The sequence below is a fragment of the Devosia sp. Root635 genome (assembly GCF_001427605.1).
Classification (GTDB): Bacteria; Pseudomonadota; Alphaproteobacteria; order Rhizobiales; family Devosiaceae; genus Devosia.
Genome location: NZ_LMGZ01000001.1, coordinates 279,660 through 335,989, shown reverse-complemented (window position 1 = coordinate 335,989; position 56,330 = coordinate 279,660). Strand labels below are relative to the sequence as shown.

Annotated in this window: 53 protein-coding genes and 1 riboswitch (2 of these 54 cut by a window edge); of the genes, 24 read left to right on the top strand and 29 right to left on the bottom strand. The window is 64.5% G+C overall.

The features are described from left to right. From ASD80_RS01640 to ASD80_RS01620, 5 genes are all read left to right on the top strand, one after another. Positions 1–130: the end of an SURF1 family protein gene (locus ASD80_RS01640; protein WP_056227996.1), read on the top strand. The gene continues 629 nt to the left of window position 1, outside the view; the window shows 130 of its 759 coding nt (coding positions 630–759); its start codon lies off the left edge, out of view; it ends in the stop codon at positions 128–130. A gap of 69 nt (positions 131–199) precedes the next feature. Further along, the gene (thrC, locus tag ASD80_RS01635; RefSeq protein ID WP_056227993.1) at positions 200–1,591 is read left to right on the top strand and encodes a threonine synthase; all 1,392 of its coding nucleotides are present in this window, start codon (positions 200–202) and stop codon (positions 1,589–1,591) included. A gap of 54 nt (positions 1,592–1,645) precedes the next feature. Further along, on the top strand, positions 1,646–2,908 hold the full coding sequence (locus ASD80_RS01630; protein WP_156460272.1) for a M16 family metallopeptidase: 1,263 nt from the start codon (positions 1,646–1,648) through the stop codon (positions 2,906–2,908). Positions 2,909–2,920: 12 nt separating this feature from the next. Further along, complete coding sequence (locus ASD80_RS01625) at positions 2,921–3,529, top strand: GNAT family N-acetyltransferase (RefSeq protein ID WP_056227986.1); 609 nt, start codon at positions 2,921–2,923, stop codon at positions 3,527–3,529. A gap of 803 nt (positions 3,530–4,332) precedes the next feature. Continuing rightward, a complete protein-coding gene (locus ASD80_RS01620) occupies positions 4,333–7,188 on the top strand; it encodes an EAL domain-containing protein (RefSeq protein WP_244488902.1) in 2,856 nt (951 codons plus the stop codon). 1 nt (position 7,189) lies between these two features. On the opposite strand, the gene ASD80_RS01615 is transcribed toward ASD80_RS01620, so the two are convergent. Beyond that, positions 7,190–7,765 carry a YqgE/AlgH family protein gene (locus ASD80_RS01615; protein ID WP_056227980.1) on the bottom strand — a complete coding sequence of 192 codons (576 nt, stop codon included), beginning with the start codon at positions 7,763–7,765 and terminating at the stop codon, positions 7,190–7,192. Between the two features lie 214 nt (positions 7,766–7,979). On the opposite strand from ASD80_RS01615, the gene ASD80_RS01610 reads away from it, so the two are divergent. The 3 genes from ASD80_RS01610 to ASD80_RS01600 all read left to right on the top strand — a co-directional run bounded on the left by ASD80_RS01610 (position 7,980) and on the right by ASD80_RS01600 (position 9,930). After that, the gene (locus ASD80_RS01610) at positions 7,980–8,702 is read left to right on the top strand and encodes a protein-disulfide reductase DsbD domain-containing protein (protein ID WP_162247296.1); all 723 of its coding nucleotides are present in this window, start codon (positions 7,980–7,982) and stop codon (positions 8,700–8,702) included. 123 nt (positions 8,703–8,825) lie between these two features. Next, positions 8,826–9,320, top strand: a complete 495-nt coding sequence (locus ASD80_RS01605; RefSeq protein ID WP_056227975.1) for a peroxiredoxin — start codon at positions 8,826–8,828, stop codon at positions 9,318–9,320. 22 nt (positions 9,321–9,342) lie between these two features. Then, entirely contained in the window at positions 9,343–9,930 is a 588-nt protein-coding gene (locus ASD80_RS01600; protein WP_056227972.1) for a hypothetical protein, read from the top strand. A 211-nt stretch (positions 9,931–10,141) separates the two neighbouring features. On the opposite strand, the gene gcvPB is transcribed toward ASD80_RS01600, so the two are convergent. The 12 genes from gcvPB to ASD80_RS01540 all read right to left on the bottom strand — a co-directional run bounded on the left by gcvPB (position 10,142) and on the right by ASD80_RS01540 (position 23,358). Then, positions 10,142–11,689 carry an aminomethyl-transferring glycine dehydrogenase subunit GcvPB gene (gene gcvPB, locus ASD80_RS01595; RefSeq protein ID WP_056227969.1) on the bottom strand — a complete coding sequence of 516 codons (1,548 nt, stop codon included), beginning with the start codon at positions 11,687–11,689 and terminating at the stop codon, positions 10,142–10,144. Then, positions 11,686–13,029, bottom strand: a complete 1,344-nt coding sequence (gcvPA, locus tag ASD80_RS01590; protein ID WP_056227967.1) for an aminomethyl-transferring glycine dehydrogenase subunit GcvPA — start codon at positions 13,027–13,029, stop codon at positions 11,686–11,688. The genes gcvPB and gcvPA overlap by 4 nt, the downstream gene beginning before the upstream one ends. Before the next feature lie 8 nt (positions 13,030–13,037). Beyond that, positions 13,038–13,403: a glycine cleavage system protein GcvH gene (gcvH, locus tag ASD80_RS01585; RefSeq protein WP_056227964.1), complete on the bottom strand. Its 366-nt coding sequence runs from the start codon at positions 13,401–13,403 to the stop codon at positions 13,038–13,040. 10 nt (positions 13,404–13,413) lie between these two features. Continuing rightward, entirely contained in the window at positions 13,414–14,580 is a 1,167-nt protein-coding gene (gene gcvT, locus ASD80_RS01580; RefSeq protein ID WP_082554972.1) for a glycine cleavage system aminomethyltransferase GcvT, read from the bottom strand. 157 nt (positions 14,581–14,737) lie between these two features. Next, positions 14,738–14,826: riboswitch (glycine riboswitch) on the bottom strand. A gap of 139 nt (positions 14,827–14,965) precedes the next feature. Then, positions 14,966–15,469 carry an ATP F0F1 synthase subunit B gene (locus ASD80_RS01575; RefSeq protein WP_056227961.1) on the bottom strand — a complete coding sequence of 168 codons (504 nt, stop codon included), beginning with the start codon at positions 15,467–15,469 and terminating at the stop codon, positions 14,966–14,968. A gap of 4 nt (positions 15,470–15,473) precedes the next feature. Next, the gene (locus ASD80_RS01570; RefSeq protein WP_082554971.1) at positions 15,474–16,073 is read right to left on the bottom strand and encodes a hypothetical protein; all 600 of its coding nucleotides are present in this window, start codon (positions 16,071–16,073) and stop codon (positions 15,474–15,476) included. 101 nt (positions 16,074–16,174) lie between these two features. Continuing rightward, on the bottom strand, positions 16,175–16,402 hold the full coding sequence (locus ASD80_RS01565; protein WP_056227959.1) for a F0F1 ATP synthase subunit C: 228 nt from the start codon (positions 16,400–16,402) through the stop codon (positions 16,175–16,177). A 68-nt stretch (positions 16,403–16,470) separates the two neighbouring features. Beyond that, positions 16,471–17,226, bottom strand: a complete 756-nt coding sequence (locus tag ASD80_RS01560) for a F0F1 ATP synthase subunit A (RefSeq protein ID WP_056227951.1) — start codon at positions 17,224–17,226, stop codon at positions 16,471–16,473. 17 nt (positions 17,227–17,243) lie between these two features. After that, positions 17,244–17,636, bottom strand: coding sequence for an AtpZ/AtpI family protein (locus tag ASD80_RS01555; RefSeq protein WP_056227948.1), 393 nt, complete (start codon positions 17,634–17,636; stop codon positions 17,244–17,246). A gap of 772 nt (positions 17,637–18,408) precedes the next feature. Then, positions 18,409–21,864: a chromosome segregation SMC family protein gene (locus tag ASD80_RS01550; RefSeq protein ID WP_056227944.1), complete on the bottom strand. Its 3,456-nt coding sequence runs from the start codon at positions 21,862–21,864 to the stop codon at positions 18,409–18,411. 174 nt (positions 21,865–22,038) lie between these two features. Then, on the bottom strand, positions 22,039–22,776 hold the full coding sequence (locus ASD80_RS01545) for a thioredoxin domain-containing protein (RefSeq protein WP_056227942.1): 738 nt from the start codon (positions 22,774–22,776) through the stop codon (positions 22,039–22,041). 117 nt (positions 22,777–22,893) lie between these two features. Next, positions 22,894–23,358, bottom strand: a complete 465-nt coding sequence (locus tag ASD80_RS01540; RefSeq protein ID WP_056227939.1) for a DUF721 domain-containing protein — start codon at positions 23,356–23,358, stop codon at positions 22,894–22,896. A gap of 239 nt (positions 23,359–23,597) precedes the next feature. Between ASD80_RS01540 and ASD80_RS01535 the strand changes: the two genes are divergently transcribed. Then, positions 23,598–24,650: an A/G-specific adenine glycosylase gene (locus ASD80_RS01535; RefSeq protein ID WP_056227936.1), complete on the top strand. Its 1,053-nt coding sequence runs from the start codon at positions 23,598–23,600 to the stop codon at positions 24,648–24,650. On the opposite strand, the gene ASD80_RS01530 is transcribed toward ASD80_RS01535, so the two are convergent. After that, positions 24,647–25,813 carry a sensor domain-containing diguanylate cyclase gene (locus tag ASD80_RS01530; protein ID WP_056227933.1) on the bottom strand — a complete coding sequence of 389 codons (1,167 nt, stop codon included), beginning with the start codon at positions 25,811–25,813 and terminating at the stop codon, positions 24,647–24,649. The two genes, ASD80_RS01535 and ASD80_RS01530, sit on opposite strands and share 4 nt — an antisense overlap. A 343-nt stretch (positions 25,814–26,156) precedes the next feature. Here ASD80_RS01530 and ASD80_RS01525 point away from each other — a divergent pair, with 343 nt between their 5' ends. Beyond that, positions 26,157–27,074, top strand: coding sequence for a 4-hydroxy-tetrahydrodipicolinate synthase family protein (locus ASD80_RS01525; protein WP_056227931.1), 918 nt, complete (start codon positions 26,157–26,159; stop codon positions 27,072–27,074). On the opposite strand, the gene ASD80_RS01520 is transcribed toward ASD80_RS01525, so the two are convergent. From ASD80_RS01520 to ASD80_RS01505, 4 genes are all read right to left on the bottom strand, one after another. Further along, a complete protein-coding gene (locus ASD80_RS01520) occupies positions 27,036–27,377 on the bottom strand; it encodes a DUF6968 family protein (RefSeq protein ID WP_056227928.1) in 342 nt (113 codons plus the stop codon). The two genes, ASD80_RS01525 and ASD80_RS01520, sit on opposite strands and share 39 nt — an antisense overlap. Positions 27,378–27,833: 456 nt before the next feature. After that, entirely contained in the window at positions 27,834–28,967 is a 1,134-nt protein-coding gene (locus ASD80_RS01515) for a site-specific DNA-methyltransferase (RefSeq protein WP_056227925.1), read from the bottom strand. Positions 28,968–29,085: 118 nt separating this feature from the next. Then, positions 29,086–29,757, bottom strand: a complete 672-nt coding sequence (locus ASD80_RS01510; RefSeq protein ID WP_244488901.1) for a ribonuclease HII — start codon at positions 29,755–29,757, stop codon at positions 29,086–29,088. A gap of 19 nt (positions 29,758–29,776) precedes the next feature. Continuing rightward, positions 29,777–30,133, bottom strand: coding sequence for a DUF4180 domain-containing protein (locus ASD80_RS01505; protein ID WP_200950192.1), 357 nt, complete (start codon positions 30,131–30,133; stop codon positions 29,777–29,779). A gap of 88 nt (positions 30,134–30,221) precedes the next feature. Between ASD80_RS01505 and ASD80_RS01500 the strand changes: the two genes are divergently transcribed. Next, a complete protein-coding gene (locus tag ASD80_RS01500; protein WP_056227922.1) occupies positions 30,222–30,809 on the top strand; it encodes a hypothetical protein in 588 nt (195 codons plus the stop codon). Between the two features lie 5 nt (positions 30,810–30,814). Here ASD80_RS01500 and ASD80_RS01495 read toward each other — a convergent pair whose 3' ends face one another. Continuing rightward, positions 30,815–31,963, bottom strand: a complete 1,149-nt coding sequence (locus tag ASD80_RS01495) for a PA0069 family radical SAM protein (RefSeq protein ID WP_082554966.1) — start codon at positions 31,961–31,963, stop codon at positions 30,815–30,817. Positions 31,964–32,412: 449 nt separating this feature from the next. On the opposite strand from ASD80_RS01495, the gene ASD80_RS01490 reads away from it, so the two are divergent. Beyond that, positions 32,413–33,903 (top strand): MDR family MFS transporter, encoded by a 1,491-nt coding sequence (locus tag ASD80_RS01490; protein ID WP_056227919.1) that lies wholly within the window; start codon positions 32,413–32,415, stop codon positions 33,901–33,903. Between the two features lie 63 nt (positions 33,904–33,966). Here ASD80_RS01490 and moaB read toward each other — a convergent pair whose 3' ends face one another. The 3 genes from moaB to ASD80_RS01475 all read right to left on the bottom strand — a co-directional run bounded on the left by moaB (position 33,967) and on the right by ASD80_RS01475 (position 36,747). Beyond that, on the bottom strand, positions 33,967–34,503 hold the full coding sequence (gene moaB, locus ASD80_RS01485) for a molybdenum cofactor biosynthesis protein B (protein ID WP_056227917.1): 537 nt from the start codon (positions 34,501–34,503) through the stop codon (positions 33,967–33,969). Beyond that, the gene (locus ASD80_RS01480) at positions 34,481–35,806 is read right to left on the bottom strand and encodes an MFS transporter (RefSeq protein ID WP_082554965.1); all 1,326 of its coding nucleotides are present in this window, start codon (positions 35,804–35,806) and stop codon (positions 34,481–34,483) included. Before ASD80_RS01480 ends, moaB begins: the two co-directional genes overlap by 23 nt. 140 nt (positions 35,807–35,946) lie before the next feature. After that, entirely contained in the window at positions 35,947–36,747 is an 801-nt protein-coding gene (locus tag ASD80_RS01475) for a uracil-DNA glycosylase (protein WP_056227913.1), read from the bottom strand. A 75-nt stretch (positions 36,748–36,822) separates the two neighbouring features. Between ASD80_RS01475 and ASD80_RS01470 the strand changes: the two genes are divergently transcribed. From ASD80_RS01470 to ASD80_RS01460, 3 genes are all read left to right on the top strand, one after another. After that, a complete protein-coding gene (locus tag ASD80_RS01470; protein WP_056227910.1) occupies positions 36,823–38,469 on the top strand; it encodes an electron transfer flavoprotein-ubiquinone oxidoreductase in 1,647 nt (548 codons plus the stop codon). A 108-nt stretch (positions 38,470–38,577) separates the two neighbouring features. Further along, positions 38,578–40,320: a tetratricopeptide repeat protein gene (locus ASD80_RS01465; RefSeq protein ID WP_156460270.1), complete on the top strand. Its 1,743-nt coding sequence runs from the start codon at positions 38,578–38,580 to the stop codon at positions 40,318–40,320. 4 nt (positions 40,321–40,324) lie between these two features. Next, positions 40,325–41,200: a 4-(cytidine 5'-diphospho)-2-C-methyl-D-erythritol kinase gene (locus ASD80_RS01460; protein WP_056227905.1), complete on the top strand. Its 876-nt coding sequence runs from the start codon at positions 40,325–40,327 to the stop codon at positions 41,198–41,200. Between the two features lie 24 nt (positions 41,201–41,224). Here ASD80_RS01460 and ASD80_RS01455 read toward each other — a convergent pair whose 3' ends face one another. Continuing rightward, a complete protein-coding gene (locus ASD80_RS01455; RefSeq protein ID WP_056227902.1) occupies positions 41,225–42,220 on the bottom strand; it encodes a polyprenyl synthetase family protein in 996 nt (331 codons plus the stop codon). A gap of 233 nt (positions 42,221–42,453) precedes the next feature. Here ASD80_RS01455 and ASD80_RS01450 point away from each other — a divergent pair, with 233 nt between their 5' ends. From ASD80_RS01450 to ASD80_RS01440, 3 genes are all read left to right on the top strand, one after another. Next, positions 42,454–43,119: a methyltransferase gene (locus ASD80_RS01450; RefSeq protein WP_162247294.1), complete on the top strand. Its 666-nt coding sequence runs from the start codon at positions 42,454–42,456 to the stop codon at positions 43,117–43,119. Positions 43,120–43,202: 83 nt separating this feature from the next. Next, positions 43,203–43,436, top strand: coding sequence for a hypothetical protein (locus ASD80_RS01445; protein ID WP_056227895.1), 234 nt, complete (start codon positions 43,203–43,205; stop codon positions 43,434–43,436). Between the two features lie 72 nt (positions 43,437–43,508). Continuing rightward, entirely contained in the window at positions 43,509–44,411 is a 903-nt protein-coding gene (locus tag ASD80_RS01440; RefSeq protein ID WP_056228232.1) for a glycine--tRNA ligase subunit alpha, read from the top strand. Positions 44,412–44,425: 14 nt separating this feature from the next. Here the strand turns inward: ASD80_RS01440 and rnk are convergent, their stop codons facing one another. After that, positions 44,426–44,833, bottom strand: a complete 408-nt coding sequence (rnk, locus tag ASD80_RS01435; protein ID WP_056227892.1) for a nucleoside diphosphate kinase regulator — start codon at positions 44,831–44,833, stop codon at positions 44,426–44,428. A gap of 69 nt (positions 44,834–44,902) precedes the next feature. On the opposite strand from rnk, the gene ASD80_RS01430 reads away from it, so the two are divergent. From ASD80_RS01430 to glyS, 4 genes are all read left to right on the top strand, one after another. Further along, positions 44,903–45,115 (top strand): hypothetical protein, encoded by a 213-nt coding sequence (locus ASD80_RS01430; protein ID WP_056227889.1) that lies wholly within the window; start codon positions 44,903–44,905, stop codon positions 45,113–45,115. Positions 45,116–45,136: 21 nt separating this feature from the next. Beyond that, complete coding sequence (locus ASD80_RS01425) at positions 45,137–45,697, top strand: LemA family protein (RefSeq protein ID WP_056227888.1); 561 nt, start codon at positions 45,137–45,139, stop codon at positions 45,695–45,697. A 5-nt stretch (positions 45,698–45,702) separates the two neighbouring features. Then, entirely contained in the window at positions 45,703–47,619 is a 1,917-nt protein-coding gene (locus ASD80_RS01420) for a DUF2207 domain-containing protein (protein WP_056227885.1), read from the top strand. 66 nt (positions 47,620–47,685) lie between these two features. After that, complete coding sequence (gene glyS / locus ASD80_RS01415; RefSeq protein ID WP_056227882.1) at positions 47,686–49,710, top strand: glycine--tRNA ligase subunit beta; 2,025 nt, start codon at positions 47,686–47,688, stop codon at positions 49,708–49,710. Here the strand turns inward: glyS and ASD80_RS01410 are convergent. Further along, positions 49,707–49,949 (bottom strand): hypothetical protein, encoded by a 243-nt coding sequence (locus ASD80_RS01410; RefSeq protein ID WP_056227879.1) that lies wholly within the window; start codon positions 49,947–49,949, stop codon positions 49,707–49,709. The two genes, glyS and ASD80_RS01410, sit on opposite strands and share 4 nt — an antisense overlap. A 164-nt stretch (positions 49,950–50,113) precedes the next feature. Between ASD80_RS01410 and ASD80_RS01405 the strand changes: the two genes are divergently transcribed. Continuing rightward, positions 50,114–51,106, top strand: a complete 993-nt coding sequence (locus ASD80_RS01405; RefSeq protein ID WP_056227876.1) for a DUF808 domain-containing protein — start codon at positions 50,114–50,116, stop codon at positions 51,104–51,106. Here the strand turns inward: ASD80_RS01405 and ASD80_RS01400 are convergent. From ASD80_RS01400 to ispH, 4 genes are all read right to left on the bottom strand, one after another. Next, positions 51,103–52,191 (bottom strand): GSU2403 family nucleotidyltransferase fold protein, encoded by a 1,089-nt coding sequence (locus tag ASD80_RS01400; RefSeq protein ID WP_056227868.1) that lies wholly within the window; start codon positions 52,189–52,191, stop codon positions 51,103–51,105. The genes ASD80_RS01405 and ASD80_RS01400 overlap by 4 nt on opposite strands. 114 nt (positions 52,192–52,305) lie before the next feature. Next, positions 52,306–52,779: a ribonuclease HI gene (gene rnhA, locus ASD80_RS01395; RefSeq protein WP_056227865.1), complete on the bottom strand. Its 474-nt coding sequence runs from the start codon at positions 52,777–52,779 to the stop codon at positions 52,306–52,308. Next, complete coding sequence (locus ASD80_RS01390; protein WP_056227862.1) at positions 52,772–53,302, bottom strand: GNAT family N-acetyltransferase; 531 nt, start codon at positions 53,300–53,302, stop codon at positions 52,772–52,774. The genes rnhA and ASD80_RS01390 overlap by 8 nt, the downstream gene beginning before the upstream one ends. Next, on the bottom strand, positions 53,299–54,270 hold the full coding sequence (gene ispH / locus ASD80_RS01385) for a 4-hydroxy-3-methylbut-2-enyl diphosphate reductase (RefSeq protein ID WP_056227859.1): 972 nt from the start codon (positions 54,268–54,270) through the stop codon (positions 53,299–53,301). The genes ASD80_RS01390 and ispH overlap by 4 nt, the downstream gene beginning before the upstream one ends. A gap of 99 nt (positions 54,271–54,369) precedes the next feature. Between ispH and ASD80_RS01380 the strand changes: the two genes are divergently transcribed. After that, positions 54,370–56,330: the 5' portion of a putative PEP-binding protein gene (locus ASD80_RS01380; RefSeq protein ID WP_156460269.1), read on the top strand. The gene runs 322 nt beyond the window's last position; only the first 1,961 of its 2,283 coding nucleotides appear in the window; the start codon lies at positions 54,370–54,372; its stop codon lies off the right edge, out of view.

Here is a 56,330-nt window from a genome sequence, read left to right as displayed (position 1 = left end):
CGGCGAAACCGTCGTCGAATTCCCCAACAATCACCTGGGCTACGCCTATACCTGGTACGGCTTCGCCATCGTCGCCGTCGTCATGCTCGGCTTCTGGTTCGCCCGCCAGCGCTCCGCCGGCAAGAGCTGAGCCGGCAAACTTGCGGCTCAGCCCCTCTTTGACTAGGTTGCAACAATTCTAAAAGGGCTCTTCCCCCGAATGCAGTTTGTTTCAACGCGCGGCCAGGCGCCCGTGCTCGGCTTCTCTGACGCGGTTCTCGCTGGCCTGGGTTCCGATGGCGGCCTCTATGTGCCGCAGAGCTGGCCCCGGCTCAGCCCCGCCGAGATATCAGCTTTCGCGGGCAAGCCCTATGCCGACGTCGCCTATGCCATCATCAGCCGCTTCACCGGCGACGAGATCGCGCCACAAAAGCTCAAGGTCATCATCGACGAAGCCTATGCCGCCTTCCGCCACCCCTCGGTGACGCCGCTGCTGGAGATCGAGCCCAACCATTTCGTGCTGGAACTGTTCCATGGGCCCACCCTGGCCTTCAAGGACGTGGCCATGCAGTTCCTGAGCCGGGTGATGGACCATATCCTCGCCGACCGCGGGCTCAAGGCGACCATCGTCGGCGCCACTTCGGGCGATACCGGCTCCGCCGCCATCGAAGCCTTTCGCGGCCGCGACACCACCGACATCTTCATCCTGCATCCCCAGGGCCGCACGTCGTCCGTGCAGCGCCTGCAGATGACCACCGTGCTCGACGCCAATGTCCACAATATCGCGCTCGAAGGCACGTTCGACGACTGCCAGAACATCGTCAAGGCGCTGTTCAACAACCACAAATTCCGCGACAGCGTGCGTCTCTCCGGCGTCAACTCCATCAATTGGGGCCGCATCGTCGCGCAGATCGTCTACTACTTCACATCGGCGGTCTCCCTCGGCAGCCCGCACCGCCAGGTGAGCTTCACCGTGCCGACCGGCAATTTCGGCGATATCTTCGCCGGCTATTGTGCCAAGGCCATGGGCCTGCCCATCGACAAGCTCATCATCGCCACCAATGCCAACGACATCCTGCGCCGCACCATCGATACCGGCCGCTACGAAATGGATGGCGTGGCCCCCACCATCAGCCCCTCGATGGATATCCAGATCTCCTCGAATTTCGAACGCCTGCTGTTCGAAAGCGCCGGCCGCGATGCCGATGCTGTTATCCGCATGATGGACGGCCTCAAGCAGTCGGGCGGCTTCGCCTTGCCGGACCGGGCGCTCGCCGCCATCCGCCGTGATTTCGCCGCCGGCACCACCGGCGAGGCCGAGACCAAGGCGACCATTGCCGCGACCCTCAAAGCATCGGGCTATCTGCTCGATCCTCATACCGCTGTCGGCGCCCATGTGGCGCGCGCTCATCTGGGCACGACGCCCATGGTGACGCTGGCCACCGCCCATCCGGCCAAGTTCCCGGCCGCCGTCAAGGAAGCCTCCGGCATCGAGCCGGAACTTCCGGCCTGGCTGGCCGATCTTCATTCGCGGCAGGAGCGTCTCAGCGTCCTTGCCAACGACCAGGCTGCGGTCGAAAACTTCATCTCGGCGCGTACGCGCGCTGCCTGACGAAACGGGGGCCGGGTGGTCGCTCGACCGCCAGGCCTCGTGGAGGAGCCTCGCGTGAGCGTACGATCGACGACCCTTGATAATGGCATGGTGGTCCTTACCGACGACATGCCCCATCTCGAAAGTGCTTCCCTTGGCGTATGGGTCAAGGCCGGCGCGCGCAGCGAGCGCAAGGCCGAGCACGGTATTTCCCACTTGCTCGAACACATGGCCTTCAAGGGCACGCAGTCGCGCACGGCGCTCGAAATCGCCGAGGCTATCGAGAATGTCGGCGGCGACCTCAACGCCGCCACCTCCATCGAACATACGGGCTATTTCGCCCGCGTCCTCAAGGATGACGTGGTGCTGGCCGCCGATATCCTCAGCGATATCCTGCAGAATTCCCTGTTCGAGGACGACGAACTGACCCGCGAGAAGCAGGTTATCGTGCAGGAAATCGGGGCGGCCCGCGACAATCCTGATGACCACGTATTCGACCTGTTCCAGGAAGCGGCCTTCCCCACCCAGCCAATCGGCCGCACCATCCTGGGCACCGTGGATTCGGTGCGCGAATTCAATCCGGACACGATCCGCAAATATATGGGCCGCAACTATGTCGGCGACCACATGGTGATGGCCGCCGCCGGCAATGTCGATCATGACCAGTTGGTCGACGTGGCCCGCGAACGCTTTGCCACTCTCAAGCCCAATGGTGCGCCGGCGCCGCAGCGCGCCGAATATCATGGTGGCGAGGAGCGGCTGATCTCCGAGCACGAGCAGGCCCATATCGTCGTCGGCTTCGAAGGCCGCGCCTACAATGCCGATGGCTTCTATGCCGCGCAGGTGCTGGCTTCCATTCTGGGCGGCGGCATGAGTTCGCGCCTGTTCCAGGAGGTGCGTGAAAAGCGCGGCCTCTGCTACTCGGTCTATTCCTTCCACTGGGCTTTTGCCGATAGCGGCGTGTTCGGCGTGGCCGCGGCGACCGGCGAGGACGAGGTTGCCGAACTGGTTCCCGTCGTGCTCGATGAGCTCAAGCGCGCCACCGAGAATATCACCGAAGACGAAGTCATCCGCGTGCGCAACCAGATCAGGGCAGGGCTGCTGATGTCGCTGGAAAGCCCTTCGGCCCGCGCCGGCCAGTTGGCGCGTCAGCAGATTCTGTGGGGCCGCCCCATTCCCATGCAGGAAACGGTGGACCGCATCACCGCCATCACCGCCCGGCGGGTGCAGGATGTTGCCGAGCAGATCTTCATGCAGGGCACGCCCACGCTGGCGGGCATTGGGCCTATCGGCAATCTCGCCGATATCGGCACGATTGGCGATCACCTCAAGCGCTGAGTCCAACACGCCATGCTGTGGCCCTGGTCATCCCCCGCTCCCCTGATTGCCCTGCGCGGGCCGCGCGTCCTGCTGCGCCTGCCGCAGATGGGCGACTATGACGCCTGGTATGCGCTGCGCCGGTCCAGCCGCGATTTCCTCCGGCCGTTCGAGCCGCGCTGGACCGAGGCCGATCTCGGCCGCCGCGTCTTCGCGACGCGGGTCAAGCGGGCGCGCGAGGAAGCCGGGGAGGGGAGCGACTATTCCTTCTTCATTTTCCTGTCCGCCGCGCGGCAGGAGACATTGGTGGGCGGCATCACCCTGTCCAATATCCGCCGCCGCGCTGCGCAATTCGTCAATCTCGGCTATTGGATGGGCCAGTCCTTCGCCGGCCAGGGCCTGATGAGCGAAGCCGTCGGCGTCAGCCTGCCCTTCGTCTTTGATACGCTGGACCTGCACCGCATCCACGCCGCCTTCCTCCCCGGCAACGCCGCCTCCCGCCGCGTCCTCGAGAAAAACGGCTTCGCCGAGGAAGGCTTCGCCGAGAACTACCTGCAGATCAACGGCCGCTGGGAAGATCATGTCCTGTTCGGCCTGACCCGGGAACGCTACGAACTGGGGCGCTACCTGCGCCGGGTATAGTAGCGCGCGCCCGGGGCGCAACCCGATCCCGCCCCACCCCCATTCCCTCCCCCCAGGGAAGGGAGGCGCATGACCGCGTTTCAGGTTTCACGCGATAGGTCCGTAGCTACGGAGGAGGCTTCCCTCCCCCTTGTGGGCTTCGAACCGGCCGTAGGCAAAATCGCTCCAGTGGAGCGATTTTAGGTGAGAAGGAATGAGGGTGGGGGTCCGCCACGAACGCGATATTCGCTCCACGTCAAGCCCACGCATGACGATCGGTTAAAGTGGCACCCTTGCCACCCACCCTCGATGACACCGAGGGAGAGGATCGCGCGGTGCTCCACTTACCCATCTTATCCCCCACCCCGGGCGTCCGGAGGCCAGCCGGGGGAGTGGAGGTCGCGCTCCGCTCCGGGTCGAGCGGACGAGGCGTTTGGGCGGGGTGCTACGGCTAACCGCCAGGGCCTGCGATCGCGCCGTCCGAGCAAGTCCCGGCATCCCGAGACGGCTTCCGTCTCATTACTAAATTTACCAGAGGCGAAGGCCGTCTCGGGATCCGCACGATGCCAGTTTGGCATGCGTCCATCTATCGATAACCGCATCGCAGGCGGCGCTTGCGCTCGTCCCGATGGCATAACTGTTGCCATTCGGCAACAGCCCGCCATGCTTGTCGCCCGCGCCAATCCCCGCTACCAAAGGGCGCTCCCGCCAAGAGGATGCCGTTTCAGCGCCGGGCTGCCTTGCGCCTCTCGCCGGAACGCTGCCACAATGAAGCCTACCGCAGGATATAATCGCCCCTGATGCGTCACCTCTTTGCACTCGCGATGTGTCTTGCGTTCGCGCTGGCCGCCTACGCTCCCACTGCCGCTTTCGAAGTCATCTCGGTTCCCGAAGACGTCAATGCCGTCAATCTTTCCGATGTGATCGAGGTCCAGCCCGGCACCGATGGCCGCGTGCAATTGTCCACCGCGCCGGGCGAGGATGGCATCATTCGCCGCATCGAGGTGCTGGCGAGCGAGCAGGGGACCGATCCCGATTTCGCGCTGTTCGCCCTGCGCAACGAAAGCGACCAGCAGATCGAACGCTTGCTGGTGGCGCCATTCTTCCGCCTGCCGGGCTCGGGAATTTTCCAGCCCGACCTGGGCGACGATCGCCTCAAGGCCCTGACGCCGAGCGCCGGCATCCGCCCCGTCCGTCTCGCCGACAGCGAGGCCGACGTTTTCGAGGTGACGCTCGACCCCGGCGCGACGGTGACCTTCGTGGCCGAGCTCTCCGGCCAGCAATTGCCCGAACTCTACCTGTGGCAGCCCAATGGCTACCGCGACTATGTGAATTCCTTCACCCTGTTCCGCGGCGTGGTGCTGGGCGTCGCCTCGCTGGCGGCGGTGTTCCTCACCATCATGTTCGTGGTCAAGGGGCGCGGCATCTTCCCGGCCACGGCGGCTTTCGCCTGGGCGGTGCTGATTTACCTGCTGATCGATTTCGGCGTGCTGGGGCGCATTCTCGGCCTGCCGGCAGGAGGTATGCAGCCCCTGCGGGCCGCGGCGGAGGCGGGCATAGCCACGACGCTTGCTGGGTTCCTGTTCATCTATCTCAATCTTCACCGCTGGCATCTGCGCTTCATCCACCTGGCGCTGGGCCTGGCGGCCCTGTTCCTGGCGCTCTTCGCCTTCGCCTTCTTCCAGCCCGCCATAGCCGCGACCATCGCGCGGCTGGTGCTGGCACTGCTCGGCGTCTCCGGCTTCTTCCTCATCCTGCTGCTGGCCCTGCGCGGCTATGACCGCGCCGTGCTGCTGGTGCCCACCTGGATCATCCTGATTTCCTGGCTGTTCTATTCCTGGCTGGTGGTGACCGGCCAGGTTTCCAACGATGTGGCCCAGCCCGCCGTGGGCGGCGGCCTCGTACTTATCGTCATGCTGCTCGGCTTTACCGCGGTGCAGCACGCCTTCTCCGAAGGACAGGTTTCCATCGGCACCCTGTCCGAGGTGGAACGGCGCGCCTTGGCGCTGACCGGCTCGGGCGACTTCGTCTTCGACTGGAATATCGAGCGCGACCGTGTCTCGGTCAGCGACGAACTGGCCACCCGCCTCGGCGAGAAGCGCGGCGCGCTGCGCGGCGCCATCAAGCGCTGGCTCGACCGGGTCCACCCCGATGACCGCGATCGTTTCCGCACCGCCTTCGACACACTGGTCGAATTGCGCCGCGGCAAGGTGTCGGCCGATATGCGCGTGGCCGGCCACGATGGCAGCTATCGCAGTTTTCGCATGCGGGTGAAGCCGGTTCTGGGCGGCGACGGCCAGGTCAACCGCATCGTCGGCACATTGCAGGACGTCACCGAAGACCGCGCCGCCCGCGAGCGCCTGCTGCACGATGCCGTGCATGACAGCCTGACCGGCCTGCCCAATCGCCAGCTCTTCCTCGATCGGCTGGAGCGCGCACTCGTCCGCGCCCGCACGCCGGGCGGCACCAAGCCGGCCGTGTTCCTCATCGATATCGACCGCTTCATGGAGCTGGAGGAGCGCATCGGCCATTCGGCGGCGGATTCGGTGCTGCTGGCCATTTCACGTCGCATCGCCCGCATCATGCGCCCGCTCGATACCGTGGCCCGCGTCACCGGCGACCAGTTCGCGGTGATCCTGGCTTCCGAGCAGGCTGCCGGCAAGATCGCCGAGACCGCCGAGCAGATCCGCAAGGCGCTCAAGGCTCCGTTCAATTTTGGCGACCGCGACCTGACGCTCTCCGCTTCCATCGGCGTCACCATTTATGACAGCAACCCGGCGACGGCAGCCGACGTGCTGCGCGATGCCGAGCTGGCCATGTATTATGCCAAGCGCCTGGGCGGCGACCGCATCGAGGCCTATCGCGCCTCGGCCCGTTCCATTGCCGCCTATAACCGCGCCAGCGAGGAAGACCTCGAACGCGGCATGAAGCAGGGCGAATTGCATGTGCAGTTCCAGCCGGTGACCGATATCCAGACCGGCCAGATTGCCGGCGCCGAGGCGCTGATGCGCTGGATTCACCCCACCCGCGGCGTGGTCAATCCCGACGAATTCGTGCCGCTGGCCGAACGCTCGGGTCAGATCGAGAAGCTCGGACGCCTGGCCTTCGAACAGTCCGCCGCCCAGGCCAGGGACTGGATGACGGCCTTCGGCCTGCCCGAGGAATTCTTCATTTCGGTGAACCTATCGCCCACCCAATTGGCCACCGAGACCTTGCTCAACGACATGCGGAGCCTGGTCAGTCAGGACAAGGAACTGGCCAGTCACCTCAAGCTCGAAATCACCGAGAGCCAGGTGATGACCAATCCCGAGCATTCCGCCTATATGCTGCAGGCCCTGCGCAATCTCGGGCTGGGCCTGGCGCTCGACGATTTCGGCACCGGCCATTCGTCGCTGAGTTACCTGCACCGTTTCCCATTCGACACGATCAAGATTCCTGCGCCCTTCGTGAAAATGGGCGGCACCACGGGCATCGCCCACACGCAGGCGCCGATCATCAAGGCCGTGGTCGCGCTGGCCACCGATCTCGACCTGATGGTGATCGCCGAAGGCGTCGAGACGCTGGACGAGATCGAACGGCTGCGCCAGCTCAACTGCCGCTACGCCCAGGGCTTCGCCTTTGGCGCCGCCATGACAGGCGCCGAATTCGGCAAGAAGCTGGCCACCCAGTTAGGGAAGTAGCTCAGGCATGCCCGGCATCGGGGCTCAGCGTGGCCCGCGTGATCCGCAGGCTCGCCAGCGCCGCCTCGTAGCGATCTTCCACCGGGGTCTCGAACAGCAGCTCCCGGCTGAACGGCGCGGTAAGCCAGCCATTGTCGCCGATTTCGCCCTCGAGCTGACCGGCGCTCCAGCCGCAGCAACCGAGGGCGAACAGCGACGAGCGCGGTGCGGGACCAAAGGCCATGGCCTTGAGGATATCCAGCGTTGCCGTCAGGCAGATTCCATCGGTCACCGGATAGCTGTTGCCGCTGCTATAGTCCGACGAATGCAGCACGAAGCCGCGCCCCTTTTCCACCGGCCCGCCCCGCATGACCGTGCGCTGCCGGACGGCATCGGGCAGCCGGATGACCGCATCGGGATCGCCCAGGTCGAGTTCGTCGAGAATGTCGGCAAAGCGCAGGTTGGCCAGTTCGTGATTGACCACGATGCCCATCGCCCCCTCGCTGCCATGGCCGACGAGCAGGATGACGCTTTCCGCGAAGCGCTCGTCGCTCATGTCGGGCATGGCGACGAGAAATTGTCCTTCGAGCGAGTTCATGGAGCAATTGTAGGCACGCTCGGCGCTGCTGCCAAGTTACGATGCCTTGTAGGACCGGGCATCACGAAGGCATGATGGTCCGTCAGCTATTTCTAAACGCGATCCTGCGCTAATGCCTTTCCCCATGCGCCCGATATGCCTCGCCCTCAGCCTTACTCTGCTTGCCGCTCCCGCCCAGGCCGGTGAGACGGCATGGCAGGAAGTCGCGCCGGGCGTGACACTGCGGCTCATCAGCAGCGGGCAGATCAAGCCCGATGGCACCACGCTGATCGGGCTCGAGATCGCCATGCCCGAGACCAACAAGACCTATTGGCGCGTCCCCGGCGAGACCGGCCTGCCGACCGAGCTCGATTTTTCCGGCTCGACCGGCATTCGCGAGCACCAGATCCTCTGGCCCTATCCGACACGGCATGAGACTGCGGATTATCTCGACTATGTCTATTTTGGCCCCACCGTCCTGCCGGTCCGGCTGAGCGTGGAGCCGGGCGCGCCGCGGATTGAGCTCAGCGCCGTTCTGGGCGTGTGCTCGGATATCTGCGTGCCGGCCCAGGCCCGTTTTTCGCTGCCGCTCGACGATACCGCCCCCGATCGGCCCAACGGGCTGCGCATCCGCCAGGCGCTGGCCACGACGCCGATGGATTGGCCGGGCGATCCCCAGCCTATCGGCAATGTCGAACTCTGGGGCGATGCCGGCATGCTGGCGGTGGAGCTTGGCGACGGCGACGTCGATCCGGCCTCGCTGATCGCCGCGACCGACAGCGGCGAACCGCTGTTCGGCACGCCGCAAAAAAGCCCGGAACCGAACCTAGTGCTCATCCCCATCCTGGGTAAAGCCGATGAAATGGGCTTGGAAAATCAGGCCGTTCGGCTCACATTCCTGACAGGCGAGGGAGCTTTCGAGGTCAAGCGCACTGTTCTGGTGCCGGCAACCGACTGAACCGTGCAGGGAGGAAAGGGGCAATAGGCCTTGTCGGCGGCGCCAAAGCCGCTTATCCCGATTGCATTTGAGACCGAGGACTGGCCGCCGCCTGGTGGCCCTAGGCATGGGGCATATCTTTTCATGATCGATCGCGGCAGTCCGGTCCCGTCCGTGCGGGTAAAACTTGTAGGCGCCGATGGCGCAACGGACACGACCAGCGATGCCGTACTTGGTACCGGCCTGGTCGTGTTCTTCGCGGTGCCTGGCGCCTTCACCCCCACCTGCCATGTCAATCACCTGCCCGGCTTTGTCGCCAACGAGGCCAAGCTGCGGGCCGCGGGGGTCGATCGCATCGTCTGCGCCGCGGTCAACGATCATCACGTGATGAAGGCCTGGGCCGAGGCCTCCGGCGCGCTGGGCAAGATCGATTTCATCGCCGATGGCAATGCCGAGCTGGCCGAAGCGCTCGGCCTCTCCAAGGATTTTTCCGGTTCCGGCATGGGCAAGCGCTTCGCGCGCTCGGCCATGCTGATCCGCAACGGCATCGTCGATGCCGTTTTCGTCGAAGATGCGCCGGGCGTGAACGCCAGTGGTGCCCCCGCCATCCTCATGGCGCTCGAAGTCGCCAATAGCTAGTGTCGCGTCAGGAGATCGCCCCATGAACCAGCCCCTTTCCCTGATGCTGCGCCTCACCGCCGCCGGCGCCACTGCGACGCTGCTGGCAGCCTGCTCGATGGGCGGCATGTTCGGCGGCGGCAATGCCGCGCAGAACCAGCAATTGCAGAATGCCACGGCCACCCCGGCGGCAGTCGCCCAGGCGCAGACCAATGCGCTGCCCGCCATCGCCACCGAGTGCCCGCCGATCCGCGTGCGCCCCGGCAGCGAGGCGATGTTCTACTACGGCAATGGCCGCACCGGCGATGCGCGGGCGCTGCAATATCAGGGCGTGATCGACGAGACCTCGCGCAATTGCGTGGTGTCCAACGGGCTGATCACGGTGAATATGGGTGTCGTCGGCCGCGTGCTGCTCGGCCCGGCTGGCAACCAGACCAGCGTCAATGCGCCGATCCGCTTTGCCGTGGAGCGGGACGGGCAGGCGGTGTTCTCCGAAAAGTACACCTTGCCGGTCGCCATCGCCGCCCCGGCCCGCTCGGCCGAATTCGTCAAGGTCATCGAAAATGTCGCCATCCCCTATCTGGGCGGCGAGGAAATCACCATCTGGGTCGGCTTCGATACCAAGGGCTGACATTGCGCCAGTATCGGTGGATTTGAAGGCCCGTGGATAAGTTCGCGGGCTTTTTTGTTGGTCGCCGCTTTCTCAGTCGATACCTCCCCCTTGCGGGGAGGTATCAAGGGTGGGGGAATGTTTAGCCCCGATATCGTGGCTCCCAGCACCCCCTCCCAATCTCCCCCGTCAAGGGGGAGGAGTCGCGCAGTGGGTGTGGATAGCACTGCGGCTACTCCGCTGCCTTGAGCGTCTCCTCCGGCCGTTCCCACTTCAGTATCGGCGAGCGCGCCGCGCGCGTCTCATCCAGCCGGCGGCGTGGGGCTTTCAACGGAGCCGAAGTGAAGCGCTCGGCATTGCCGGCCTTGGCGTCGGCGGCCAGTTCTTCCATCACCGCGCAGAAATGGTCCAGAGTCTGCTTGCTCTCGCTTTCGGTTGGCTCGATCAGCATGGCGCCATGCACGACCAGCGGGAAATACATGGTCATGGGATGGAAACCCTCGTCGATCAGCGCCTTGGCGAAATCGAGCGTGGTGACGCCCGTACCGGCGAGGAAACTGTCGTCGAACAGCGCCTCGTGCATGGTCGGACAATCGCCGAACGGCACCGAGAAGGCATGCGCGAGGCGGGCCTTGATGTAGTTGGCATTCAGCACCGCGTCCTGCGCCGCCTGGGCCAGCCCGTCGCCGCCATGGCTGAGCATATAGGTCAGCGCCCGGACATACATGCCCATCTGGCCCTGGAAGGCGGTGATGCGGCCCAGCGCTTCGCCCTGTGCATGTTCCACCAGTTCGAGCCCCTTGGCACCCTTACGGACGAAGGGGACGGGTGCGAACGGCGCCAGCGCCTGGGACAGCACCACCGGGCCTGCGCCCGGACCGCCGCCGCCATGTGGCGTCGAGAAGGTCTTGTGCAGGTTGATATGCATGGCGTCGATGCCAAGGTCGCCCGGCCGCACCACGCCCATGATGGCGTTGAAATTGGCACCGTCGCAGTAGAAGAAGGCCCCGGCTTCATGCACCGCCTCGGCAATCTCGATCACGTCAGGTTCGAACAGGCCGCAGGTGTTTGGGTTGGTCAGCATGATCGCCGCCACTTCGGGGCTGAGCGCATCCCTGACCGCCTGCACATCCACCGTGCCGTCTGATCGGGCCGGGATGGCCTTCACCGTATAACCCAGGAAGGCGGCAGTGGCCGGATTGGTGCCATGGGCGCTTTCGGGGACGAGCACGATTCTGCGATGGCCCTGACCGGCCGCCTCCTGCGCCGCCTTGATGGCCATCATGCCCAGCAGTTCGCCATGCGCACCGGCCTTGGGCGTCAGCGCCACAGCGGCGGTGTTGGTGAGGGTCATCAGCCAGTGCGAAAGCTGTTCCATCAGCTCCAGTGCACCCTGCACGGTTGAGGCCGGCTGCAACGGGTGGATATCGGCAAAGCCGGGCAGGCGGGCCATCTTCTCGTTGAGGCGCGGATTGTGCTTCATCGTGCACGAGCCCAGCGGGTACATGCCGCTATCGATCGAGTGGTTGAGGCGGCTGAGGCGCACATAGTGGCGCATTGCTTCCGGCTCGGTCAGTCCCGCCAGGTCGAGCGGCATCCGGCGCTCGAAGCCGCCGAGGCGACTGCCCGAGATGGTGACGTCAGGCAGGTCGACGCCGGAATGCTCGGTATCGCCGATTTCGAACAGCAGCGGTTCGTTGGGCAGCAATGCCGAGCCGGTAGAGGATGCGAAGCTCGAGGTGCCGATGCCGGTCGGGCGGCCCTGATTGTTCATGCTCATGCCAGTTCCTCCGCAAGGGCGGCGCAGAGCGCGGCGATATCGGCATCGGTGGTGAGTTCGGTCGCGGCCAGCACGATGAGGTTGGCGACCGAGGGATCATCGGGCTCAAGCCGGCTGACCGGCACCCCGGCAAGGATGCCGCGGGCGGCCAGACGCTCGACCAGCGCTGCGGCCGGCTGGCTGGTGCGGATGGTCATTTCGTTGAAGAAGCTCTTGTTGAGCACGTCCACCCCGCCAACCGCCGCCAAAGCGTCGGCGAGTTTGCAGGCTCGCGCATGATTGAGGCGGGCAAGCCTGGTGAATCCGGCCTCGCCCAGCAGCGCCATGTGGATGGAGAAAGCGAGGGCGCAGAGCCCCGAATTGGTGCAGATATTGCTGGTCGCCTTCTCGCGCCGGATATGCTGCTCCCGGGTCGACAGCGTCAGCACGAAGCCGCGCTGGCCCTCGGCATCCACCGTTTCCCCGCATAGCCGGCCCGGCATCTGGCGGATGAACTCCTTGCGGGTCGCCATCAGGCCCAGATAGGGCCCGCCGAAATTAAGTGCATTGCCGATGGACTGGCCCTCGGCCACCACGATATCGGCGCCATAGGCGCCCGGCGCCTCGATCAGACCGAGCGACACGATCTCGGTGATGACGACGATCAGCAGCGCGCCCTTGGCATGGGCCGCATCGGCTGCGGTCTTGAGGTTGCGCAGGTGGCCATAGAAATCCGGCGTCTGGATGACGATGGCGGCGGTCTGCTCGTCGATATGGTCGAGAATGTCGCCCTGGCCTTCCGGCGAGGCGGAGAGGCATTGCAGATCGGTATCGTCCTTGAGATAGGCCTTCACCACGTCGCGGTAATGCGGATGCAGCCCGCCCGATAGTACGATCTTGTTGCGTTTGGTGAGGCGCCGCGCCATCAGCACGGCCTCGGCCGTGCCGGTCGAACCGTCATAGAGGCTGGCATTGGCCACATCCATGCCGGTAAGCTTGGCCACCTGCGTCTGGAACTCGAACAGCATCTGCAGGGTGCCCTGCGAGATTTCCGGCTGATAGGGCGTATAGGCGGTGAGCCATTCCGAGCGCTGGATCAGGTGGTCGACCGTGGCTGGCACATGGTGGCGATAGGCACCGGCGCCGACGAAGAACGGACCGTCAGCGCCAGCCCGGTTCTTGCCGGCCAGCGCCCGCATATGGGCCTCGACCAGGAATTCGGGGCTATGGGCGGGCAGGCCGAGATCGAAGCTCTTGAGCGCGCGCTTTGGGACGGCGCTGAACAGGCTGTCGATATCGGCTGCGCCGATGACGCCGAGCATTTCGGCGCGTTCATGGTCGGAATGGGGGAGGTAGCGCATGATGCCTCTTACTTCGTCAGGTCCGCATAGGCGGTTGCGTCGAGCAGGCTGTCGATTTCACCGGCCTCGGCTATGGCGATCTTGTAGATCCAGCCGCCCGCTTCCGGGTCGGCATTGATCAGGCCCGGTTCGCCGGAAAGGGCGTCATTGACCTCGATTACCGTGCCCGCGACGGGGGCATAGATTTCCGAGGCGGCCTTGACGCTTTCGACCACGGCGGCCTCGTCGCCCTTCTTCAGCACTTTGCCGACGCTGGGCAGCTCGACGAAGACAATGTCGCCCAACGCTTCCTGCGCATAGTTGGTGATGCCGACAATGCCGGTCGAGCCCTCGACGCGGATGTATTCATGGTCCGGTGTGAACCTGGTGGTCATGGCTGGCCTCTCAACTGGCTTTGGCTTTGCGGAAATAACGGTGTGGCACGAAGGGGGTAGGGACCACCTCGGCCGGTTGGGCGCGGCCGCGGACCGACACCTGGAGCTTGCTGCCATGGCTGGCATGGGCGGGCGGCACGAAGCCCAGGGCGATAGCCTTGCCCAGCGATGGAGCGAAACCGCCACTGGTGACGACGCCGATGGCGGCGCCGGAAGCGTCGAGGATTTCGGCGCCCTCGCGGGCCGGGGCGCCTTCGACGATCAGGCCGACACGGATGCGGCTGAGCTTGCCATCGCGTTCGGCAAGAATTCTGGGGGCGCCGGGGAAATCACCGGCCTCGCGGCGGCGTCTGGAGACGGCGAAGCCGAGATCGGCTTCGATGGGCGAGACGGTCTCGTCGAGGTCGTGGCCATAGAGCGGCAGGCCGGCTTCGAGGCGCAGGCTGTCGCGGGCGCCGAGCCCGATCGGCTTGACGCGCGGATCGGCGAGCAGGGCGTCCCACAGCGTATTGGCGAACGGGGCGGGGCAGAGCAGTTCGAACCCGTCCTCGCCAGTATAGCCCGAGCGGGAGACGATGACAGTCTGCCCGTTCAGTTCATAGGGCCCGTATTGCATGAAGCCGAGCTCGACGACGCCGGGCATGAGGCTGGCGAGGACGCCGACGGCTTCCGGGCCCTGCAGCGCCAGCAGCGCACCGTCATCGGCGCGGCTGAACCGGGCCCTGTCGCCGGCCGCGGCAGCGATGCGGGCGAAGTCGCCTTCCTTGGTGCCGGCATTGACCACGATATAGAGCGAGCCGGCGAATTTGGGCGAGCGGGCGACCATGAGGTCGTCGATGATGCCGCCCTTTTCGTTGAGCAGCAGCGTGTAGCGCACCTGGCCTGGCTTGAGGCCGGCAATATCGCCGCAGATCATCGGCTCGATGATGGCGGCAATGGCGGCGTGGTCTGCCTCTGCGTCGCCGCTGGGATTGTTGAGGACGAGAAAGCTCGGACCCATATGGCTGACATCGAACAGGCCCGCCTGTTCGCGGGTCCATTTGTGTTCCGTCATGATACCGGAGGGGTATTGCACGGGCAGAGAATAGCCGCCGAACGGCACCATGCGGCCGCCTGCGGCCTGGTGGCGCTCGAAAAGCGGTGTGGTCTTGAGGTTTGTGGGCGAGGTTTCGGCCATCAACACATCCCGGGAAATGAAACAAGGCGACACGATTGCACCCGCCTTGCGGCGAATATTCCGTGCCCCCTCTGTCCTTGCCCTGAGAGATTTCCCGGCTGAGCGCCGGTTGCTCCTTCGGTGGGACCGGCTATCCGATCCGCTTTCCAGAGTTGTTGACCTGACTGCGGTCCTTTTGCCTGAGAGTTTCCGGGGCGGTTGCTCCTTCGGCGCTGGAGAAAATCCAATCTCTCCCGCAGCTGGCCGCAACATGGTCGAGATTCCGGAAGGCGTCAATTGGCGACGGCTACTGCATCACCGATTTATGCGGGACCACCGTCCAGTTTAGCGCAAATGAAAAGGGCGGGCATAACTGCCCGCCCTTTGATCTGTTCTGCGCTTTCGCTCAGTTGAGCTTGGCGCCGACGTCCTGGATGGCCTTGGCGACGAGGTCGTCGGCCTTGCTGGGCATCTGCTGGCTGAGCACGATGCGGGCGGCAGCCACGGTCAGCTCGGCGGCGCTGGCGCGCACTTCACCGAGCGCCTGGGCTTCGGCCTGGGCGATCTTGTCCTCGACGGCCTTGGTGCGGCGAGCGATCAGGTCCGCCAGCTTGGCGCTGGCATCATCGGCCAGGCGCTTGGCTTCTTCCTTGGCGGCCGTGACGATGCCCTCGGCTTCGCCCTCGGCGGCAACGCGCTTGCGCTCATAATCGACCAGCAGGTTTTCGGCCTCTTCGCGCAGGCGCTTGGCCTCGGCCAGGTCGGTCTCGATCTGGGCAATACGCTGATCGAGCATCTTGGCGACCATTTTCGGCACGCCGATATAGACAACGACGCCGATGAAGATCAGCAGCGAGATGGTCGCCCAGATCGTCGCCCAGGTGGTTGCGTCGATAGATGAGAAATCCATCTGTTTACTCCTTTGCCGCGGCGGCGACGGCCTTGCGGGCCTCGTCGGCAGTGGCCGAGCCGGTCAATTGCGTGACCAGGGCCTGCACCGTATCGGCGGCAATCTCGGCAACATGGCCGAGTGCCTCCTTCTTGGTGGCCTGGATGCTGGTTTCGGCAGCAGCGACCTTGGCGGAAAGCTCGGTCTCGACGGCCTTGCGCTTGGAGTCGATGTCGGCCTGGATACCGGCGCGGGTCTCTTCGGCAATGGCCTGGGACTTCTTGCGGGCAGTCGCCAGGGCGTCTTCGTAGGCAGCGATGGCTGCATCGGTTTTCTGTCGGGCGCTGTCAGCGGCGGCGAGATCGCCATCGATGCGCGCCTTGCGGTCGGCAAGAATGCCGCCGATGCGGGGCAGGGCCAGCCGGCTCATGGTGAAGTAGAGCACGACAAAAGCCAGCACCAGCCAGATTATCTGGGTGCCGAAGGTCGAAGGATCGAACGGCGGAAATGCACCGGAATGCTCCTCGCCGCCATGGGCCTCGGTCGTCGCGTGGACGGCGCCACCTTCAGCGGAGGCATCGATGGGTTCGTGACCCTCGGTCGCTACTGGAGTTTCGGATTCCATATTGATCTACCCATAAAGCAGCAGGCCAGAAGGCCGTATAAGGAAACGGCAGCCCGAAGGAAAAATCCTCCCGGCCGCCGCTCCGACTGGGTTGCGGAAAATCAGACCGCGAACAGCAGCAGCAGGGCGATCAGGAACGAGAAAATGCCCAAGGCTTCGGTCACGGCGAAACCGAAAATCAGGTTACCGAACTGGCTCTGAGCAGCCGACGGGTTGCGCAGGGCGCCCGACAGGAAGCTGCCGAAAATGTTGCCCACGCCCATGGCGGCGCCGGCCATACCAATCGCGGCGATACCCGCACCAATAAACTTCGCTGCTTCAGCTTCCATTATCCTGCTCCTTTTGAGCTGCTGGGTGATCCGGGTCAACGCAGTGACGACCACGGATCTGTTGACGTCTAATGCGACGGATGGATCGCATCATTGATGTACATCGCCGTCAGCACCGCAAACACATAGGCCTGCAGAGCCGCGACGAGGAATTCGAGCGCCGTGATCGCGATGGTCATGAGCAACGGCAGCGATGCGCCGAGGAACCCCAGAAAGCCCAGGGAACCGAGCGACATGATGAAGCCGGCAAACACCTTGACCGTGATATGGCCGGCCAGCACGTTGGCGAACAGTCGCACCGAGTGCGAAATCGGGCGCGAAATGAACGAGACGATCTCGATCGGCACCACGATGGGCAGCACATAGACCGGCACGCCGGCCGGGACGAACAGCTTGAAGAACTTGAAACCGTTGCGATAGATGCCGTAGCCGACGACCACGACGAAGACCAGCATGGCAAGGGCGAAGGTGACGATGATGTGGCTGGTAACGGTGAAGAAGAACGGGACCATGCCGAACATGTTGGCGATGAGCACGAACATGAAGAGGCTGAACACGAAGGGGAAGAACTTCATTCCCTCGGAGCCGGCGGCACCGCGGACCATATTGGCCACGAAATCGTAGAGCAGTTCGGAAACCACCTGCGCCCGGCCGGGAACCACGCTGCGGCGCGCGGTCGAGCCAAGCATGTAGATGACGATGAGGCCAACCGTCAGCACCATGAACAGCGCCGAGTTGGTGAAGGCAAAGCCGCCCTCGCCGGTCGAGAAGACGTTGGTGATCGCGAACTGGTGGATCGGATCTACTTTATTCGGATCGGCCACGCCCAAACCCCTATGGTCTACCTGTCGTCGTCTTCTTCGCCCACATCCGGACCGAGATCCGAACCTGGTGGCGGCGGCGCCGCCTTGTTCATTTGCGTTACCACACGGGTAACATTGAGTATTCCAGCAGCAAAACCCACCAGAAACATGATGAGCAGGCCCCAGGGTCTGGTTCCCAGGCCAAGATCGATGGCGTAGCCGATAGCGGCCCCGACCAGGATCGCCGCAATGAACTCGGTGCCGATGCGCATGCCGCGCGCCATACCAGTCATCTGCGGGGGAGCGGTCTTCGAGGCTCTGTTGTCCTCGATGTCGCGCTCCCGCTTGGCTGAGGCGATGCGCGATGCCAGATCGCGCGTCACCCCTTTGGCGCTGTCTGGCTGGCCCTGGTCATCTTGCGGTTTCACCATCCGCTCGCTCCCTTTGGCCGGCTTCCTCCCGGAATTTCCGGGACGCCCTTTAAGTCGCGCGCAACATAGTGGTGGGCCCGGAGAGTGTCAAGATAACCTTACCGGCCATAAACCTTTGAAATATATGTAAAAATCAGCTTGTCGCAGGGGTGCGGCATGCTGTCCATAGGGCGCCGTCGCGATGCGGCGGCGGGACGGTAGGGATTCTGGCACGCAAGGGGCGTGTGGAACCGCCGCCTGTGATGCGGTTATCAATAGACGAACGCATGCCAGGACTGGCAGCGTGCGGATCCCGAGACGGCCTTCGCCTCTGAGAATTAAATATGAGACGGAAGCCGCCTCGGGATGCCGGGACTTGTWCCCCGCCCAAACGCCTCGTCCGCTCGACCCGGAGCGGAGCGCGACCCCCACTCCCCCGGCTGGCTTCCGGACGCCCGTCGCTGCAGCGCCGCCCGTACCCCGGAAGATGGGGAGGATCATACGCGCGGTTTTGGCGAGGGGGATAAGATGGATAAGTCGGGCAACTTCCTTCCCACCCACAATCGCTTCCCCCGGACTTGATCCGGGGGCCTCTCGCCGCTTGTGCCGTGTTGGGAGTGACCCGCGGATCAAGTCCGCGGGAGGCGATTGTGGGGTGGGTAGATGCTGCCCCGATATCCGGGCCACCGCTCCACCTTGCGGCTGTGGCGCGATCTCGGGATGGATCCCGGCTCGAGGCCGGGATGACATCCTGGGTGGGGTGGGATGGTGCCACCTGCCACCATCGGTTGGGTCAGCTCGCCTCGCGAAAGCTCTCGGCTGTCGTCAGGTCCACCGAGACCAACTGGCTCACGCCGCGTTCGGCCATGGTGACGCCGAACAGGCGATCCACCCGGCTCATGGTGATCGGATTGTGGGTGATGACCATGAAGCGCGTATTGGTGCGCTGGCGCATGGAATCGAGCAAGTTGCAGAAGCGCTCTACATTGGCGTCGTCGAGCGGCGCATCGACTTCGTCGAGCACGCAGATCGGCGCCGGATTGGTGAGGAAGACCGCAAAGATCAGGCTCATGGCCGTGAGTGCCTGTTCGCCGCCCGAAAGCAAGGTCATGGTCTGCGGCTTCTTGCCCGGCGGACGGGCGATGATTTCGAGCCCGGCTTCCAGCGGGTCGTCGCTTTCCACGAAGCTGAGTTCGGCCATGCCGCCGCCGAACAGGCTGGTGAACAGCTCCTGGAAATGCCCATTGACCTTGACAAAGGCCTCGTTGAGGCGGGCACGGCCCTCGCGATTGAGCGACTGGATGCCCTGCCGGAGCTTGGCGATGGCCTCGATCAGATCGTCCTTGTCCTTGACCATCAGGTCGAGCTTTTCCTGAACCTCGACCGCTTCCTTTTCAGCGGAGAGGTTGACGCCGCCGAGGCGTTCGCGCTCGGCCTTGAGGCGATCGACCTTCTGCTCGGTGGCCGCTTCCGAAGGCAGGGGCTCGCTGGCGCGAATGCCCGAGGCCTCCAGCGTCTTGCTGGCGGGGATGTCGAGGATTTCCTCGATCTGGCGCTCGATCTGCTGGCGCTGGGCGATGAAGCCCTTGATACGCTCCTCGATACGGGTCAGCTCGATCCGGGCATTGCCGAGCAGGTCGCTGGCGGTCTTGAGCGCCTTGTCGGCGTCGCGCCAGCCGGCCTGGGCGATATTGAGGCTGTCTCCGGCCGCCTTGTGCTCGATCCTGGCTTGCTCGATCTGGTCGTCGAGCTGCGCCCGGCGGGCGGCAAAGCCATCGGGGGTTTCGTTAACACTCGCGAGCTGGGCGCTGACCTCGGCGCTGCGCTGGTCGAGGGTCGAAAGCTGGGCAAGGGCACCGTCGCGGCGGCGCTGCCAGCTCTGGCTGTCGCGTTCGAGCTGGGTGAGGCGGCTCTCGCGCATGCGGGCGGCCGTCTCGAAACTGCCCAGTTTGAGCCGGGCCTGATCGGCCTGGTCGCGGGCGGTGGTGAGGACGGACTGGCGGGCTTCGGCGAGCCGGGCCGCATCGTCCTCGGTGCCCGCGTCGAGCAGGGCCTGCTCGGCATCGGCGCGGATGGCTTCGGCCTCGCTGAGGCTGGAGGCGAGGCGGATGCGGGCTTCCTCCAGCGCCGACTGGCGCGTGGTGAGGTCGCCGATGGCGCGCTGGGCTTTGTCGACTTCGGACTGCGCCGCGCCGATGGCGTGCTGGGCGGCGCGCCAGGCTTCGCGCTTGCCGCGCTCGTCCTGGCGGGCGGTGTCGAGCGTGGCGGTCAGCGCCTCGACGTCGCGCTTCCAGCCATTGCGTTCGCCCTTGGCGCGGGCGATTTCCTCGTCGAGATCGGCGAGGCGGTTGCGCTGGGCCAGGCGCTGCGCGGCGGCACTCGGAGCGTCGGCGGCAGCGACGAAACCGTCCCAGCGCCAGAGGGCGCCGTTCGCGGTGACGAGGCGCTGGCCGGGCTTGAGCGCGTGCATCAGGCCTGGGCCATCAGCGGTATCGATGAGGCCGATCTGGTCGAGGCGGCGCTTGAGCAGCGGGCTGCCGGTGACGTAACGGGAGAGCGGTTCGGCGCCCTGAGGCAGGGCGGCATCGTCGCTGTGATCGACAGGCACCGACCAGTGCATCGGCGCGCCGGCATCGGAGCTGGCTTCGAGATCGTCGCCCAAAGCGGCGCCGAGCGCGGTTTCGTAGCCTGATGTGACCTTGAGCTGGTCAACGATGGCCGGCCACAGGCTGGCGCCGACATTGAGCATCTTGCCCAGCGTAGCGGCTTCGGCTTCGAGGCGGTTGAGCGCAGCTTCGATTTCGGCGAGGCGCGGGCGGGCGGCGTCGAGCTTGCTCTGCGCTGCGATGGTGGCTTCCTCGGCCGCGGTGGCGAACTGTTCGGCTTCGGCGGTGCGGGCCTGCGCAGCGGTAAGGGCGGCGCGCTTGAGGGTGAGGGTTTCATCGGCATCGAGGCTGGCGGCGACTGTACGCGCTTCGTTGTCGACTTCGGCGACCTGTTGGGTCAGGCGATTGATGCGGCCCATAGCATCCTGGGTCGAACGGATGGCCTGGGCGCGGCGGGCACGGACCTGGGCCAGCGCATCGGCCGCGGCTCGGGCATCCAGCTCGGCACTGGCGACGGTGGCGCGGGCGCTGTCGGCCTCCATGCGGGCATGGTCGAAATCGAACTGCGCGGCTTCGCCTTCGGCGGCAAGGCGCGCCTGTTCCTCGGCATAGGCGGCAAGGGTCACTTCGGCTTCGGTCACCAATTCACGCTCGCGGGTGCCGTCGGCGGCGAGCTGGCGGATGCGATCTTCGAGCTCGGCGCGGCGCTGGCTGGCGCGGCGGGATTCCTCGGCGAGCTGCTCGGCGAGGATGGTATAGCGCTGCAGCACGGCGCCGGTGACGGCCTCGCGGTCGCGCAACGGCTGCAAAGCGGCATCGGCGGTTTCGAGCTTTTTCTGCGCCTGCAGCTCGAGATGGGTGGCGTCGGCGAGTTCACGCACCAGCACGCCCTGCTGCGCCTCGGTTTCCTTCTCGGCGAAGCGGGCGGCGACCCAGCGGATATGATAGAGCGTCGCCTCGGCGCGGCGGATATCGCCCGAGAGCGAGCGATAGCGGGTGGCGAGACGGGCCTGGCGCTTGAGGGTTTCGAGTTGGGTCTCGACCTGGGCGATGATGTCGTCGACGCGTTCGAGATTGGCTTCGGCGGCGCGCAGGCGCAGCTCGGCCTCATGGCGGCGGGAATGCAGCCCCGATATGCCGGCGGCTTCTTCGAGCAGGGCCCGGCGAGCGGTGGGTTTGGCGGCGATCAATTCGCCGATCTGGCCCTGCCGCACCATGGCGGGCGAATGGGCGCCGGTGGAGGCGTCGGCAAACAGCAGTTGCACGTCGCGAGCGCGCACTTCCTTGCCGTTGACGCGATAGACCGAGCCGGCCTCGCGCTCGATGCGGCGGGTGACTTCCAGCACGTCGGCATTGTTGAGCGCGGCGGGTGCGGTGCGGTCGGCATTGTCGAGGACGAGGGTGACCTCGGCCGAATTGCGGGCGGGGCGATTGCCCGAGCCCGAGAAGATCACATCGTCCATGCCCGAGGCGCGCATGGCCTTGTAGGAGCTTTCGCCCATGACCCAGCGCATGGCTTCGACAAGGTTGGACTTGCCGCAGCCATTGGGGCCGACAATGCCGGTGAGGCCGGGTTCCATGACGAGTGTGGTCTCGTCGCAGAACGACTTGAAGCCGTGGAGTTTAAGGCGGGAGAATTTCATTGGCCCCCTCTTCCCCTCTCCTCTTGTGGGAGAGGGATAGAAAAGCCGCGTTCAGCGGATTTTCGAGGGTGAGGGGGTCTCTCCGCGAGCCGAATGCGTGGGAAAGCCCCCTCATCCGTCGCTGCGCGCCACCTTCTCCCACGAGGGGAGAAGGGGAGCCGGTGTTCGTCAGGTCTATTGCGCAGGAGCCATTGCATCCGTTGCAGCAGGAGCCATTGCATCGACGGCCGGAGCCTCGGCAGCGGGGGCAGTCGGCACGAAATCGGCAGGAATGAGCGGATCGATCTCAGCGGCGAGCTGCTCGAGCGTCTTGTCACCAGTGAGCGTCTTGCCGTTGACATAGAATGTCGGAGTGCCTGCCAGAGCGAATTCGTTGAGCGCCTGTTCGCGCAAGGCTTCCATCCCGGTGAACAGCTCCTGATTCGTCAATGCGGCATCAAAAGTTTCCTGGGTAAAGCCCAGTTGCTTGGCGATTTCGAGAATGGCGTCGCGCGGCGTCTGCGATGCGGCCCAGGTGGTCTGGGTCTTGAAATAGGTCGCCAGCACATTGTGGTAGTTGGTCGGGCCGGCGGCCTCGGCCAGCATGAACACGGCCGCATCGAGCACGTTGCGTACGAACGGCCGGGTGATGAACTTGACCTTGCCGGTATCGACATAGGCTTCCACGAAGCTCGGCAGCACATCGTTGGAGAAGGCCGCGCAGTGCGGGCAGGTCGGCGAGGCGTATTCGATGACCGTGACGGGCGCGGTTTCACTGCCCCGCACATGGTCAGCCACGCCGCCCGCGGGCGCCATCAGCTTGGCGACATCGACAACGTCCCCTTCGGCGGCGTTGGCGGTGGCGACCCCGCAAAGGCTCAGAGCCGATGCGGCAGCGGCCAGAATTAGGGTGTCACGGCGGTTGAATTTCACGGCTAACGCTCCTGTTTTGATGTGCGCGACACTACACGGGGCAATTGTGTGGGCAAGTGGGCACATTCATCAACCTACGGTGAACGGTCCGGTTGCATTGTCGCATATAATGGCGGGCTACTTCCTCCCCGATCTGCTGGATAGCGCGTGACCCAGTGTCCGCAACGCTTCCCTCAGATCATCGTCCGCCACTTCGGCCACCTGGGCCCCGACCTTTGCGATGACACTCTGGTTCGGTTGGCTGTGCTTTTCCGCCTTGTCGCCTGAACCCGGTGTGAACGGCTCGGCCGACAGTTTGACGGACCCCACCAGCACGAAGCCGAAATAGCGGTTGATGGCGGTGGCGATCCTGGGCCCCTCATGGGCGATGGCCAGCGCGTGGCCCGGCACGCAGCGCAGCAGCAGCGTGGCCCCCTCGGCGCTGCGCTCGCCGCGCGGCCAGGTCAGCTTGTCGGGAATGGCTACCACGTCATAGGGCGGAGGCGCCATGGCGACCCAGTGGGTGATGATGTCCCGGCTGGCAAAACCGCGCTTCTTCAGCACCGGATCGAGCGCGCCGCCAAGTATGTCGGCGATGTTCATCGTCCGATTGCGACGTTTCGGTTCTGGCTGCTCGTTTTTGGCCATGGTGATGGAGTACCGCCCAGCCGATCGTCCCACAAGGGCAAAGCCCACCCCCGGCGTCATTGCCCGGCTCGTCCGGGCAATCCACGGCTTCGCACATGCCAAGAAATGGATCACCCGGACGAGCCGGGTGATGGCGTTGGGGGGGTGATCGCTCCCTCTTGTGCAGATAGCCGGGGCGAGGTTATCGGAAGCATATGCATCTCTCCAATCCCGCTCCTATCGATGCCCCGGCTGTGCTCGCCTGGTACGAGTGCCATGCGCGCGACCTGCCCTGGCGCGTCTCGCCGGGTGATCGGGCGCGAGGCATCAAGCCCGATCCCTATCGGGTCTGGCTGAGCGAAGTGATGCTGCAGCAGACCACGGTGGCGGCGGTGAAGAGCTACTTCCGGCGCTTCACCAGCCTGTGGCCGACCATATTCGACCTCGCGGCAGCGCCGCTCGACAGCGTGCTCAAGGAGTGGGCGGGGCTCGGCTACTATGCCAGGGCGCGGAACCTGCATGCCTGCGCGCAGGCGGTGGTGCGCGAACATGGCGGCATGTTTCCGCGGAGTTCGGCGGGGTTGCAGGCGCTGCCGGGCGTGGGCGCCTATACCAGCGCCGCCATCGCCGCCATCTGCTTTGACGAACGTGTCGCGGTACTTGATGGCAATCTCGACCGGGTGCTGGCGCGGTACTATGCGCTGCCCGTGCCGGTGCGCGAGGCCAAGGAGGGATTGCGCGCGGCGCTGCAGGCCGCGGTGCCCGAACGGGCAGGGGACTTTGCGCAGGCGATGATGGATCTCGGCGCCACCATCTGCGCGCCGCGTGCAGCAGCCTGCATGGTGTGCCCGATCCAGCCCGGATGCGCTGCGACGAAAACGGGTGATCCGACGCGCTATCCGCTCAAGGCGGCCAAGCCTGAGCGGCCCACGCGCAAGGGTCATGCCTATGTGATGGTCGATGCCGATGGCGATGTCTATCTGCAGAGCCGGCCGGAAAAGGGACTGCTCGGCGGCATGACCGAGGTGCCTGGGTCGGACTGGGCAACGATGCTGCCGCTCGCCGATTATCCGGTGGAGGCCGCCTGGCAGCATCGGGGGCAGGTGGTGCATGTATTCACCCACTTCCGGCTGGAACTGGAGGTGTGGTCGGCGGTGGTGAGCCCCGAAAGGCTGGCCGGTGGCTGGTGGGCCGAGCGCCGGGCGCTCAGGGGCGAGGCGCTGCCGACCTTGTTCCGCAAGGTGCTGGCCCAGGCCGGCCTGGATTAGGCGGCCTGAAGCGGCGAATGCGGTGCGAGAACCTCGGCGTGGTGGTTCTTGACGGCGGTGAAATCCACTACCCGGTTGCGACCGGTTTCCTTGGCCTGATAGAGCGCGACATCGGCGCGGCGGAAGGCAGTGCGCGGTGATTCGCCGGGGGCACATTCGGAAACGCCGAAGCTGGCGCTGAGCCGTTCGCCCGCGGCCAGGATCGGGTGCATGGTTTCGTTGAAGCGCGCCCGGACCATATCGGCCAGGGCAAAGGCCTCCTCGGACGACTTGCCCGGCAGCAGCAGGGCGAATTCCTCGCCGCCGATGCGGCCGGCATGGTGCCCGGTGCGGGCCAGCAGCACGGCAAAGGTGCAGATCACGTCATCGCCCGCCTCGTGGCCGAAGCGGTCATTGACCAGCTTGAAATGGTCGATATCGCAGAAGATGACGCTGCCGCCATCGGCCAGGCAGTTTTCCGCGGCCTGGTCGAAGGCGCGGCGATTGAGCAGGCCGGTGAGGCCGTCATGCTCGGACTGCCGCTGATAGGCGGCGATGACGTCGCTGACATTGCGCGCCAGCAGCAGGAAGATGACCGGCGGCACCAGCAGGCCGGAAACGCTCATCACTGCGGTCTCGAACACTGACTCATGCAGCTCGGCAAAGGTTGCGTCCGGGCCAAACAGGATCAGCACCACCGGAATTCGGATAGCGCAGGTTATCGTGATCAGGCCGAGGCCTATGCTCAGCATGGTATCGAGTGGGCGCCGCTGCACCTGCCGTATCCACTGGATCATCGCATCGGTGACGGCAATGGTGCAGGCCGCCTGAATGCTCAGGGCCTGGTAGAAGAAGGGAACATCGAGCAACAGCAGGATCACCGCGAGCCCGGACAGGGCGGCGACCACCGATATAATGACACGGCGTTGCGGGGCGTGAGGCGACATCTCCCGGATGGCCTGGCCAGCGCAGAGATAGCCGAGCGGGGCCAGGGTCGCGGCGGCGGCGACTTCCCAGGGCCCGCCACCAGCGAGGGTCATGACCAGGGTCTGCGCGCTTCCCGCGGCCATTGCGACGGCAAGCCACGCCATCGGCACATTGCCGCGCATTCCCATGCTGGCACCGACACATAGTGCCGACGAAAAGCCGAGCAAGGCGGCGATCACGATATTAAGGCCAACCATAACGGTCACGGCAGCGTCCCCCAGCCGATAACACAGGCGCCGATGCTGGACGCCGCCGGTTAACACCAGCCTTCGTCCGTTGCGACCATGCGGATAGATCACTGCTATCGTTAAGAAATTGCGCAGGCGGCGATCGAGCTCGCCATTGACAACAGGGCGGGCATGAACGAGTTTCGCCCCATGAATTGCCGCCACGCCAGCCTCAAGACCTCGAAAAAAGCCCCGCTCAGGGGCTGATGGTCGCAGCGCGCAGTTTTTAGCAAGCACACGGATCACAAGACCCCGCCGGTTTCGGACGGGGCTTTTTATGCGCGCTCCGTCTCCGGCCCAAGGAGACACGACTATGGACGCGAACCTCTCACCCCTGCACGGCCTCTGGCTGCCGCTCATCACCCCGTTTCGCGACGGGGCGCTCGACGAACGATCCTTGCGCCGGCTGGTCGGCCACTATGCCGCCCAGCCGATCGACGGCTTCATCCTCGGCGCGACAACGGGGGAGGGCATGGCACTGGACGATGCGGAAGCCGAACGGCTGGTCTCGATCACCCGCGCGGAGCTCGATACGGCCGGAAGGCGCATTCCAGCCTATCTGGGGCTTTCCGGCAGCGACACGCGCAAGCTGGTCGGGGCGGTAGAGCGGACGGATGGTTGGGGCATGGACGGTTACCTGATCGCCTGCCCCTACTACACGCGGCCATCCCAGGACGGCCTGTTCGCGCATTTTTCGGCCCTGGCCGACAGCACCGGCAAGCCCATCCTCATCTACAACATTCCCTATCGAACCGGGGTTAACCTCGGCAACGAGACGATGCTCAGGCTGGCGGAGCGAACCAATATCATTGGCGTCAAGGATTGCTGCGCCGACCCGGCACAGAGCTTCGACCTGTTGCGGCAGAAGCCGGACCATTTCGCCGTGCTGACCGGGGAGGATGCATTCTACTATGCGGCGCTGACCCAGTGCGCCGACGGCGCCATCCTGGCCTCGGCCCATGTCCGCACCGCCGCGTTTGCCGCTGTTCGCGACAAGCTGCTCGCCGGTGACCAGCCGGGCGCGCTGGCCGACTGGCAGGGCCTCGTCGATATTCCCCGGCTGCTGTTTGCCGAGCCCAGTCCAGGCGCCATCAAGCACTGGCTGTGGCGGGACGGCCTGATCGACAGCCCGGAAATGCGGCTGCCCATGGTGCCGGTGAGTGCGGGACTGGTGGGAAGGATCGATAGAGAGCTACGCGCCACCACCGAACTTCGCGTCGTCGCCGACTAGAGCATCCCTCATGGGCCTGGGGACGGGGAATCCATAACCATTGCCGGGCTTCTCAAAGACGAGCTGACCCCGCGCGTGGTAGTCGCTGGCATATAGTTCCGCGCCGATCTTTGTCATCGCCAGGTTGATCGCCTGAACCGAATCCACGCCATGGGCGGCGCTTTTGCGGGGCCCGTTCGGCCAATCAATATCATAGTGACACGCCCAGGATCTGTCTTCCACGACAGGCTGATAGATACGCACTTCCAAGGGCGTGCTGGGGCCGCTGTCGTTCACGATCTGCAGAACTCGACTCGCTATCATGACCGTGCCTCAACAGCTCAGTGGCCGTATGGTTTTCCGGTAAGGCAATCACCATACCTGAACATTGCTTGCTCATGGCAACTAGCCAATCCCACCATGTTGCAATGAAAGGTATCATCCTTCAATTGTCGGTCGCATTCAGCCTCCGAAAATCTGTGTCTCATCGCTACATCACCGTCGCCAGTCCATTGCCACCATCGGGTCTGCCCGCGGGCACCCTGGGTTGGTTGGGATCGTAGCGCTTCAGCCAAAGCTCCGCCCGCCAAATTGAAATGGCTGCCCTGGCTTCAAGGATTGCACGTTTGAGTTCCGAATCTGACGTCGCCATCATGTCTCACCTCCAAGGGTCGACATGCTACCTGACCGTCCACGAGTGGGGATAAATGACGACAAAAAGGCCGCCGGGGCAAACCGGCGGCCAGTCAGTAGAGCCTGAGACGTGATTGGAGGTCAGGATCAGGCAGAAAGCAAATCAAGTTTTGCACGAATGCCCGTGCGCAACTCGTCGATGGGTGCTACGCGCCCATCCTGTTCGTGGTGCCAGAAGGTCCACCCGTTGCATGCTTCGGAACCCTGAACCAGCGCCCCCACCTTGTGGATGGAGCCCTGGTGCGTCCCGGAGACAAGTGAGCCGTCAGCACGAACCATGGCAGAGTAACGTTTCGTTAAGTCGAAGAGTTGCGTGCCCGGATCAATAAGTCCCTGCTCGATCAGTGAACCGAAGGGAATGCGGGCTTCCTTGCGCTTCGGCGTGACCGATTGCAGGGCTTCGAACACGCCCGGGCGGATCGCCGCGATGCGCTTGAGCGCGGCGTTGATATAGGTTTCCTCGCGATCGATGCCGATGAAATGGCGGCCCAGCTTGCGGGCGACGGCGCCAGTGGTGCCGGTGCCGAAGAAGGGGTCGAGCACGACATCGCCGGGCTTGGTGGTGGCATTGAGGATGCGGAACAGCAGGGCTTCGGGCTTCTGCGTCGGATGCACCTTCTCGTCGTCATCGTCCTTGAGCCGTTCGGCGCCGGTGCAGATGGGGAACAGCCAGTCGCTGCGCATCTGCGTATCGTCATTGGCCAGCTTCATGGCTTCATAGTTGAAGGTGACGCGGCTTTTCTGGCTTCTGGCAGCCCAGATCAGCGTTTCATGCGCATTGGTGAAGCGGGTGCCGCGGAAGTTTGGCATGGGGTTCGCTTTGCGCCAGATGACATCGTTCAGCATCCAGAAATCGAGATCCTGGAGCGCCGTGCCGACGCGGAAGATATTGTGATAGCTGCCGATGACCCAGAGGGCTCCATCGGGCTTGAGCACGCGGCGGGCCGCCTTGAGCCAGGCGCGGGTAAAGGCGTCGTAGTGGGCAAAGCTGTCGAACTTGTCCCAGTCGTCATCGACCGCATCGACCTTGCTCTGGTCGGGGCGGGTGAGGCCCTGATCGAGCTGCAGGTTATACGGTGGGTCCGCAAAGATGAGATCAACCGAGCCGGCCGGCAGGGCATTCATGTGGTCGATGCAATCGCCCACCAGAATTGTATCGATCGGGAGGCGCGGTGCCTCCTCCGCAGCGGCCTTCTGAGCCGTACGCGCGGTACGCAACATACACTTAACCCTAACGCAGTACTAACCCGGCCGTTATAGAACGTCAGAGTTAATAGAGTGTTTTTTCAAAGAGTTAGCGGGAGGTTAAGGGCACTTCCTCCGGGGGAGAGGAACAGCCTCAGGCCACCTTCATGCCCCGGACCCGTTCCCAGGCTTCCGCGACCGGGGCGAATTCCTCGCGGTGGTGGCGGCAGGGGCCGTGTTCGACCAGCGCGCGCATGTGCTGGGGGGTGGAATAGCCCTTGTGGCCGGCAAAGCCGAAATGCGGCGCGTCGCCGTCCATGATGCGGCACATGCGGTCGCGGGTAACCTTGGCGACGATGGAGGCGGCGGCGATAGAGACGCTGCGGCCGTCGCCGCCGATCAGCGCCAGCCCCTCGCAGGGCAGACCCATGGGCACGTCGCGGCCATCGATCAGCACGCGGTCGGGACGGAGGCTGAGGCTGCTGGCAGATTGGGCCATGGCCCAGAGCGTGGCGCCGCGGATATTGCGTGAGAGAATGATGGAGGGCGGAGCGACCACGACGGACACCGCCAGCGCCGTGGCCATCACCTGCTCGAACAGCAATTCGCGCTGTTCTTCGGTCAGCTTCTTGGAATCGTTGAGGCCGGGCGGAATGGCCGCGGCGTCGAGCACCACGGCCGAAACCACCACCGGCCCGGCCAGCGGCCCGCGCCCGGCTTCATCGACGCCGGCGACAATGCGGGCGCCGCGGGCCATGAGCGCGCGCTCATGGCTATAGTCGGGCTCGGTCTGGATGGACGAATCGAACAGCATGTCGCCCAGCATCGGCCCGCCGCGCCGCAAGTCAACCGAGGCGGGCGATGAGGCCTGCGTGATCGGGCACGAACAGGTGGTGGCCCCGCCGGTTGGTCTCATAGACAAAGTCGTGCAGTGCCTTGCTGGCCGCGACCTCGGTGGCGATATCGCCCTGTATGACGAGGCGCCGGCCATATTGTTCCATCTTCTGGAAGACCTCGCCGGCAATGCGCGTGCCGAGATCGAGAAAGCCGGGGGCGAGGCGGATGACCGGCACCACGATGATATCGGGGTCCGCGTCATAGGCTTCCCCGATGAGGTCGGGACCGGTCAGCTCGCCACCAAGAAGACCACCTTCGGGCGGCAATTCGCAGATGACTAGCCCCTTGTGCCTGGTGATATTCACGACGACCTCTCCGTGATTTAGCCCTGTGCCGGGCCGGGGCGGGTTGCTATAGTCGGTTCCGCCGGGGGGCGCCAGCAAAGAGAATTCGATGATCGCCAGAATTGGCAGCGCCTTTATTGTGCTCCTCGCGTCTTGCCTGCCGACCCTGGCCGAGCCGTTTCACCATTCATTTGGCGAGTGGCGGGAATACCATCGGGACTGGCTGGCGGCGTGCCCGGACGTGATCGATGAAAGCGCGACGGACTATTACGGCTTTTCCTGCTTTGCCAGCACCGGCAGCCAGGAACTGAACGGCGCCAACCTGCCGGCCTACAAACTGACCCTGTTTCGCAACCGGCTCAATGGCGAACTCGACCTGGCCATCACCGTGGCGGCCGACGGCGTCGAGGTCGACGTGAACAGGCCGCTGATCCTGGCCTTCGGCGGCGAGGCGCCCGAAGCCTTCGATTTCACGACTGATCTCGAGACGCGCTACAATACGGTCAACCAGTATTTCGTGGCCGACCCTGCCCGCAAGGCGGCGCTGATCGAGCGGATGAAGGAACGGAATTCCCTGATGCTCAGCGTGCCGCTCAGCGGTGACGCGGCGAGCAAGGAGGTCTGGCTGTCGCTGCGCGGCGTTATCGCTTCGCTCGACTTCATGGCTACCTATGCGCGCAAGGTGGCGCAGTACTAGGACCTTTAGAACAAGCTCATCTGCCGCTCTTCCAGGCGTGGCGCCACGAACAGGTCGTTGCGCAGGCTGGGCAGTTTCGCATCCAGCCCATAGCGCTCGCGCGCCTTGTCGAAGCGCTGGCGCAGCAGGGTGGCATAGGGGCCTTCGCCGGTCATGCGGGTGCCGAAGCGGGAGTCGTAGTCCTTGCCGCCGCGCGTATCGCGCACCAGCGCCAGTACATGACGCACCCGGTCGGGGAAGTGGCGCAGCAGCCATTCGCGGAACACGTCGCGCACTTCGCCGGGCAGGCGCAACAGAATCATCGAGGCGCTGGTGGCGCCCTGTGCCGCGGCGGCGTCGAGGATACGCTCGAGTTCCATGTCGTTGATGGCCGGGATCATCGGCGAGGCGAAGACGGCCACGGGAACGTCCGCTTCGCTGAGCAGGCGGATGGCTTCGAGCCGCCGGGCCGGCGAGGAGGCACGCGGCTCCATCCTGCGGCTGAGCTTGTGGTCCATCGAGGTCATCGAAATGGCCACTTTGACCAGCCCCAGCCTGGCCAGTTCGGTCAGGATATCGAGGTCACGGATGATCAGCGCCGACTTGGTGGTGATCATCACCGGGTGGCGGGTTTCGAGCATGACTTCGAGAATGCCGCGCGTCAGCTTGTGCTTGCGCTCGGCCGGCTGGTAGGGGTCGGTATTGGTGCCCATGGCGATGGGCTTGGTCTTGTAGCCCTTGGCGCCGATCTCGGCCCGCAGCGCCTCGACCGCATTGACCTTCACATAGATGTCGCGCTCGAATTCCACGCCGGCCGAATGGCCGAGGAAGGCATGGCTGGGCCGGGCATAGCAATAGGAGCAGCCGTGCTCACAGCCGCGATAGGCATTGATCGAGCGCTCGAAACCGATGTCCGGGCTGTCATTGGTAGTGATGATGGTCTTGGCGCGCTCGACATGCTCCACCGTCTCGAAGATCGACAGCGGTTCCACATTGTCCCAGCCGTCATCGAACCCCTCGCGCTTCTGTCTTTCGAAGCGCCCGGTAACATTACTCTGCGCCCCGCGGCCGCGGATGCGGTCGGGTTCGAGCAGTTCGCGCCGCGCCAGATCGGCGTCGCGGCTGCGGCTGAGCTTTTCCAACGCTTCGAAAGACGGGGCCTGATAGAGGGCCATGAGACATCTCCTGCCGGGCGCGCCGCAGTCGAATCGTGACTGCAGAACGCCTGGAAGATGTAGCAGTTCCAATGGAACAAAACAAGAACATGATGACTGGAGGCAACGCTATGGCCCGCCGCCTGGAGCTTAAATGGGTATCGCCGGCTCCGACTTGAAGAGGCAAAAACACGATTTCGCAAGGCAGAATTGCGTTTATGCGGGTGGACCTCGTCACCCGATCGGCCTAGATACGCCCTCCCTTCGCCTGCGGGTCATTTCGATCGCTTAATGCTTAAGTGAAAGATTTAGCATTGACCCTGGCGGAGACATAAATTACTAAAGCTATTGCTTAACGAAGATGCTGCTGACAGGGGCTGTCGCGGAATCTTTTCAAGGTGACGTCGAAATCCAGCGACGCCACCCGTCGTCCCGCTGACAAGGCAATTCCAGTTTTCAAGGAAAACACCATGAGTAACGACGCAACCACATTCGACGCGGACCTGGTCGGCGCGCCACCGGTCGTCCAGACCGATGCCGCGCGCAACAGGCTGGTCATCGCCCTGCTGCTGGTTTCCACCTTCGTTGTGTTTCTCAACGAAACCATTATGAGCGTGGCCATTCCCCATTTGATGACCGATCTGGGCGTCGCTGCCAGCGTCGCCCAGTGGCTGACCACGGCCTTCCTGCTGACCATGGCGGTCGTCATTCCGGTGACCGGCTTCCTGCTGCAGCGGCTCAATACGCGGCCGATCTTCCTGCTCGCCATGTCGATCTTCACATTGGGCACGCTCCTCTGTGCGGTGTCGCCCGGCATCGAGTTGCTGATCGCCGGCCGCGTCGTGCAGGCCGTCGGCACGGCCATCATGATGCCGCTGCTGATGACCACCGTCATGACGCTGGTTCCCCCGGAAGCCCGCGGCAAGACCATGGGCAATATCTCCATCGTCATGTCGGTGGCCCCGGCCATCGGCCCGACCATTGGCGGCTTCATCCTGGCCAATCTCGAATGGCGCTGGATGTTCATCCTGGTGCTGCCGATTGCCATCGGTGCCCTGCTGCTCGGCTGGCGCAAGATCCAGAACGTGTCGACGCCGCGCTATGCGCCGCTCGACGTCCTCTCGGTTATCCTGTCGGCTTTCGCCTTTGGCGGGCTGATCTACGGCCTGTCCAGCTTCGGCGAGAGCTTCGCCCATCCCGGCGACGCTACCGCCATGCCGATCTGGCTGCCGATCGCCGTTGGTGTGGTCGCCATGATCGCCTTCGTCTGGCGGCAGCTTGGCCTGCAGCAGGACAACAAGGCGCTGCTCGACCTGCGTGTGTTCCAGTCGCGGAACTATACGGTGTCGGTCAGCATGATGCTGGTGGCCATGATGGCGCTGTTCGGCACGGTGATCCTGCTGCCGATCTATACGGTGCAGGTGGTCGGCCTCGATACGCTGCAGACCGGTTTGCTGCTGCTGCCCGGCGGCCTCATCATGGGCCTGATGGGTCCGGTGGTTGGCCGTCTCTATGACCGTGTCGGTCCGCAGGTTCTGGCTGTGCCGGGCGCAATCCTGGTCTCGGCCGTGCTCTGGGCGCTGACCATGGTGGGCCAGGATACCTCGGTCTGGGCGCTGCTGGCCGGGCACGTCGTGCTGAGCATCGGCCTGTCGCTGATCTTCACGCCGGTCTTCACCTCCTCCATGGGTTCAGTGCGTAGCGAGCTTTATTCGCACGCTTCGGCGGTCCTGGGTTCGGTGCAGCAACTGGCCGGCGCGGCGGGTATTGCGCTGTTCATCGCGCTGATGACCATCCGCACGGCGGGTCTGGCGGGTGAGGGGCTCGATCCGGTCGAAGCCCTGGCCGCCGGCATCCGTTCGGCCTTCCTGGTTGGTGCGGTGATCTCGCTCTTCGCCATCGTCGCGGCCTTCTTCATCCGCAAGCCGGAAGGCAATGCGGGCATGAGCCACGGCCACTAAGACTAAATCCTGACAGAATGAATGGCGGCGCCGGTGACCTTCACCGGCGCCGTTTTTGTTGGATCAGCGCTCGTCCAGCCGGGGCATCAGTTCGACGAAATTGCACGGCTTGTGCCGGTAATCGAGCTGGTGGGTGAGGATGCCCTCCCAGGCGTCGCGGCAGGCGCCACGCGAACCGGGCAGGCAGAAGACGAAAGTGGTGCCGATCAGCCCCGCTGTGGCGCGCGACTGCAGCGAGCTGGTGCCGACGGTGGTGGCCGAATATTGGTGGAACAGCACCGAAAAGCCCTCCATCCGCTTGTCGAACAGCGGCTCGACCGCCTCGGGCGTCACGTCGCGGCCGGAAAAGCCGGTGCCCCCGGTAGTGAGGATCACGTCGACATCGGGATCGGCGACGAAGCCCTGCACCGCGCGGCGGATGAGCTGGATATCGTCGCGCACCACGACGCGCTCGGCGCAGCGGTGACCGTCGACCTCCAGCAGAGACTTAAGCAGGGCGCCGCCCGTGTCGGTTTCGAGCGTCCGCGTATCGGAAACGGCGATGACGGCGATGGAAAGCGGCTTGAACGCGCGATCCTCAAACCGGCTTGTCTTGAACATCGTCTTCGGGCCCCACCGTCTCGATAAGTTCATCCGGCACCGCGGCTTCGTGCTGCACTGGAATGTCGTCGACATCACTATCACCGCGTGGATCGAGCACAAAGGTTTCCGGCGTCACCTGCTTGTCGCTCATCGGTTGGAACGGCGCGCGCTCAGAGGCATCGACGCTTTTGCGGATGCGCATGCGGAGATAGGCGGTAACAGCCAGGGCGCCGTGGAAGGACGAAGTAACGATGAACAGGCCCACCGGCGACCAGGCGCCCATGATCACCGAGGCCAGAGCCGGGCCGATGGCCAGGCCGATGCCCAGGATCAGCAGCATGCCGCCGGCGATCTTGGCAAAATCGCCATCCTTGGCGAAGTCGTTGGCATGGGCCACGGCCACCGCGTAGATCGGGTTGGCCGCAAAGCCATAGGCTGCAAAGAGCACGAACATCATCCAGTTGGGGCCTGGATTGATGAGGACGGTGAGGGCCCCGACCACGGCGGCAAATCCGGATAGCCCGATCAGCACCAGCCGCCGGTCGATGCGGTCGGACAGGCGCCCAAATGGAATCTGCGCCACGGCGCCGAGAATGGCCGCGAGGGCAAAGAGCAGTGAAATGCCACCGGCATCGAGCCCCTGCTCGTGGCCGTAAACCGGGGCGAGAGTGCCGAAGGCGCCATTGGCCATGCCGACCGAAAAAGCGGCGATCGCCGCGACCGGCGAGGTGCGGTAGAGAAGGCCCACGTCGATCTTTGCCGACGACAGGGGACGCGGCTGCGGGCTCGACGTCATCGCCGTGGGCAGCACCGCACAGATGAAGCTGATGGCGCCGAGTACGAAGGGGACATAGCCGGCCGTGCCGGTGATCGACATGGAGATTTGCCCCAATGTCGAGGCGGCCATGTTGATGGTGACGTAGATCGAGAAGATAGTGCCCCGGCTCTTGTTCTCGGCCACTTCGTTGAGCCAGCTTTCCACGATCATCGCCGCGCCGGCAAAGCAGAAGCCGCTGAGCGCGCGCAACAGGATCCAACTGATATCGTTGATCAGCAGCAGGTTGAGCAGGATGGTGACGGTGCCGATGGCCGCCATGACCGAAAAGGCGCGGATATGCCCGACCTTGCGCACCACCATGGGCACGGTGATCGAGCCCACGACAAAACCCACCGACCAGCCCGTGCCGATCAGGCCCAGCGCCAGCAGCGAGAACCCTTCCTCGGCGCCGCGCACCGATAGCAGCAGGCCCTGCAGGCCGCCGCCGAACATGAGCAGCGCGGAGCCGAGGAACAGGGCGTAAATCTTGATTACAGAGGCCATGGCACTTTCGGCTGTGCTGGATCGGAACGTTGCAAATCGCAACGGTCACCATAACGCGACGTTCCCCGATTGGCAGGACGAAATTGGGAAGGATCACGACATTATGCCACGCCCTCGAACCACGAGGGCGTGGCATGAGCTTAGTTCAACCCCAGCTCTTCCGCCTTCAGCTTGAGGCTCAGCATGTCGCGCCAGGCCTGTTGCTTGGCGGCCGGGTTGCGCAGCAGGTAAGCCGGATGCAGCGTGGGAATGGCATCGACGGTGTGGTGGCCAATGGCGACGCTCGACCATTTGCCGCGCATCTTGATGATGCCGGTGGTGGTGGAGAAGATCGTCTGCATGGCAGGGCCGCCCAGCGTCATCACCAGCTTGGGGGCCACGAGCTCCACCTGGCGGTGCAGGAAGGGCAGGCAGAGCGCCATTTCCTCGGGCGTCGGGGTGCGGTTGCCGGGGGGGCGCCAGGGCACGGTGTTGGCGATATAGACATTGGTGCGGTCGAGCCCGATGGCACCAAGCATGCGATCGAGCAATTGCCCAGATTTGCCGACGAAGGGCTTGCCCTGCCGATCCTCCTCGGCGCCGGGGGCTTCGCCGATCAACATGATCTCGGCCTCCGGATTGCCATCGGCAAAGACGAGCTGGGTGGCGCGCAGCTTGAGCCCGCAGCCGTCATAGGCGCCTAGGATTGCCTGCAACTGATCGAGCGACTGCGCCGAAGCGGCAAGGCTGCGCGCTTCTGACGGATCGCCGCCGAGCATCGGAGCTTCGACGGGCCGCTCCGCAGCCGGTGCGGCTGCCGGGGGCGGCGTTACGCGCTGTGGCGGGCGCTGGGCGAAGCGATCCACCGGCTCCTCGCCCACGGCAGTATCGACGCCCGCCGCCCGATACCAATCGAGCACGGCGAGCATTTCGTCGTGATTTAGCGGTCGATCTTGAGCCATGTTCTCTGTTATGTCACAGCCCGTTTGGCGCGGCCAGCCGCGCCGGTTCCAAATGCGAGTTGAGGACAATCCTATATGGCAGAGGCCGGTTCGCGCGAAACCCTTTCGACCGATGTGCTGATCGTCGGCGCGGGTCCGTCGGGGCTCGCTGCGGCCATCCGGATCAAGCAGCGTCACCCCGAGATCGCGGTGACCGTGGTCGAAAAGGCCGCCGAACTGGGCGGACATATCCTCTCCGGCGCGGTGATGGACCCTGCCGGCCTCGACGCGCTGATTCCCGACTGGCGGCTCAAGGGCGCGCCGGTGGGGCCTGACGTTACCCGCGACACCTATCACCTGCTGACCGAAAAGCATGACTTCGCCCTGCCGCACCTGCTGGTGCCACCGCAGTTGAAGACGCGCGACGGCGTCATCGTCAGCCTCGGCAACCTGGTGCGCTGGTTGGGCGAACAGGCGGCCGGGCTGGGCGTCGATATTTTCCCGATGACCGCGGCGGTGGACGTGCTGTCGAGCGGCAAGGGGCCGGTGCGCGGTATCATCACCGGCGATCTTGGCCGCGACCATGAGGGCAACCCCAAGCCCGGCTTTGCCGAGGGCATTGCGCTTGAAGCCAAATATACGCTGATCGCCGAGGGCGCGCGGGGTTCGCTGGCCAAGCAGATCATCGGTGCACATCAACTGGCGCGCGAGCCGCAGAAATATGGGCTCGGCATCAAGGAAGTCTGGGAGATTCCGGCGGAGAAGCACCAGCAGGGCAGGGTGGACCATTATCTCGGCTTCCCGCTCGACAATGCCACGGCCGGCGGCGGCTTTGTCTATCATGCCGAGGATCGCAAGCTCTATGTCGGGCTGGTGACCTATCTCGACTATGCCGATCCGACGCTGTCGCCTTTCGATGAATTCCAGCGCTTCAAGACGCACAAATCGGTGGCGCCGCTGCTCGAGGGCGCGACGCGCCTCAGCTACGGCGCCCGTGCGGTGACGGCCGGTGGCTGGCAGTCGATCCCGACGTTGGCTTTTCCCGGCGGTGGGCTGATCGGTTGCGCGGCCGGCTTCATGAATGCGCCCCGGCTCAAGGCCATTCACAATGCCATCCTGTCCGGCATCGGTGCGGCTGACGCGGTGGCCGAGGCCATTGGCAAGGGTCGCCAGCACGATCTCATCAAGGATTTCGGTCATCGCATCATGGCTACCGGCATAGCCAGCGAGCTGCAGGGCGTGCGCAACGTCAAGCCGCTCTGGACCCGGCTGGGTACGGTGCTGGGCGCATTGGCGGGTGGGGTAGAGCTATGGAGCTCGGCTATTCTCGGCCACTCGCTGCTGGGCACGCTGCATCACGGCAAGCCGGACTATCAGGGGCTCAGGTCCAAGGGCACGCTGCCGGCCCGGACCTATGCCAAGCCGGACGGCAAGCTGACCTTCGATCGGGCTTCCTCGGTCTATCTGGCCAACCTGGCGCATGACGAGGACCAGCCGGTGCATCTGCGCCTGGCCGATCCCGCCATGCCGGTGCGCGACAACCTGCCGGTCTATGGCGAGCCGGCGCCGCTCTATTGCCCGGCTGGGGTCTATGAAATGGCCGAAGAAGCCGGGGCGCCGGTGTTCCGCATCCATGCCGCCAACTGCGTGCATTGCAAGACCTGCGACATCAAGGACCCGGCGCAAAATATCACCTGGGTCCCGCCCGAAGGGGGCAGCGGACCCAATTACAGCGGCATGTGAATTTCGGGCGGGATCACGCTATGTGGCGCGCCCTTGCGGCGCAGTCCCAAAACGGACAATCTTCGCCGCCAGAACCGGCCCGAACAGGCCAACGGAGTAACCAGCCTCGTGACATCGCTTCTGACCCGCATCGCGCGCCCGGCGCTCATCGCCGTGCTGCTCTCGGTATCAGCCGTTCATGCGACGCAATCGGCCCAGTCCGTGCAGACCGCGCAAACCGATCCGTTGACCGCTCTCGGCCTGCTGCCGATGTTCCGGACCAGCGTCACCGGCGCCTATATGGCTGGCCAGCAGGCGTTGCACGATCTGCGCACCGATGAGGCCGCCCGCTATTTCTACCAGGCGGCGCAAGGCGACTGGGACAATCCCGTGCTGGTCGAGCGCGCTTTCATCGCCTTCGCGGCCGATGGGCAGATCGGCCAGGCATCGTCGACTGCCAAGCACCTGCTCGAACTCGACCCCGACAATGAGCTGGCCGAACTCGTGGTTGCCACCGAGGCGCTCAAGGAACGCCGCTATGGCGCATCCGAGCAGATGCTGGGCGCCATCGGTCAGGACAGCTTCACCGGCATCACCGCCGGCATCCTGCGCGCCTGGGCGCTGGTCGGCGACAGCCGCAAGGCCGAGGCCGACGCCGAACTCGACAAGCTTGGTCAGTCCGGGCTCGAAGATTTCCTGGTCTTTCACCGGGCGCTGATGGCCGAGGCCTCGGGCGACACCGAAAGCGCCATCGAGCTGGCCGGCCGGGCCTTCGATGCCGAACCCTATGTGGCCCGCATCGTCGAAGTTTACGCCCGTATCCTCGCCAATGCCGGGCGGTTCGACGAAGCCAGGGACGTCATTGCCCAATTCGAGAACCAGGGCCTGACCCATCCGGTAGTGACCATCGTCAAGGAGCAGATCGAGGCCGGCCAACGTCCGGGGATTTTTGCCGCCAATGTCCAGGTCGGCGCTGCCGAAATGTTCCACGGCATCGGCGTGGCCCTGTCGCGCGACGGCAGCCTGGATCTCGCGCTGGTTTTCCTGCGCATGGGCCTCTATCTCGATCCCTCGGCCGATGTGATCGCGCTGGCGCTGGGGCAGTTGCTCGATACGGCCGACCAGCATGATGCGGCCAATACGATCTACGAGGCCGTGCCCGCCACCTCGCCGATGAAGCCGACAGCCGTGGTGCGCGTGGCGCAGAATCTCGATGCCACCGGCAATCGCGCGGAAGCGCTGCGCCGGCTCAACAACATCGTCGCCAGCCGTCCGAACGATCTCGATGCGGTGTCGGTGCTGGGCGACCTGCTGCGCTACGACGAGCAGTATGCGAAGGCCGCCGAGGCCTATACCGAAGCACTGGCCTTGACCGGCGGTGACAGCCCCTCGGACTGGCGCTTCTACTATGTGCGCGGCATCGCCTATGAACGGGCCAAGGAATGGCCCAAGGCCGAGGCCGATTTCCTCAAGGCGTTGGACCTCAATCCCGAGCAGCCGGCGGTGCTCAACTATCTCGGCTATAGCTGGATCGATCAGGACATGCACCTCGAACAGGCTCTCGATATGATCGAGAAGGCCGTCGAAGCGCAGCCGCAGGATGGCTATATCGTCGACTCGCTGGGCTGGGCCTTCTACAAGCTCGGCCGTATCGAGGAGGCGGTGACCACGCTCGAACAGGCCGTATTGCTGCGTCCCAACGATGCGGAGATCAACGACCATCTGGGCGACGCCTACTGGCGGGCCGGGCGCAAGCTCGAGGCCAGGTTCCAGTGGAATGTGGCTGCCTCGGTCGACGAAGTCGGCAACGTCAAGGAGCGCGTCGCCCCCAAGCTCGCCGAAGGGCTGACCGAAGCCAACGCGACCAAGTAGCTGCATGGCAGAACCGCTCCTCCAGCTCGCGCCGGCCAAGGTCAACCTGGCTTTGCATGTGACGCATCGGCGCGAGGACGGCTATCACGATCTCGAAAGCCTGGTCGTGTTCGCCGATGTCGCCGACGAACTTCAGGCGGAACCGGCCGACACCGACACGCTGGTTATCAGCGGCCCCTTTGCCAAGGCTCTGGGCGTGGGCGAAACCAATCTGGTGTCGCGCGCCGTGGCAGCGTTCCGTGCCCGCTGGCCCGATGCCGTGAAAGCCAGGCTGGCGCTGCATCTCACCAAGAACCTGCCTGTGGCGGCCGGCATCGGCGGCGGCTCGGCCGATGCAGCCGCGGCCCTGCGGCTGATGGCGGGGCTGTCGAGCCGCCCCATCGCGGTGCCCGATCTGGCCGACATGGCGGCGACACTGGGCGCCGATGTCCCGGCCTGCCTGGTCTCGATGCCGCTGGTGGCGCGCGGCGTCGGCGAAGTGCTGGCGCCGCTGCCCGAATTTCCGGCCTGCCACATCGTGCTGGTCAATCCCATGGTGCCGCTGGCGACGGCCGATGTGTTCCGGCGGTTGCGGGCGCATGACAATTATCCATTGCCCGAATTGCCCTCGCCGCTGACCCGGCCGGCGCAACTGGGCATCTGGCTTGCCGAAACGCGCAATGATTTGCAGCCGCCAGCGGTGAAACTGGTGCCGGTCATCGGCGATATCGTCGCGCACCTTGGCGAGACGCAGGGCTGCATGCTGGCGCGCATGTCGGGCTCGGGAGCGACAGTGTTCGGCTTGTTCGGGTCCAGCGGACAGGCGCATCAGGCGGCGCAGGTGATGCGGGCGGCCAATCCGGACCATTGGGTCGCGGCCGCGCCGCTGATATTGCCGTAGAGTCAGGCCCTCGTGGTACGTGCCCTAGTAAGCCCGCAACACGCTGAATTCGACCACGTCGGCCAGCAGCGCACGCATGTCGGAGGCTGGCAGGACATTGAGTGCCTGTTGGGCCGCCCTTGCATGGGCATGGGCCTGATCCAGCGTGCGGGCGAGCGCCTTGTGGCGCTCCAGAATCGCGACCACCCCGGCAACCTGCTCGGCACTGGCCTCGGCATCGCCTAGGGCCGTGGTGATGATAGCGCGTTCGGCGTCGCTGCCATCGGCCAGCGCCAAAATGATCGGCAGGGTCATCTTGCCTTCGCGCAGGTCGTCGCCGGTATTCTTGCCCAGCGTGCCGGCCTGCCCGCCATAGTCGAGCGCGTCGTCGACGAGTTGGAAGGCATTGCCCAGCTCGAGCCCGTAACGGGCCAGCGCCTCCCGTCCGGTGGCGTCAGCGCCGCCCGACATGGCGCCCACTTCGCAGGCCGCCTCGAACAGTACGGCGGTCTTGGCGCGGATGACTTCGGCATAGTCGGCCGGCGTGGTGCTGAGGTCGCCCGTCTTGGCAAGCTGGAACACTTCACCCTCGGCCATCACGGCCGAAGCCGCCGACAGCACACCGAGTGCGGCGATGTCGCCGGTTTCCACCATCATCATAAAGGCCTGGCCGAGCAAGAAATCGCCCACCAGGATGGAGGCCTTGTTACCCCAGACCATGCGGGCGGCCGGCTTGCCGCGGCGCATGTCGCTCTCATCGACGACATCGTCGTGGAGCAGGGTGGCATTGTGCATGAACTCGACGGCAGCAGCGAAATTGATGGCGCTGCCCTTGCCCTTGCCGAAGAGCTGCGCGGCAGCGACGGTCAGCATGGGGCGCAGGCGTTTGCCGCCGCTCTCGATGAGGTAGCGGGCGAGTTCGGGCACCATTTCGACATGAGAATCGGCGCGACTCAGAATGAGCGCGTTGACCTCGGCCATATCGGCGGCGGTCGCTTCAAGCAGCCGTTCGACCGGATTGGCCACCGGCGCTTCTCTCATCTGCGTCAGAACTGACACTGCTGTTTCCGTCCTCGTTTGCCGTTTTGGCAAATCTGGTTGAGCCTGTGGCACCGGGCCATGTAAGGTCGCGCCAAACCGGCCTTCGGGGTGCGATGTCCCTAGACCAGCCAAAAGCCTTTGTAAAACACCAAACAGTAACGCGCGATGCCTTTTTAGGAGGCAGGCTCACTCTGTCGCAGCCCAGCCGCGGTTTCCGTGCGGGGCTCGACAGTGTGTTGCTCGGCGCGGCGGTGACGGAAGGCCGCAAAAGCCTGCTGGACCTGGGCTGCGGCGTGGGTACGGCCGCCTTTGTTGCCATGACGTTCAATACCGGGCTCGCGGCCATTTTGGCCGACCAGAATGCCGAAATGGCGGCGCTGGCCGAGGCCAATGCCGCCGATAACGGGCTCGCTGGCCGGTCGCGGATCGTCATCGCCGACGTGACCGGCAAGGGCGCCAACCGGCACAAGGCGGGCCTCGTCGACAACAGCTATGACTGCGTTATCGCCAATCCGCCCTTTTTCGCCGACGGCGATGGCACGCTGGCTGCCGATGCCGGCCGGGCGGGGGCGCGGCACATGGACGCCGCCTTGCTCGATCTATGGATCAAGTCTGCCGCCGGTGCTGCGGCAGCGGGCGGCGAGGTGATTTTCGTCTATCCCTCGCAAAGCCTCGCACCTTTGCTGGCTGGATTCACCCGGAGATTCGGCGCGGTTACGGTATTGCCGCTGAGCCCGCGCGAGGGCGAAGCGGCGAGCCGCGTGCTGGTGCGTGGCATCAAGGGTTCGCGCGCGCCGCTGACGCTGCTGGCCGGGCGTGCGCTGCACGAACTGACGGGCCGCGCCTTCCGCCCTGAATTCGATGCAATCTTTCGTGGCACGGCGCGGCTTGTCTGGTAATCGGCGCGGACACGCCCTAAATCTGGCCCGACGAAACGAGGATCGAACATGGCCGCCCTGACCGTGACCACCAAGGACCGCCCATGACCGGCATGCTGCTCCGCGTCCTGATCTTCGCTATTATCGGCATCGCCATCTGGTTGGGTGTGCGCAAGATCTGGCGCGACTGGACCAGCCAGTTCAAGGCCGACGACGAGGAAGTGCGCCGCTTGCGCCGCGAACGCGACCTGCACGAACGGGCGCAACCGGGCGTCATCGACCTCAAGCGCGACGAAGATGGCACCTTCCGGCCCGGCGACGACGACAAACGCCGTTGACCCTGACGGGCGGTCAAACTAGAGGTTTGTCCCGAAATCAGGGACTGCCAGATGACCAACCGCCCGCCGCATATGGACCCGAGGAATTCCTTCCAGGGTCTGATCCTGACGCTGCAGAATTACTGGGCGGAGCAGGGTTGCGTGATCCTGCAGCCCTACGACATGCAGATGGGCGCCGGCACCTTCCACACCGCCACGACGCTGCGCGCCCTCGGTCCCAAGCCGTGGAAGGCCGCCTATGTGCAGCCCAGCCGCCGGCCCAAGGATGGTCGCTATGGCGAGAATCCCAACCGGCTTCAGCATTATTACCAGTTCCAGGTGATCCTGAAGCCGTCGCCGGACAATATCCAGGATCTCTATCTCAGGTCGCTTGCCGAAATCGGCCTCGATGCCAGCCTGCACGATATCCGCTTCGTTGAGGATGACTGGGAAAGCCCGACGCTGGGCGCCTGGGGCCTGGGCTGGGAATGCTGGTGCGACGGCATGGAAGTCAGCCAGTTCACCTATTTCCAGCAGGTAGCGGGTTTTGAATGCTCGCCGGTGCCGGGCGAAATCACCTATGGGCTCGAACGCCTCGCCATGTATGTGCAGGGCGTCGAAAACGTCTATGACCTCAATTTCAACGGCGGCACTGGCGACGACAAGGTCACCTATGGCGACGTGTTCCTGCAGAACGAGCAGGAATCCAGCAAATACAATTTCGAGGCGGCCGACACCGAAATCCTGTTCCGTCACTTCGATGATGCGGAAAAGGAATGCCGCTCGATCCTGGCCAAGGGTGCCGCGGGCAACCGCCAGACCATGGCGATCCCCGCCTATGAGCAGGTCGTCAAGGCCAGTCACAATTTCAATCTGCTCGACGCCCGCGGCGTCATCTCGGTCACCGAGCGCCAGAGCTATATCCTGCGCATCCGCGAACTCGCCAAGAGCTGCGGCGAGGCCTGGCTGCAGACGGCAGGCGGCGGGGCGGAGTAACCGCCCCGCGCTATTCAGGCATTGGGCTGCGCCACTGACAGCACCGTCAGCATGTGACGCTTGTGCGCGCGGTCGCGCCAGGTGATGGACTGGCCGACTCGCAGGCCGATCAGGGCCGTGCCGACCGGCGTCAGCACGGAGATGCGACCAGTGGCAATGTCGGCGTCGACGGGATAGACCAGCGTCACCTGCGGTTCCTGCCCGGAATCAGTGCGATACTGCACCGTGGAGCCCATGCGGATGATGTCCGCGGGCACCTTGGTATCATCGACCACGCGGGCGCGTTCGAGTTCGCGGAGCAGGGTGTCGGACTGGTCGGGCGTGCGGTCAAGCCCGGCCATGGCCAGGATGTTGAGCTGGCGGTGGTCCGCTGCACCTAGCACGATCCTGGGGCTGAGGTCGTTGTGAATGGTCGTCGTCATGATGTGTGTTCTCGTATGGCCGTTGTCGCGCTTTCAGGCGCGCCGGTTCGGCGATGATTGATTTGGAAAATGCGCCAGATCGCGGCAGAACTGCTGCGCGCCTACCCTAAGCAGGCGCCGGCGCTGCGGGCATGCTTAGGGTTGATATCCCGCGAGGGGATTTTCCAGCCAATGTGCAGCGGTTCTGATCATGAGATGAACGTAGTGCTGGAAGCGGCCAAAGGCAAGATGCCGCCCATTGCGCCCAAATCGGTGGAATGCCAATCTTCCGCGCAATCCTGATGCGCATGAGGAGTCACGCACATGATCGGTTGGATCATCCTTGGCCTTGTCGTTGTCGCCGCTTTTTACGCCATTACCATCTATAACGGTCTGGTGAAGAACCGGCAGATGGTGGAGGAGGGCTGGTCCGGTATCGACGTGCAGCTCAAGCGCCGCACTGACCTCATTCCCAACCTCCTGGAAACCGTGAAGGGCTATATGGGCCATGAGCGCGAAACGCTCGAGGCGGTGACCAATGCCCGCGCCGCCGCCACCAGCGCCGCCAATGGCACGCCCGAACAGCGTGCCGCGGCCGAAGGCCAGTTGTCGTCGGCTTTGGGCCGGTTGATCGCCACCGCCGAGGCCTATCCGGACCTCAAGGCCAACACTACCTTCCTCGAATTCCAGGAAGCGCTGCAGACGGTCGAGGACGAAATCCAGATGGCGCGCCGCTACTACAATGGCGCGGTGCGCAACCTCAACGTCATGGTCGAATCGGTGCCGTCCAACTTCATCGCCGGCCCCTTCGGCTTCCAGAAGGCGCAGTATTTTGAGCTGGAGAACGAGGCTGACCGGGCCGTGCCCTCGGTCAAGTTCAACTAGCCGCCATGCGCCTCGTCGTCCGGCCGATCATTGCCCTGCTGATCGGGCTGTTTCTCGTATTGCCCACCATGGCGCGCGAGGAAATCCGCGCGTTCACCTCCGACGTTGTGCTCAATGCCGACGGTTCGGTGGACGTCACCGAAACCATCGACGTCAATGCCGAGGGCTTGGAAATCCGCCGCGGCATCTATCGCGACATTCCGGTGGTGATGCTTGGCAGCGACGGCGGCAAGGTGCGGCCGCAGCTTGAAGTGGGCGGGGTAACGCGCGAAGGCGATCAGGAAATGTATCGGGTCGAGCGCATGGGCAATTTCCAGCGCATCTGGATCGGCAACCCGGATGCCTTCCTCGATCGCGGCCTGCACCGCTACGTCATCCGCTACACCATGACCCGCATGGCACGGGAATTCGCCGACCACGACGAGCTCTACTGGAACGCTACCGGCAATTACTGGATTTTCCCGATCCTGGCGGCGCGCGCCAATGTGACCCTGCCCGACGGCGCGGTGATTTCGAACCTGGCCGGCTATACCGGCGAGGCCGGCTCGACCGAGCAGGCCGTATCGATCAAGCGGACATCCGACGCCACGGCGGCTTTCCGCGCCGGTCGCGCGCTGGGGGCAGGCGAGGGCATGACCATCGCCGTGGCCTTCAACAAGGGCGTCATCGCCTTTCCCACCGGACTTGCCGCCTTCCAGCAACGGCTGGGCGACCTGAGCGAGGTGATCCTGCCCGTTCTCGCCGCGCTGCTGGCTATAGCCTATAACGCCCTGGCCTGGTTCCGCGTCGGACGCGACCCGGAAAAGGGCACCATCATTCCCCTGTTCCACCCGCCCAAGGGATTCTCGCCACCGCTGGTGCATTACGTGCACAAATGGGGCTTCGAGAATTCCGGCTGGGTGGCGCTGACCTCGGCCATTTTCGATCTCGGCGTCAAAGGCCTCGTGGTCATCGACAACGCCGCCAACACGCTCAAGATCGCCACCACCGGCAAGCAGCCCGGTGAGGCATTGACGGCCGGCGAAAAAGTTCTCTTCGACTATCTCAGCGCCGAGGGAACCACGGTCATCGACAAGAGCACCGGCCCCAAATTGCAGAAGAAGCGCGGTGAATTCACCGCCGCCATCGAGAGCGAGAACCGCTCGCTCTGGTTCCGGAACAATACCGGCTACACCATTCTCGGCCTGGTACTGGGCCTGGGCCTGCTGGTCGGTATGGTAGCCATCGACGTGCTGACGCCGGAATGGCTGGTGGTCTCGGTGGTGCTCGGCATCGTCGCCGGCATCGCCATTGGCGGCATCGCCCATCTGCGGCACGGATTTCAGTTCCTGCGCTTCTTCGGCATCTTTTGGATCGCGATCTTCCTGTTCAATATCGGCAGCATGCTGGTCGACAGCTTCAGCAGCATCGAAGTCAATACCGGCGCCATCTCCGCCATTTCCATCGTCGTGGTCACCATCGTCTTCGCCGTGCTGATGCGCGCGCCGACCATGCAGGGCCGCAAGATCATGGACCAGATAGACGGGCTCAAGCTCTATATCGAGACCGCTGAGAAGGAGCGCATGAACATGGCGGGCGCCCCGCCCATGACCATCAGCCGCTTCGAGCGCTTGCTGCCCTATGCCGTCGCGCTCGGCGTCGAGAAACCCTGGAGCAACCACTTCGAGGCCGAACTGGCGCGCAATGCCGTTTCCGACGCCTCGGGCCTCTATCAGCCAGTCTGGTATCATGGCGGCTCGTTTGGTTCGTCAGGCCGCGCGGCTTCGAGCATGACCAATGCGGTGAGCGCGGCGGCCGCAAGCATGACGGCGGCCATGGTGGCGGCCCAGCCGGTGCAGGCCAGTTCCTCCGGCTTCTCTTCGGGCGGTGGCGGCGGCTCCTCCGGTGGCGGCGGAGGCGGTGGTGGTGGTGGTGGCTGGTAATCGCCAATAGACATCCCCGCCGGCCCAAGCTAAGCAAACCGCGCCTTTCCAATCCCGGTATCCGCCATGCCCGAACTGCTGCTCGAACTCTTTTCCGAGGAAATCCCGGCCCGCTTCCAGCGGCGCGCGGCCGATGATCTCAAGAAGGCCGTGACCAATGCCTTGGTCGATGCGGGCCTGGTCTACGAGGGCGCCAAGGCATTCGTGACGCCGCGCCGGCTGGCGCTGACCGTCACCGGCCTGCCGGCCCGTTCGCCCGATACAAGCGAGGAAAAGAAGGGCCCAAAACTCGGCGCGCCGCAGCCCGCCATCGATGGCTTCCTGCGTTCGGCGGGCCTCGGCTCCATCGACGAGGCCAAGGTCGAAAGCGACCCCAAGAAAGGTGACTTCTATGTCGCCCACATCAACAAGCCGGGCGCCGATGCGGTCGAGTTGCTCTCGGGCATCCTGCCGAAAGTCCTGACCGATTTCCCCTGGGCCAAGTCGATGCGCTGGGGCAGCGGCAGCTTCAATTGGGTGCGCCCGCTGCGCGCCATAACCGCAACCTTCGGCGCCGAAAACGAAGAGCCGGTGGTGATCCCCTTCGCCTCCAGCACCCTGGAAGCCGGGCAGACCACGTTCGGCCATCGTTTCCTCGCGCCTGAAGCGATCCGCGTCCGCCGCTTCGACGATTATGTCGAGGCGCTGGAGCGCGCGAAGGTGGTGCTCGATATCGACCGCCGTAAGGACATTATCCGCGCCGATGCCGACCAACTCGCCTTCGCGCAGGGGCTGACCGTCATTGCCGATGAGGGGCTGCTGGAAGAAGTCGCCGGGCTGGTGGAATGGCCGGTCGTCATGATGGGTTCGTTCGATCCGGCCTTCCTCGAACTGCCCGAGGAAGTCATCATCGCCACCATCCGCGCCAACCAGAAATGCTTCTGCCTGCGCGATGCCAGCGGCAAGCTGGCGCCCAATTTCATCATCACCGCCAATACGATTGCCGCCGATGGCGGCGCGGTCATCACTGCCGGCAATGAGCGCGTCATTCGCGCCCGCCTCAGCGATGCCGCCTTCTTCTATCGCGGCGACCTGGCTTTGCCGCTGGAACATGGCTTGCCCAAGCTGGAAGAAACGGTGTTTCACGCCAAGCTGGGCACGCAATTCGCCCGCGTCGAACGGCTGGTGAAGCTGGCGGCGGAGATCGCGCCGAAGGTTGGTGCGGATCCGGAACGCGCCAAGCGTGCCGCCATGCTGGCCAAGGCCGATCTTACGACCGGCATGGTCGGCGAATTCCCGGAATTGCAGGGGCTGATGGGCCGCTATTACGCCACGGCGCAGGGCGAACCATCAGACATCGCGACCGCGGTGGAAATGCACTACAAGCCGCTCGGCCCCACCGACAAGGTGCCCACCGAGCCGGTCTCCATCGCGGTGGCCCTGGCCGACAAGCTCGACCTGCTGACCGGCTTCTGGGCTATCGACGAAAAGCCCACCGGCTCGCGCGACCCGTTTGCCCTGCGCCGCGCGGCGCTGGGTGTCATCCGCATCATTTCGGAAAATGGCTTGCGCTTCCCGCTCAAGGTCGAGCCCGACCTGCTGGCCTTCTTCCATGACCGGCTCAAGGTCTCGCTGCGCGATGCGGGGGCGCGGCACGATCTTGTGGATGCTGTGATCTCGGCTGACAGCAACGACATATTGCAGATCACCCAGCGCGCCGAGGCTCTGTCCGCTTTGCTGTCAACAGCCGACGGGCAGAACCTGCTGGCGGGCTACAAGCGCGGCGCCAATATTCTCGCCGCCGAGGAAAAGAAGGACGGCAAGCCCTATGCAGGTGCTGTCGACCAGGACGCCCTGAAGCTGTCGGAAGAAACGGCGTTGGCCTTTGCCGTCGATGCCGTCCACGCCGCTGTGTCCAGCCATATCGGCAAGGACGACTACAAGGGCGCCATGGCCGAACTGGCGACGCTCCGCGGTCCGGTCGACGCCTTCTTTACCGCCGTGCTGGTCAACGATGCCGATCAGGCCGTACGCGCCAATCGCCTCAACCTGCTGGCCCGCCTGCGCGACACCATGCATCTGGTGGCGGATTTTTCGAAGGTTGCCGGCTAACCTGCGGGCAGCGCGCAGAGTACGCTGCCCAATGCCGTGGTGAACATGAACGAGGCCTCGCCCCGTTCATCCGTGATGAAGCTGCCGGTGAGGCCGATATCGGCCAGCGGGCCGGTGAGTGCGTTGACGCTGTTGCCCGACGAGGCCACCTGGCCGCTGCCGCCCAGGGTAGCGCTCGAGGCGAAATCGTAGTCGCCGGCCACCAGCAGGGTTAGCGTGCCGAAGGCCGCGCCGTTCATGTCGACGCATTGATATACGCCCGGCGGCGGAAACTGAGCCAGAGCCGGTGCAGTTGTCAAACCAAGAGCGACCAAGGTGATTGCAAATGGGCGGATCATCACCAGATGTTGCGCTGCGCCCGCGCCAATGCCAAATCAATCCGGCGCTATCGAAGGATAATTCCATGAGTGTTGGATTGCTGGCCCTGCTCGATGATGTCGCGGGCCTGGTGAAGGTTGCGGCGGCCTCGCTGGACGATGTGGCCGGGCAGGCGGCCAAGGCCGGCGTCAAGGCGGCCGGCGCCGTGATCGACGACGCTGCGGTCACGCCCAACTATGTGCAGGGTTTCACCGCTGATCGCGAATTGCCGATTGTCGGCAAGATCGCCTGGGGATCGATCAGGAACAAGCTGCTGTTCCTGCTCCCGGCGGCGCTGCTGCTCAGTCTTTTCGCGCCCTGGCTGATCACCCCGCTGCTGATGATCGGCGGCGCCTATCTTTGCTACGAGGGCGCCGAAAAGGTGTTCCACGCTCTGGCACCGCATGACGCCGAGGTCCATGAAGCGGGCCTCGAGCCGGTCGCTATCGCGCCGCAATCGCTTGAGGACCAGAAGGTGGCGGGCGCCATCCAGACCGATTTCATTCTCTCCGCCGAGATCATGACCATCATCCTGGCGGCCATCGAAGTTCCCGACTTCTGGACCCGAGCGGCCATCCTGGCCCTGGCCGGCGTCGGCATCACCATCGCCGTCTATGGCGCGGTGGCGTTGATCGTCAAGGGCGACGACTTCGGCGTCTGGACGGCTCGCAACGCGCACACTGGCGCCGGTCGTGCCTTCGGTCGTGGCCTGGTGGTCTTCATGCCGGTCTTCATGCAGATCCTCAGCGTTGTCGGCACCGCCGCCATGACCTGGGTCGGCGGCAGCATCATCGTGCACGGGCTGCATGAATTCGGTTTTGGATGGCCCGAACAGGTCGTCGAAATTGCGGCCCACTGGGCCGAGCACGCCCTGCCGGCCATTGCTGGTGTCGCCGGATGGTTTGCCACGGCGGCTGTAGACTTCATCTTCGGCCTGGCTCTGGGCGCCGTGATGATCCCGATCGCGGGTTATGTCATCGCGCCGGCGCTGAAGGCGATCAAGGGGCTGCTGCCTAAGCGGCGTGATCCAGCCGCTTAGGGCTTGGGCAGGTCGGTAAGAGTCTCCCCCAGGTCGGCGAGGCCGGCATTCAGCACGTCAAGCACATCGGTCCTGTCGGCTGAGGACAGGAAACTTATGCCGCGCCCAATTGCAGCTCGCCATTGCGCGCCACGCCGCCATGCCTCGGAGAACGCCTCGGCGAGATCGTCCTGCCTTCTGGTCAAGGCCATGGCTTCGAACAGCAATTTGGCTTGCTGCAAGTCTTTGTCGCGTTTCGCCTGGCCGTTGGCGTCGGACAGTCGGGCGCTCGCCACGATGAATTTGTGGACGGCAAACCGTTGCGGGCTGGGAACGCGAACCGATACACCGCTGCGATGCAGCATGGTGGTGCGCACAGGCTCGAAAATCAGGAAATCCAGATAGCGTAACGGCTCGGCCGAGGCTCCCCCCAGCGCGGGCATTGCCGCCGGCTTGTCCGCATTGTCGTCGCTGCCGCGATTGGGGGTGAGGAATTCGACCTTGTAGCCGGTTGCATTGGCGTATTGCGTACTCTGGAGTCCGCCAGATCGATGCGGAACGGGACGGAAGCTGGGGTCGAGCGTTTTGAGCAGATCGGCAACCGGGGGGAGGGAATCCTCCACGGCCGCGGAGATCGAGTGAAACTGAGCGAAGTCCGCGTCACCGGTCTGCATCAAGGCACCCGGCAACCGCACGCCGAGATAGGCCGAATAGGTCTGGAATGCGACCGTTCCGATCAATACCCCGCGCAGGCGGAATAGACCCGCGCGCTCCAGCATTTCCACGACGTCGCCGGTCATGCGCTCGGGAGCCGGCAGCCCTGCCTCGCGAGTCAGCGTCGCCACCAGTTTGCGGCGGGACTTCAGGTCATTCTTTATCGTGCGGAATTCCTCGACCCGCTTGCTGATCTCGCTATCGTCCACCGGGCCTACATAGCGGCGGACGGGAGTGGCCTTGGGATCATTGAAGTACCAATAGTCCCGTTCCTTGACCCTGGCCTTTACGAAGTTGCCGCTGACCGGGAAGGCGGCTTCAAAGCTGCCGTCCAGTGTTCGCTGATCGAGCTCGGCGAACATTGTGCGATAGATCAGGTCGATTTCCTTCATCGCATCCTCGTTATAACTTTTTCGCGAAAAGATTATAACGGGATGCTTACGCAGTCAGCAAGTGTCGGTTATACCTTTTTCGCGAAAAAGTTATAACCTACTGGCGAGGGCGCCTTAAACCGGCGGCATCAGCCTCTCTTCGCGCCGTTTGGGCTTGAACGGCGCCATGCCTTCATTGGCAAGTTGATCGGCGCGCTCGTTGAGTTCGTGGCCGGCATGGCCCTTGACCCATTTCCATTCGATCGTATGGCGCTTGGTGGCTTCGTCCAGCGCCTGCCAGAGTTCGAGATTCTTCACCGGCTTCTTGTCGGCGGTTTTCCAGCCATTGCGCTTCCAGCCGTGCATCCACTTCTGCACGCCATTCTTCACATATTGGCTGTCGGTATGAAGCTCGACCGTGCAGGGGCGCTTCAGCGCGTTGAGCGCCTCGATGGCGGCGGTCAGTTCCATCTTGTTGTTGGTGGTCAGCGCCTCGCCGCCCTTAAGCTCTTTTGTGTGGCCGCCATATTCGAGAATGGCGCCCCAGCCGCCGGGGCCGGGATTGCCCGAACAGGCGCCGTCGGTATGGATGATGACGGTATCAGTCATGACCGGCCGGGCGTTCGTAGATGTGGAATTGGCAGAGGAGGCCGCCAGGCTCCCTTTCGACCCGCGTCGGGACCATGCCGATCTTGCGGAGGATGGCGAGCGAGGGAGCGTTGCGGGTATCGGCAAAGCCGATGAAATGGGTGGCGTCGGTATCCCGGAAGATCCAGTCGCGCAATGCCCTCGCCGCCTCGCTCGCATAACCCTGCCCATGATGCTCGCCAAAGAGCGCATAGCCTAACTCGGGTTCGCCGGTAGGGGGATAAATGCCGTAGCCGGCGCGGCCGATAAAGGCGCCGTCGGACTTGCGGGTGAGCCGCAGCTTGCCCAGCTTGCGGCTCTCGAACAGCGCGATCCAGCCCGCCAGCGCCGTTTCTGCCTGTTCGCGGGTCCAGGGCTTGCCGTCCACGCTCAGATAGCGCGCAATGGCTTCGGTGCCATGCAGGCGCACCAAGTCGTCCACCTGGTCCATGCGCCAGCCGGACAGCACCAGGCGCTCGGTTTCGAGCAGGTCGAGTTCGCTCATCTGGCGACGGCGGCTTCGATGGTGCGGAGTTCGCGCGGAATGTTGAAGGCGATATTTTCCTTGGCCGTGACGCGCGCCTCGACCTTGATGTCGTAGCGCTGGGCAAAGGCGTCGATCACCTCGTCCACCAGCTTTTCGGGGGCCGATGCGCCGGCCGAAACGCCGAGGCTCCTGATACCCTCGAAGCGCGACCAGTCGATCTCGGCGGCGCGATCCACCAGCATGGCATTCTTGCAGCCGGCGCGTTCCGCGACTTCGACCAGCCGCAGCGAATTGGAGGAATTGGGCGAGCCCACCACGATCATCGCATCCACTTCCGGCGCCACGGCCTTGATGGCCTCCTGCCGGTTGGTGGTGGCGTAGCAGATATCTTCCTTGTGCGGGCCATTGATGGCGGGGAAGCGCTGCCGCAGCGCCGTCACGATTTCGCGCGTGTCGTCCACTGAAAGCGTGGTCTGGGTGACGAAAGCCAGGGTTTCCGGATCCTTCGGCTCGAACACCATCGCGTCGGCCACCGTTTCGACCAGGGTGATGGCCCCAGGCGGCAACTGGCCCATCGTGCCGACCACCTCGGGATGCCCCTTGTGGCCGATCAGCACGATTTCGTGGCCTTCGGCAAAATGGCGCTGTGCCTCGACATGCACCTTGCTGACCAGCGGGCAGGTGGCATCGAGGAAGAACATGTTGCGGCTACGGGCGTCGGCCGGCACCGACTTGGGCACGCCATGGGCCGAAAACACCACCGGTGCATCGGTCTCTGGAATTTCGCTCAGCTCCTCGACAAACACCGCGCCCTTGCCGCGCAAGCCATCGACCACGTATTTGTTGTGCACGATGGCATGGCGCACGTAGACCGGCGCGCCGTATTTCTCGAGGGCGAGCTCGACAATCTGGATGGCTCGGTCGACGCCGGCGCAAAAACCGCGCGGGGCACAGAGCAGAATGTCTAGTTGTGGCCGCTTTTCCATATCAGTCAGATGCTTTCAGCGCCTCAGCAAGTCAAGTCTTGTTGCGGTCGCACCGGCTCATAGGCAATATGCGTCTTCAAATATGGCAAGGACTTAACGGTGAGCTTGGCGCAGGAAATGTTCGCGATTGCCCCCGCCATGGGGAAAGCGAATCTATCCGCCAGCCAGCTCAAGCTCCTGAGCGGCAAGGCGCGTTGGATTTTCCGCGTCGGCGAAGCCGGCTTTCCCACCGTGCCCACCATCGCGCTCACCCGTGCGGCCTGGGAGGCGCTGCAAGGCGAGCGCTCCCGCCGCGAAACCAAGCTGCGCACCCATTGGGTGGCCTGCCTGTTCAAGCTGGTGGGCAAGGATGCCAAGCCGCCGACGCTGGTCGTGCGCACCTCGGCAGCGGCGCATAATGGCGGGTTGATGCCGGCCAAGATGGGCATTGCCGCGCCGGCCAATCCCGAAGATTCGGTCGATCCGGCGCGCCCGCTGGCCAAGGCCATCAAGGCAGCGTTCGACAGCTACGGCTTCGGCCAGGGCTGGACCGGCCGCTCCGATGAGGATCGCGGCCGCCAGATCGTGCTGGTGCAGGCGGCCGCCGATGGCGAGATCGAGCAATTCCTGACCCGCAACGCGGTAACCGGGGCGATGGGGCCGGCACCGGTCAATGGCGCGCCACTGCCGCGCATGTCCGATTCCATCGCGGCGCTGGTCGACCTGCTCGACGCCAAGGCCGGCCGGCACATGAACTGCCTGGTCGCCATCAGGCGCGGGCAGGTGCAGTTTCTTTCGGCACGGCCGGTGCAGGTGACCGCGGCAGCCGAGCTGGAAGCGGCGGTCGACCGGGTCAACCGCAAGGTCTGGTCGGCGCAGAATGCTGTAACCCGCGTCGATCCGACCCGGCTGACCCAATTGCTGCATCCGCGGCTCAAATCCACCGAGGGCGCTGCGCCCATCGCCACCGGGCTCGGCGTCTCGCCGGGGGCGGCGAGCGGCGCCATCGTCTTCAACCCCGAAGATGCAGCGCGACTGCGGGCGCGCGGCAAGCACTGCATCCTGGTGGTCAACGAGACCGGCCCCGCCGATATCGAGGGTATGAAGGCGGCAACCGGCATCCTGACGGCGCGTGGCGGCATGACCAGCCATGCCGGGGTGATTGCCCGTATCACCGGCAAGCCCTGCGTTGCCGGCGTGCGGACGCTGTCTGTCGATACCAACGAAATGATCTGTCGCATCGGCGACCGTGAATTCCGCAGCGGCGACCGGCTGACCATCGATGGCAGCGACGGGCAGGTCTATGCCGGCCAGTTGCCGCTGGCCCAGCCCCATATCGGCGGCGCCATCGGCACGCTGCTCGGCTGGTCCGATGCCAGCCGCAAAATCTCGGTGCGCACCAATGCCGAGACGGTCGAATCGGCGATGACGGCGCTGAGCTTCGGCGCCGAGGGCATTGGCCTGGCGCGGTCCGAGCATATGTTCTTTTCGCCCGAGCGCATGGTGGCCCTGCGCCGCGTCATCCTCAGCGAGGACGAAGACGATCGCAGCCGGGCCATCAACGGGCTGGTCGACTACCAGACGGGCGACTATTCGGCTTTGTTCTCGACCATGCACGGCCTGCCGGTGACCGTGCGTCTGTTCGATCCGCCGTTGCACGAATTCCTGCCGCGAAATGACGAGGAAATCGAGGAAACCGCAGCGTCGCTGGGTCTTGCCGTGCGGGCATTGCGGATAAATCTGGACCGGATAGCCGAGATCAACCCGATGCTCGGCCATCGCGGCGTGCGGCTGGCCATCACCTACCCGGAAATGCTGCAGATGCAGATGCAGGCGCTGATGGCCGGTGTCCGGGCCGCCAGCGAGACCCAGACCGAGCCGGTGGCCGTGGAGATCATGGTGCCCTTCGTATCGACCGCCAGCGAGGTCGCCTGGGTGCGCGATCGGTTCAACGCCATCGCCGCCAATTCGGGCCTGTTGCGCACGGACCGCGCCAAATTCTCCTTCGGCACCATGATCGAATTGCCGCGCGCCTGCCTGCGCGCCGGGGATATTGCCCAGATGGTGGACTTTTTCTCCTT

Bases quoted from the DNA above. Each gene is read 5' to 3' on its own strand.
- thrC (WP_056227993.1), top strand. From the start codon at position 200: ATGCAGTTTGTTTCAACGCGCGGCCAGGCGCCCGTGCTCGGCTTCTCT.
- ASD80_RS01625 (WP_056227986.1), top strand. From the start codon at position 2,921: ATGCTGTGGCCCTGGTCATCCCCCGCTCCCCTGATTGCCCTGCGCGGG.
- ASD80_RS01620 (WP_244488902.1), top strand. From the start codon at position 4,333: ATGTGTCTTGCGTTCGCGCTGGCCGCCTACGCTCCCACTGCCGCTTTC.
- ASD80_RS01615 (WP_056227980.1), bottom strand. From the start codon at position 7,765: ATGAACTCGCTCGAAGGACAATTTCTCGTCGCCATGCCCGACATGAGC.
- ASD80_RS01605 (WP_056227975.1), top strand. From the start codon at position 8,826: ATGATCGATCGCGGCAGTCCGGTCCCGTCCGTGCGGGTAAAACTTGTA.
- ASD80_RS01600 (WP_056227972.1), top strand. From the start codon at position 9,343: ATGAACCAGCCCCTTTCCCTGATGCTGCGCCTCACCGCCGCCGGCGCC.
- gcvPB (WP_056227969.1), bottom strand. From the start codon at position 11,689: ATGAGCATGAACAATCAGGGCCGCCCGACCGGCATCGGCACCTCGAGC.
- gcvPA (WP_056227967.1), bottom strand. From the start codon at position 13,029: ATGCGCTACCTCCCCCATTCCGACCATGAACGCGCCGAAATGCTCGGC.
- gcvH (WP_056227964.1), bottom strand. From the start codon at position 13,403: ATGACCACCAGGTTCACACCGGACCATGAATACATCCGCGTCGAGGGC.
- gcvT (WP_082554972.1), bottom strand. From the start codon at position 14,580: ATGGCCGAAACCTCGCCCACAAACCTCAAGACCACACCGCTTTTCGAG.
- ASD80_RS01575 (WP_056227961.1), bottom strand. From the start codon at position 15,469: ATGGATTTCTCATCTATCGACGCAACCACCTGGGCGACGATCTGGGCG.
- ASD80_RS01570 (WP_082554971.1), bottom strand. From the start codon at position 16,073: ATGGAATCCGAAACTCCAGTAGCGACCGAGGGTCACGAACCCATCGAT.
- ASD80_RS01565 (WP_056227959.1), bottom strand. From the start codon at position 16,402: ATGGAAGCTGAAGCAGCGAAGTTTATTGGTGCGGGTATCGCCGCGATT.
- ASD80_RS01555 (WP_056227948.1), bottom strand. From the start codon at position 17,636: ATGGTGAAACCGCAAGATGACCAGGGCCAGCCAGACAGCGCCAAAGGG.
- ASD80_RS01550 (WP_056227944.1), bottom strand. From the start codon at position 21,864: ATGAAATTCTCCCGCCTTAAACTCCACGGCTTCAAGTCGTTCTGCGAC.
- ASD80_RS01540 (WP_056227939.1), bottom strand. From the start codon at position 23,358: ATGAACATCGCCGACATACTTGGCGGCGCGCTCGATCCGGTGCTGAAG.
- ASD80_RS01535 (WP_056227936.1), top strand. From the start codon at position 23,598: ATGCATCTCTCCAATCCCGCTCCTATCGATGCCCCGGCTGTGCTCGCC.
- ASD80_RS01530 (WP_056227933.1), bottom strand. From the start codon at position 25,813: ATGGTTGGCCTTAATATCGTGATCGCCGCCTTGCTCGGCTTTTCGTCG.
- ASD80_RS01525 (WP_056227931.1), top strand. From the start codon at position 26,157: ATGGACGCGAACCTCTCACCCCTGCACGGCCTCTGGCTGCCGCTCATC.
- ASD80_RS01520 (WP_056227928.1), bottom strand. From the start codon at position 27,377: ATGATAGCGAGTCGAGTTCTGCAGATCGTGAACGACAGCGGCCCCAGC.
- ASD80_RS01515 (WP_056227925.1), bottom strand. From the start codon at position 28,967: ATGTTGCGTACCGCGCGTACGGCTCAGAAGGCCGCTGCGGAGGAGGCA.
- ASD80_RS01510 (WP_244488901.1), bottom strand. From the start codon at position 29,757: ATGCTGGGCGACATGCTGTTCGATTCGTCCATCCAGACCGAGCCCGAC.
- ASD80_RS01500 (WP_056227922.1), top strand. From the start codon at position 30,222: ATGATCGCCAGAATTGGCAGCGCCTTTATTGTGCTCCTCGCGTCTTGC.
- ASD80_RS01495 (WP_082554966.1), bottom strand. From the start codon at position 31,963: ATGGCCCTCTATCAGGCCCCGTCTTTCGAAGCGTTGGAAAAGCTCAGC.
- ASD80_RS01490 (WP_056227919.1), top strand. From the start codon at position 32,413: ATGAGTAACGACGCAACCACATTCGACGCGGACCTGGTCGGCGCGCCA.
- moaB (WP_056227917.1), bottom strand. From the start codon at position 34,503: ATGTTCAAGACAAGCCGGTTTGAGGATCGCGCGTTCAAGCCGCTTTCC.
- ASD80_RS01480 (WP_082554965.1), bottom strand. From the start codon at position 35,806: ATGGCCTCTGTAATCAAGATTTACGCCCTGTTCCTCGGCTCCGCGCTG.
- ASD80_RS01475 (WP_056227913.1), bottom strand. From the start codon at position 36,747: ATGGCTCAAGATCGACCGCTAAATCACGACGAAATGCTCGCCGTGCTC.
- ASD80_RS01470 (WP_056227910.1), top strand. From the start codon at position 36,823: ATGGCAGAGGCCGGTTCGCGCGAAACCCTTTCGACCGATGTGCTGATC.
- ASD80_RS01460 (WP_056227905.1), top strand. From the start codon at position 40,325: ATGGCAGAACCGCTCCTCCAGCTCGCGCCGGCCAAGGTCAACCTGGCT.
- ASD80_RS01455 (WP_056227902.1), bottom strand. From the start codon at position 42,220: ATGAGAGAAGCGCCGGTGGCCAATCCGGTCGAACGGCTGCTTGAAGCG.
- ASD80_RS01445 (WP_056227895.1), top strand. From the start codon at position 43,203: ATGACCGGCATGCTGCTCCGCGTCCTGATCTTCGCTATTATCGGCATC.
- ASD80_RS01440 (WP_056228232.1), top strand. From the start codon at position 43,509: ATGGACCCGAGGAATTCCTTCCAGGGTCTGATCCTGACGCTGCAGAAT.
- rnk (WP_056227892.1), bottom strand. From the start codon at position 44,833: ATGACGACGACCATTCACAACGACCTCAGCCCCAGGATCGTGCTAGGT.
- ASD80_RS01430 (WP_056227889.1), top strand. From the start codon at position 44,903: ATGCGCCAGATCGCGGCAGAACTGCTGCGCGCCTACCCTAAGCAGGCG.
- ASD80_RS01425 (WP_056227888.1), top strand. From the start codon at position 45,137: ATGATCGGTTGGATCATCCTTGGCCTTGTCGTTGTCGCCGCTTTTTAC.
- ASD80_RS01420 (WP_056227885.1), top strand. From the start codon at position 45,703: ATGCGCCTCGTCGTCCGGCCGATCATTGCCCTGCTGATCGGGCTGTTT.
- glyS (WP_056227882.1), top strand. From the start codon at position 47,686: ATGCCCGAACTGCTGCTCGAACTCTTTTCCGAGGAAATCCCGGCCCGC.
- ASD80_RS01410 (WP_056227879.1), bottom strand. From the start codon at position 49,949: ATGAACGGCGCGGCCTTCGGCACGCTAACCCTGCTGGTGGCCGGCGAC.
- ASD80_RS01405 (WP_056227876.1), top strand. From the start codon at position 50,114: ATGAGTGTTGGATTGCTGGCCCTGCTCGATGATGTCGCGGGCCTGGTG.
- ASD80_RS01400 (WP_056227868.1), bottom strand. From the start codon at position 52,191: ATGAAGGAAATCGACCTGATCTATCGCACAATGTTCGCCGAGCTCGAT.
- rnhA (WP_056227865.1), bottom strand. From the start codon at position 52,779: ATGACTGATACCGTCATCATCCATACCGACGGCGCCTGTTCGGGCAAT.
- ASD80_RS01390 (WP_056227862.1), bottom strand. From the start codon at position 53,302: ATGAGCGAACTCGACCTGCTCGAAACCGAGCGCCTGGTGCTGTCCGGC.
- ispH (WP_056227859.1), bottom strand. From the start codon at position 54,270: ATGGAAAAGCGGCCACAACTAGACATTCTGCTCTGTGCCCCGCGCGGT.